The following is a 50796-nucleotide window of genomic DNA, read 5'->3' as shown; positions in this document are numbered from 1 at the left end:
AGGAGGGGCGGTGTGGGTGTTTCACGGTGAAGGGCGAAGCGGAGGGTGAGGGCCGAGGTACGAGGCGCTCGCCCGGAGCGCGAGATCGTGATGTCGTTTTCGGCCTTGCGCGCGTAGGGTTCCTGGGGTGACCACTACGACGTCGTCCCCGAACGCCGCCGCGCTCACCGCGGCCCTTCCCGAGCTGCGTGAGGCCTACGCGGCTCTCCAGGCCAAGGGCCTGAAGCTCGATCTCACGCGAGGCAAGCCGTCCGCCGAGCAGCTCGACCTGTCGGATCGGATGCTGGCGCTGCCGGGGGACCGCTCTCGTGACCGTGCGGGCACGGACGTGCGCAACTACGGCGGGCTCGACGGGCTGCCCGAGCTGCGCGAGATGTTCGCGGAACTGCTGGACGTCCCGGTCGAGCAGCTGCTGGCCGGTGGCAACGCCTCGCTGACGATGATGTACGACACCGTCGTGTGGGCGATGCTGTTCGGTTTCCCGGAGTCACCCGCACCGTGGTCGCGCGAGGAGAAGGTGCGCTGGATCTGCGCGGTCCCGGGGTACGACCGTCACTTCGCCGTGTGCGAGGAACTCGGCATCGAGATGATCACCGTCCCGATGACCGAGCACGGGCCGGACGCCGCGGCGGTGGCGGCACTCGTCGCGGACGATCCGACGATCAAGGGCATGTGGGTGGTGCCCACCTACGCGAACCCCGACGGTTCCGTGGTGTCCGACGACGTGGCGCGGGCCCTGGTCGAGATGCCGGCCGCCGCGCCGGACTTCCGCATCCTCTGGGACAACGCCTACGCCCTGCACCACCTGACCGGCACCGAGACACGCACCGCCCCCGCGGTCCGGCTCGCGGCCGCCGCCGGCAACCCGGACCGCGTCATCATGTTCGCCTCGACCTCCAAGATCACGTGGGCGGGCGCCGGCGTCGCGTTCCTCGCCTCGTCGCCGTCGAACGTCGCCTGGTACAAGAAGCACCTGGCGAAGGCGTCGATCGGGCCGGACAAGGTGAACCACCTGCGGCACGCGATGTTCTTCGGTTCCGCGGACGGCGTGCGGGAGCACATGCGCAGGCACCGGCAGATCCTCGCGCCCAAGTTCGAGGCCGTCACCGCGATCCTGGCGGACCGGCTCGGCGCCTACGGGGTGGGTGAGTGGACCGACCCGCGGGGCGGCTACTTCGTGTCGCTCGACGTGCTGCCGGGCACGGCTTCCCGCGTCGTGACGCTGGCGAAGGAGGCCGGGATCGCGCTGACCCCTGCCGGAGCCACGTTCCCGTACGGGAAGGACCCGGAGGACAAGAACATCCGGCTGGCACCCTCCATGCCGCCGCTGGACGAGGTGACGGCGGCCATGGACGGCGTGGCTACGTGCGTGCTGCTGGCGGCTGCTGAGGCGCTCGCCGGGGAGTGACCGCCGCGGTGTCCGGTTCCGCCACCGGCGTGGTGTCCGGTTCCGCCAGCGCGCGGAGGGACAGCTCGAGGATCTCCATCGCGTGGTCGAGTTCGGGGCGCGCGATGGAGAGCGGCGGGGAGAGGCGGATCGTGTTGCCGCGGGTCTCGTAGGTGAGGACGCCGCGCTCCAGGAGTTCCTCCGACAGTGCTCGCGCGGGGTGATCCAGTCCTGGATTCCGGGCCGGATCGAGGTCGAGTCCCGCCCAGAGCCCCGCCGCGCGGAACCCTGCCAGCAGCCCGTCGTCCGTGAGGCGCTGGAGGTGTTCGCGGAGCTCGGTTCCCAGCTGGACGGCCCGGGCCTGGTACTGGCCGGGTGCCAGGAGGTCCAGGACGGCGATGGCGACGGCGCATGCCAGCGGATTGCCGCCGAACGTCGAGCCGTGCGTACCCGGCGTGAGTGTCGCCAGCACGTCCCGCCGTCCGACCACCGCGGACACCGGAACGATGCCACCGCCCAGGGAGTTGCCGAGGACGGCGAGGTCGGGTGTGGTGTCCCACAGCTCGCACGCCAGGACGTGCCCGGTGCGTCCGAGCCCGGACTGGATCTCGTCGGCGACGAGGACGACGTCGTGCTCGTCGGCGAGCTCGCGCAGGCGGGGCCAGAAGTCCTCCGGTGGCACGACGACGCCCGCCTCGCCCTGCACGGGTTCCATGAGGATCGCGACCGTCGCGTCGTCGAGCGCGCCGGCCACGGCGTCGGCGTCCCCGAACGGGACGGTGCGGAATCCGGGGGTGAACGGCCCGAAGCGGTCGCGGGCGACCGGGTTGTCGGACAGCCCGGCGAGCGTCGTGGTGCGGCCGTGGGAGTTGCCGGAGGCGACGACGATGTTCGCCTCGTCCTCGGCGATGCCCTTCGTGTCGTAGCCCCGTTTGCGGACGGCCTTGATGGCGGTCTCGACGGCTTCGGCGCCCGTGTTCATCGGCACGACGAGGCTTTCCGGGCCGCCGGTCGTGAGCGGTCCGACGACGTCGGCCGTGCGGCGGGCGAACGGTTCGAGCAGTTCGTGCCCCACCGCGCGCGAGGTCAGTGTCAGATGCTTGAGCTGGCCGATCGCGGCCGAGACCAGCGCCTGGTGGAGGTGGCCGAAGTTCAGCGCCGAGTACCCGGCGAGGAAGTCGAGGTAGGCGTCGCCGTCCACGTCCCAGACGTAGACCCCCTGCGCCCGTGCGACCGTGAGGGGGAGCGGGCCGTAGTTCGGGGCGAGCGCCGACCCCTCGACCGTGTCACGCGGTTCTGCCATGGGACGAGGGTAATGACGTGGGCCGGGACTTCGCCTGCGGACGTCACTCCTCCGTCGGCGCCTGCTCGAGCTCGCCGCGCTTCCTGCCCCTGAGCCCGAAGCGCACCGGCCCGCCGATCCGCCTCGACCCGGGTTTCCTGGCCGGCTTCGCGGACGGATCCTCGATCAACCGCGGGAAGTGGTCCGGCGGCGGGCCGAACGCGATCCGGGACTGGGAGATCACCGTGTGGCCCAGGGCACGTGCCCCGAACCAGCCGACCACCGCACCGATCCCGAAGGGCAGGATCCGGCCGACCAGGAGGCTGCCCTGCTTGGCGAGTTGGCGCTGCACGAACTTGTGGGTGAGAGCCTTGTTGACCCGCGTCAGGGTGGTGCGGGGCATGCTGGTGAGCAGCACCTTGCCCCAGGCCACGCCCGATCCGCCGACCGCGTTCTCCACGTCCTGCGCGCCCTTGTCTCCCAGGACCGTCGCCAGCAGCAGGGCACGGCGGCGCGGCACGTCCTCGGTGGCGATGCCGTGCACGTCCGCGACGGCCAGGGAGAAGGCGGCCGACGACGCGAAGAACGTGGCGACGTCGCTCGTGGACAGTGCGGCGCTCGTCGCGGTGCCGACGGCGGGGATGGCGGCCGCGGCGCCCACGGCACCGCCCGTGGTCTCGATGACCCGCAGGTACTCCTTCTCCAGCAGTGTGATGATCTCCGCCGGGGAGGCGTGCGGGTTGCGGGCACGGAGCTTGTCGACGTGCCGGTGGATCGCCGCCGAGGGGATCGTCACGGCCTTGTCGATCAACTGGTCGAGCGGACTGCTGGGCTTGTAGTTCACCCAGTCCGCCGGCGTGACCTCGATCGAGTTGTCCGGCTTGAGCACCTCGCTGCCGGGAGGGCCGGCGTCCCCGGCGCTCCGGTCGCGGTGCGTCTGCTGCTCGTCCTTGGCCATGCGATCCTCTCGGCAGGTGGTCGGGAACGTGCGGGTCCCGGCTCGGGACTCAGCCCTGCTCGGCGGGCGGGGCGAACTGGGCGGGCGGCACCTCGGCGCCCGCCTTGAGCGTGCGGCCCACGGTGCAGGCCTTGTCGATCGCGCGCTGGGCGATCGTCACCAGCTTGTCGCGGTCCGTCTGGTCGAGCCAGCTCAGGTCCACCTCGAACTTTTCCGTGAGGGTCGGGTAGCGGTCCTCCGCCATGTCCTTCGGGTCCTCCACGCGGATCGTCACCGCGTAGTCGTCCCCGAGGCGGCGCGCGAACGCGCGGTCGCTGCTCATCCCGGCGCACGCGGCGAGTGCGATCTTCAGGAGCTCGCCCGGTGTGAAGACGGCGCCTGCCTCCACCGGCCCCACCTCGACCCGGGCGCCGCGCGCCGAGAAGCCGGTGTAGGTGCGCACGCCGTTCCGCTCGACCCACAGGGCGTCGGTGGGAGACGGGGTGACGGGGGCGTCGGTGGTCTGATCGATCGTCTCGCTCATGGGTCTGATCCTTCCATCTGTGTCGGACATCGCGCGGAGATGTTCGGCGAACCCGGGCACCGGCGCGACGCGCCTCCCGTGCAACGTGACGTGCGGCCGTCGCGTTCCCGGTCGATGATCACTCGTATGGGTGACGCGGAGAGGACCGCAGGAGGCACGGGTGGCCAGGAGGACGCCGTGCCCGACGGCGCCGCCGGGGCGCCGCCGTCGGGCAACGCCTGGCTGGACGGGCGAGGCTGGGTGAAGCGGCTGATCGTGGCGGTCGTGCTGGTCGTCGCCGTGTGGCTGCTCTACGGGTTCCTCGCGGCGTTCCTGCCACGCTGGTGGGCGCAGACGATCGGCAACGCCGTGGACGGCTCGTTCGCCGCGGGATCGTGGTGGGGCTTCCTGGTGGGCGCCGTCTTCACGGCCGCGCCGGTCGTCCTCCTGGCCCTCGCCGCCTGGCCGGGCCGGCGGGCGACGTCGGTCCGGGTCACGCTCGTCGTGCTCGCGGTCCTGTGTGCCGCACCCAACCTCCTGACCGTGTCCGTGGTGCTGGGATCGTCGAGCGCCGCTCATGCGGGCGAACGGATCATGGACGTCGACGCGCCGGCGTTCCGCGGCGGGTCCCTGGCGGGCGCGGTGATCGGAGGCGTGCTGGCACTCGTCCTGACCGGGCTCGTCGCCTGGTTCAGGCTCCGTGGCCGCCGCCTGCGGGAGCTGCAGGCCCGGGGTGACGCCCGCACGACGTGACCCGCGACGCCCGCCGGCGCGAGCTCAGCGGCGACAATGCGTCTGTGGCAGTCATTCGGATCACCTCACGCAACGCCCGGTTCCAGATGTTGCAGGCACTGTTGACCAACCGCACCAAGCGACATCGGACCGGCGAGTTCCTCGTGCAGGGCGTCCGGCCCCTCTCGATGGCGATCCGGTTCGGGTGGGAGATCCGTGCGCTGGTGTACGACGCCGACCGGTCCCTCTCGTCGTGGGCGCACGACGTCCTCCGGACGGCCCGGTCCGCCCAGCAGATCGCGATGTCGGGCGAGCTGCTCGCCGAGCTGAGCGAGAAGGGCGACGGCAGCGCGGAACTGCTCGGCGTCGTCGCGATGCGGCCGGACGATCTGGACCGCATCCCGGTGGAGCCGGACCTCCTCGCAGTGGTCTTCGACCGGCCCACGCAGCCCGGGAACGTCGGCTCGATCATCCGGTCCGCCGACGCGTTCGGGGCGCACGGCGTCATCACGACCGGCCACGCCGCGGACGCCTACGACCCGAAGTCCGTGCGGGCGTCGACCGGCTCGTTCTTCGCCACGCCCGTCGTCCGGGCGGGCTCGCCGCGGGACGTGGGCGCCTGGATCGAGGGTCGGCGCACGGCCGGCGTGCCCGTGACCGTGGTCGCCACGGACGAGCGCGGGGACGACGTCGCGTCCGGGTTCGACCTGACGCAGCCGGTGCTCCTGCTGATCGGCAACGAGACCACCGGCCTCTCGAACGCGTGGCGCGAGCTCGCCGACGTGACCGTCAGCATCCCGATGGCGGGATCCGCCAGCTCCCTGAACGCGGCCAACGCCGCCTCCGTGATGCTGTACGAGGCACACCGCCAGCGGCTGTCCCGCCGTACCGCGTGACACCACCGCGGCCTCGCCCGGGCACACCGCGGCCTCGCCCGGGCACACCGCGGCCTCGCCCGGGCACGGCGTGGGCGCGGCACCGGTCCAGGACCGCCCCGCCGGAGACGGCACCCGACGGCGGAGACCCGCCCGTGACCCGCGTGACGGGCGCCGGGAAGCGCCGTAGGGTTGGCGCCGTGACCACGATCCCCACTCCCTACGAGGACCTGCTCCGTGACGTGCTCGCCACCGGCACACGCAAGAGCGACCGCACGGGGACCGGGACGCGAAGCGTCTTCGGGCGACAGCTCCGGTACGACCTCGCACAGGGTTTTCCCCTGATCACCACCAAGAAGGTGCACCTCAAGTCCGTGGTGTACGAGCTCCTGTGGTTCCTTCGCGGCGAGTCGAACGTGGGGTGGCTGCGCAAGCACGGCGTCACGATCTGGGACGAGTGGGCCGACGAGTTCGGCGAACTCGGTCCCGTCTACGGCGTGCAATGGCGCTCGTGGCCGACGCCCTCGGGAGAGCAGCTCGACCAGATCGCCCGAGTGATCGGCCGGCTTCGCACCGACCCCGACTCACGCCGCCACCTCGTCACCGCCTGGAACCCGGCCGACGTCGACGACATGGCGCTGCCACCGTGCCACACCATGTTCCAGTTCTACGTCGCCGACGGAAAACTCAGCTGCCAGCTGTACCAGCGCTCGGCGGACCTGTTCCTCGGCGTCCCCTTCAACATCGCGTCCTACGCCCTCCTCACCCACATGATCGCGGCGCAGACGGGCCTCGCCGCGGGGGACTTCGTCTGGACGGGCGGCGACTGCCACATCTACGAGAACCACATCGAGCAGGTCACCACCCAGCTCACCCGTGACCCCTACCCGTACCCCACGCTCCGCCTCGCACCCCGCGAGTCGATCGACGACTACGAGTACGAGGACGTCGAGGTCGTGGACTACGTCTCCCACCCGGGCATCAAGGCCCCGGTCGCGGTCTGACCATGATCGGGCTCATCTGGGCACAGGCCCGCGACGCCGCCGGACGCCCCGTCATCGGCGCCGCCGGCGCCATCCCGTGGTACGTCCCCGAGGACTTCACGCACTTCAAGGCCACGACCTCCGGACACCCCGTCGTGATGGGCCGCCTCACCTGGGAGTCCCTCCCGAAGCGACCCCTGCCCCGCCGCACCAACGTGGTGATCAGCAGCCTCGGTGCCGTGATCGGCATGGGGACCATACCCACACAGGGCGAGGGAGCGACCACCCCACGGACGGCGGTCGAGGTGGCGGGTTCGCTCGAGGAGGCACTGGCGCTCGCGGCCGACGCCCCCGGCGGGGACGAGATCTGGCTCATGGGCGGCTCGCGTGTCTACGCGGAGGCGATGAGGATCGCCCGGCGGCTGGAGATCACCGAGGTGGACCTGGAGGTCGAGGGCGACACGTTCGCGCCGCCGATCGACGGCGCGACCTGGCGTGCGGAGCGCATCGGCGAGTGGCTGACGTCGTCGGGCCCGGACGAGCTCCGCTACCGCCACATCCGGTACACACGTCAGGCCGACAGGGACGGGCGTGGATAGGCGCCCGGTCCCGCACACGACCCATGAGCCGGACGGACCCGTGCTCGGGACCACCTCCTGGGCTCCGGACCTCCTGCGCTATGCGGCCGGTGCCGCCCTCGGCGGTGTGCTGTGCCGGGCGGCCGCCGCACGCACCGACGCCGCGGTGGCCCGCGCCGTCACGGACAGGGCGTGAGACCTCTCGCCGGGACCCGGACGGGAACGTACGCGGCGTGAAACGTCCAGGACGGGTCCACCGACTCGCCGTAGGCCGCGGCCTGGACGGCCACCGTGCCGTCCGGCGACCGGGCGAGACGGAGCCGCCAGGTCGCCAGGTCGTCGCCGTGGATCGCGCAGCGGAGGTCCAGGATCCCTACTTCCGGCCGGCCCGCCGTGACGACCGCGGGCTTCCCGCCGATCCGGGTCGCCACCGGCCGGCCGAACCGGAACTCGATCTCCCACCCCGGTGCGTCGCCCTCGGACCCGGCGCTGCCGTCCCCGGTGCCGCGTGGCAGACGGTCGCCGTCCCGGGTCGGGGAAGCCCCGTGCCTGGCTCCGCGTGCGAAGGCGCGCACGCGACCGCCGTCGTCGTCCGTCGTCACGCACAGCTCGGCCGGTCCCGGACCGTCCGCGACGTTCCGGTGGACCCCGTCGAGCGGCGGCGAGAGGGCGGAGGCGTCATGACGCGGCGCCGGCCACTCGAGGCCGACGACGGCGCCGGGCGCGCCAGGGGGTGAAGCCGCGCGGTCGCCTGTGCGCGCCCCGGTCTCGTCGGTCTCCTCGGCGAGAGGGGCCACCAGGAGGTCCATGACGTCGTCCAGCAGACGGTGGTCACCGTTCCCGCAGGCCTGGGCGTCGGCGGTGACGACGACGGCGAGGCTGCGCACCGGATCGCCGTACACGATCTGTCCGCCGAGGCCGAACATCAGCCAGCCACCCGCGGGCGGGAGCCACAACTGGTAGCCGTAGCCGCCTCGCAGGGTCCGGCCCCAGGTCAGCTGGGTCGTGTCGGCCTGGCGCCGGGTGGCGTCGCGCAGGTAGTCGGCCGGGATCACGGGGACGCCGGTACCGAGCAGGAGATGAGCGAGGCGCAGCAGGTCACGCGGGGTGCAGATGAGCCCCGAACCGCCGTGGGCGATCCCCTCCGGACCGGTGAGGAAGCGCAGGCCGGCGTCGGCGCCGATCGGGTCGAGGAGGCGCGGCCGCAGGTAGTCCGCGAGCGAGGCGCCAGCGAGGCGCTCCACGAGAGCCGACAGGGTGTACGTGGCGGAGGTGTCGTAGGTGAACAGCGTGCCGGGCGGATGCGTGGGCGGCACCCGGAAGTACGACGTCAGCCAGCCGGCCGAGGCCGGCTCGTACGTCGTGGCCCGGTGCGGTCCCCGCATGGCCAGCAGGTGCCGGATCGTCGTGGCCTCGAGCCAGGGATGCACGGGCGCCATCTCGGGGAAGTGCCTGATGACCGGGTCGTCGAGGTCCAGCACCCCCTCGGCGGCCAGAAGCCCGACGGCCAGGCCCGTCACCGTCTTCGACACCGAGTACATGCGCTGCGGCACGTGCGGACCGAGCGGCGCGCTCGCGGCGCTCACGACGAGTTCGCCGCCGACGCTCACCTCGACCGTGTGCAGGGCGATGTCGAGGCGGGCCGCCCGTCGCGCGAGCCGGACGACGGCCTCGGCGGCGGTGCCGGCCGGCAGCGGTCGGCCGGTGTGGAGCTCCATCGGCCGCGATCCTACCGGTCGCCCGTGCCGGGCGGTCTCGGCCCGCAGGCTGGAACGACGTCGAACCGTCACGTCCGCACGCGGATCCGGCCCGCCCGTGGCGACGCTCGGCCGCCCGCGGCGATGTTCCCCGGCCCGCGGCGACGGGGGGGACGACGACTGCTCCGGTCAGTCCGACTCCGCGTGGGCGATGTGGCCCAGGGCGCGCCAGATCAGCGCGAGCGTGATCCCGGCGCCCACGAACCCGAACCAGAACGGTGCCGTCAGTCCCCAGTGCTCGGCGATCACTCCGCCCAGGGCGTTGCCGAGCAGGATGCCGCCGAAGACCGACACCATGTTGAGCGAGCCCACGCGCCCCTGCAGTTCCATCGGCGTGGCCCGTTGCCGTACGGCGTTCGAGATGGCGCCCCAGAGGAACGAGTAGGCGCCGAACGCGAACATCGCGGCGAAGGCGCCCCACTCGGTGGTGTTGACGGCGAGAACCAGGTGCCAGAGCACCTCGCAGCTCAGCACCACCCGCATGATCGTGGCGAAGGGAAACCGCCGCTGGAGCTTGTCGAACACGGCGGTGCTGAGCAGGCCGCCGAGGGCCATCGCCGTCGTCAGCAGGCCGAACTCGAGCTGGCTCATGCCCAGGTGCTCCGTCGCGTAGAGCACGAGGACACCGATCGGCGCGGCGTAGGTGATGTTGAACGTGAGGATCGTGAGCATCAGGGTGCGCACGGCCGGGGTGCGCCACACCCAGCGGAGGCCGTCGGCGATGTCCTGGCGGATGTGCGTGCTGATGTCGCCCCGCACGGGGCCGCGGGGCGTGACCACCTGGGCGATGAGCACGATGGCCAGAGAGACCGCCACCGCCTGGACGAGGAAGGGCCACACCATTCCGGCGGCGAACAGGAACGCACCCAGCGGCGGACCCGCGAGCTGGTTCGCCGTGAGGAAGCCCGCCTGCAGCCGGGCGTGGCCGATCGCCAGGTCCTTCTTGGGCACGAGCATCGGCATGAGGGTCTGGCTCGTGGTGTCGGCGAACACCTCGGCGACGCCGAGGGCGAGCATCACAGCCAGCACGATGGTGATGTTCACGGTATCGGTGACGATGAAGGCACCGAGCGCGGCGATCACGAGGACCCGCAGCGCGTCCGCCACGATCACCAGTCGGCGGCGGTCCACCCGGTCGGCGATCGCTCCGGCCCAGAGCCCGAACAGCAGCCACGGCAGCTTGTTGAGCAGCGCCGCGAGGGCCACGAGGAAGGGGGAACTCGTCTGCGATGCCACGAGGAGCGGCCCGGCGGCCATCGCGATCCCGTCGCCGATGTTGCTCACCCAGGAAGAACCGACGAGCCACCTGAACGACCGTCCCATACGTTCTGGGAAGACGGCCTCGACGAACTTGGTCACGAGGTCGGGATTCTATGGGGAAACTGCGAAGACAAGCAGCTTTTTTCCCCGCGGAGGGATGGCTCTGAGCAGCGCAACCGCCGGGGATACCGGCTGCGGCGCGGCCACCGCTCGAGTGTTTGCGCAGGTGGCGAACGAACATGGACGAGCGTCCAAAGTTGTGTTGACGCACGCCCCGATCGGGTGCAGACTTCTGGGCAGACGGTGCGCATCGCCCGCCCCCTGCGCGGTGCGCACCGTCATACCCCATCGGGCTCCGGCCCGATCGTGACGCCCCTTCGGACCCCCTGCCGGAGGGGCGTCACGCGTATCCGGACCCCGGCCGCGGAGCCCTCGCGCCCCCGAGGGCGCTCGTCAGGTCCAGGCCGCCGGATCGGCGAGGACTCCGCGCAGCACCTCGCGGGCGCCTCCGGTGAGTGCCGCCTGCGGGCCCGCCTGGGCCGCACGCACCTCCAGCTCCACGAACGGCGCCGCGAGCACTCTTTCGGCCAGGACCGTCTCGACCTCCGGCCGCAGCCACGGCAGGAGCTCGGTGTAGATGCCGCCGAGCACGACGGTGTGCACGTCGACCAGGTTCACGAAGTCGGCGAGCGCGGACCCCAGGGCGCTCCCGGCCCGCCGTACGGCAGCCCTGGCAGCGTGCCGGGCCGACGGGTCGGGGGAGGGGCCCGTGGCTCCGTCGGCCGCTGTGTCCGGCCCGGCCTCCGCTCCGGGTCCGCGAGCCGCTCGCGAGCCGCTCTCCGCGCTCGGGCCGGTCGGGCCGCCCTCCGCGGCACCCTGGCCCGGCGTGCCGCCCTCGGCGGTCCCCGGGCCCGGTATGCCGCCCTCCGCGGTTCCCGGGTCCGGCGTGCCGAGCAGGACGAGGAGGTCGCCGAGCGGTGCGTCGGCAGGCAGTCCCGCGGCACGGGCCAGTGCCTCCTTGCCGGCGAACTGCTCGAGGCAGCCGCGCGCCCCGCAGGAACAGCGCGGCCCGGCCGGGTCGACGACGACGTGTCCCACCTCGCCGTTCCAGCCGCGTTCGCCGAGGAACAGCTCGCGGCCGACGACGACCGCCGCCCCGATGCCGACGTCGCCGGAGACGTACAGGAACGAGTCGGGTACGAGAGCTCCCGGCGGACCGTTCTGGGGGCCGCCGCCGGTGAGGCCGGGGCCCGCCAGCTCGGCGAGCGCCGCGAGCTTCGCCTCGTTGGCGATCTCCACGGGCAGGCCGGGGACGTCGAGCAGGGGCGCGGGCTCCACGGACGACCAGCCGAGGTTGGGGGCGACGTCGAGGACGCCGGCGCGGGCGTCGACCAGACCGGGCAGCGCCAGGCGGGCGCCGGCCAGGCGCATGTCCCCGTGCCGGACGTCCTGGGCGATGCCGCGTGCGATCCGGCCCAGCTCGCCGAGGACCTCGCCGGGGTCGCTGTCGTGGAAGGCGCCCGGCAGCACGCGTTCGGCCACCACGGTGCCCGTGAGGTCGATCGCTCGGGCGCCGAGGTAGTCGACGTTCACCTCGAGTCCGAGGCCGAGGACGGATCGACCGGCGGGCACGAGCGGTACGGCGGGCCGGCCGGCGCGGCCGTCGGCGACGGCGGGAAGCTCGCGCAGCAGGCGTGCACCGACGAGCTGGTCGATCAGGGTCGAGACGGTGGCGCGCGTGAGGCCGGTCGCCGCGGCGACGGCCGCGCGGGACGGTGGCTCCGGCGCCTCGAAGACGGCTCGTGCCACGAGTTCGAGGTTGCGCTCGCGCAAGGTGTGTTGCCTGGAGGCCGCCGTCGTCGTGGTCACGCCTTGACTGTAGCGGAGTGTTCGGTAGATAGTTCATCCGTACAACAAATGGGCCCGCGATGTCGCAGGGGCGCACCGTCCTGCGCGTGGGCCGACCTCGACGAGGAGATCCCCGTGAGCGACATCAAGTACTCCTTCGGCCTCTGGACCATCGGCTGGAACGCTCAGGACCCGTTCGGTTCCGCCACCCGCCCGGACCTCGACCCGGCGGAGTCCATCCGCAAGCTCGCCGACCTCGGCGCGTGGGGCTTCACGTTCCACGACAACGACGTGTTCCCGTTCGACGCCGACGAGTCGGCCCGGCAGGCGCACATCGACTCGGTGAAGAAGGCCGCCGAGGAGAGCGGCCTGGTCTGCGAGATGGTCACCACCAACACCTTCACGCACCCCGTCTTCAAGGACGGCGCGTTCACCTCGAACAACCGGCAGGTCCGCCGTTTCGGCCTGCGCAAGGTACTGCGCAACGTCGATCTGGCCGCCGAGATGGGCGCCTCGACCTTCGTCATGTGGGGTGGCCGCGAGGGCACCGAGTACGACAACTCGAAGGACCTGGTCTCGGCCCACGCACGCTACGCGGAGGGCATCGACACGGTCGCCGCCTACATCAAGTCCCAGGGTTACGACCTGAGGATCGCGCTGGAGCCCAAGCCGAACGAGCCGCGCGGCGACATCTTCGCGCCCACCATCGGTCACGCCATCGCGCTGATCGACACGCTCGACAACGGTGACATCGTGGGCCTCAACCCGGAGACCGGGCACGAGCAGATGGCGGGCCTGAACTACACGCACGGCCTCGCGCTCGCGCTGTACTGCGGCAAGCTGTTCCACATCGACCTGAACGGCCAGCACGGGCCGAAGTACGACCAGGACCTGGTGTTCGGCCACGGTGACCTGCTCTCGGCGTTCTTCACGGTCGACCTGCTGGAGAACGGTGCGCCGAACGGCGGCCCGCGCTACGAGGGACCGCGCCACTTCGACTACAAGCCGTCGCGTACCGAGCACCTCGACGGTGTGTGGGAGTCGGCCAAGGCGAACATGGCCACCTACGACATGCTCGCGGCCAAGGCCGCGGCGTACCGGGCCGATTCCGAGGTGCAGGCCGCCTTCGAGCACGCCGGCATCCTCGAGCTCGGCGAGTCCACGCTGGCCGCGGGCGAGACCATCGAGCAGTTCCTCGCCTCGGACGAGACGTACGACGTCGACGCGCTGGCGGAGCGCGACTACGGACTGGTCCGCCTCCACCAGCTCGCCCTGAAGCACCTCATCGGCTGACGCCGGCGAGGCCACGCGGCGGGCCGGTCCCGTCGCCGGGCTTCACGTGCGGCCGGGCAAGCACCTGCCCGGCCGCACGGCGACGCACGGCGGGGCTCCCCGGGCAGCCGCATACCCTCGGACCACGAGGGCGGCCTCGCGCCCGTCCCTCTGCCCCGCACAGCGCACCCACCGCGAAACCCTGGAGCACCGATGCCCCTCGTCGCCGGCGTGGACACGTCCACGCAGTCCTGCAAGATCGTCGTCCGTGACGCCGCCACCGGGGAACTGGTCCGGTCCGGCTCCGCCAAGCACCCCGACGGCACCGAGGTCCACCCCGACCACTGGTGGACCGCGTTCACCCGGGCCGCCGAGGCCGCAGGGGGCCTCGCCGACGTGGCCGCGATCGCCGTCGGCGGCCAGCAGCACGGCATGGTCGTGCTCGACACCGAGGGCCGCGTGATCCGCGACGCGCTCCTGTGGAACGACACCCGTTCCGCCGGTGCCGCGGAGTCGCTGATCACCGAGCTGGGTGACGGTGATCGCGCCGCAGGGGCGCAGCGGTGGGCCGACGCCGTCGGGTCGGTGCTGGTCGCGTCCCTCACCGTGACGAAGCTCCGCTGGCTGCACGACAGCGAGCCCGAGAACGCCGCGAAGGTCGCCGCCGTCGCGCTCCCGCACGACTGGCTGTCGTGGCGCATCGCCGGCTACGGTCCGGCGGGCGACCCGAGCGCTCCGCTCGGCCCGGACCTGAACGCGCTGTTCACAGACCGGTCCGACGCGTCCGGCACGGGCTACTACGACGCCCAGGGCGCGGACGGCGCCGGGGAGTACCGGCCGGACCTGCTCCGCATGGCCCTCGGGCGGGACGACGTCGTCCTGCCCCGTGTGCTGGGCCCTGCCGAGTCCGGCGGCGTCGCGCACCCTTCGGTGGCAGGCGCCGACGTCGACGGCGGTGCCCTCATCGGCCCGGGGGCCGGTGACAACGCCGGTGCGGCGCTGGGCGCGGGCATGACGCCCGGTGACGTCGCGATCTCGATCGGCACGTCGGGTGTCGTGTCCGCGGTGGCGCCGCGGCGTACCGCCGACGGATCGGGAGCGATCAACGGCTTCGCCGACGCGACGGGCAACGCCCTGATGCTCGCGGTCACCCTCAACGCGGCGCGCGTGCTGGACGCCGCCCGCGAGGTGCTCGGCGCCGACTTCGACGAGCTCGCGTCGCTCGCGCTGCGGGCACCGGCAGGCTCCGACGGTCTGGTTCTCGTCCCGTACCTGGAGGGGGAGCGCACACCGAACCGGCCCGACGCCACCGGAACACTGCACGGCATCCGCCTGGCGACCTCGACCCGTCCGCACCTCGCGCGCGCCTACGTCGAGGGCATGCTGTGCGGGCTGGCGGACGGCCTCGACGCCCTGCGGGCGCAGGGCGTGCCCGTCGAGCGGGTCATGCTCATCGGTGGCGCGGCCCAGTCGCCGGCCGTCCAGGAGATCGCCCCGCAGGTCTTCGGCCTGCCAATCGCCGTGCCGGAGCCCGGCGAGTACGTCGCCGACGGCGCCGCCCGCCAGGCGGCATGGGTGCTCGCGACGGCGGAGAAGGCGGGCTCGGAGCCGACGACGGACGCGGGTGCGACCGCCGTTCCCGAGCCGCCCGCCTGGTCGGCGACGATCGCGACCACGCTGGCGGCGGATCCCCGCCCCGTCATCCGCGAGCAGTACGCCAGGGTCCGCGACCTGGTCTGAGCGACGAGAGCCGCGAACCGCCCGTATGCGGGCGTCGGCCGGTGCCGACCGCCCGGGAACAAGGGGTTCGCGGCTCCCGCGGCCCGGAGGAGACCTCAGGTCCGGACGACCGGGATCGAACCGGTGGCCTCGAAGTTCTTGAGGTGCTTGCGGACGGTGCTCTCGGCCACCTTCAGCTGCTTCGCGATGGACCTGACCGTCACACCCTGGGCGAAGAGGTCGATGATGCGGTTCACCGTGGCCTCGTCGAGTCGCGAGCCGGGCTGCCGCTCGGTGGGTGTGGCGCTCCGGCCGGACCCCGCGCGGCGGCCGGCCTCGTCCGCCCGTGGAGCCGGCGCGGAGGACCGCACCTCCGTGCGGCGGTCGTCGCGTGCTGCCGGACGACGCCGTTCGACGGGCTCGGTCTGGGCCGCGACGGTGGCGACGGGGATCGCGCCGGTCGGAGGCCGCACGGGCACGGGAGCGTGCGGCGCCGGCGCGCCGATCGGGCGCACCCCGGCCGCGTGCGGAGCCGCTCCGGTCAGCGCGGCCACGGACGCGGCGGCACGTGCGCCGGGAAGCCGCCGTCGTTCGCCCGCCTCACCGGACACGGCCGCCGCGGTCAGCGGGTCCGGGCCGGTGCCCGGGCGGTCGGCGAACTCAGGACGCTGGGCAGGCGTCCACTCACCCTCGATGGCCTGGCTCTCCGTCGTCTCGACGGCCGTGATCCGCGTTCCACCGGGTTCCGCGGGCGCGATCCTCGGGACGTCGCCGGCAGGGGCGATCCTCGTCGCGTTCCCGGCCGTGCGGCCCGGCAGGGCGGACCTGGTGGCCCCGAGCTCGGCGACGACGGCGTCGGTCGCTCGGCGCTCGTACTCCGGCGCGCTCGGCTCGCCCTCGCCCCCGAGCACGCCGGCGAGCCGCCGCCGGTCGTCGGCGTGCAGGCGGGCGACGTCGGCCGTGCCGTCGCCGACGGCGGAGAGGGCCTCGGCCCAGGCCGCCACCTGCGCGCGCATCTCGGTGGGAGGGACGGTGCGCAACGCGATCGACCGGGCACGACGCCGCGCTCCCTCGGCGCGCATCAACCGCCGGCGGGACGACCGCGATCCGTCGAGCAGGCTCTGCGCCCGGAACAGGTCCTCCGTGGTCAGGAAGAGCGCGTGCATCCGCCGTGCCTGACGCATGCCGGACCAGGACATCCCGGTGGCGAGGTGGCGGTCCCCGATGAGAGCCAGGTGCCACATCAGGGCGGCCAGCAGCGGGACGAGAAACCGGAAGATGGCCGCGCCCAGGGGGTGCCCGATGAAGACCTCGTGCCAGGCGGCGAACGCCCCCGACGCGGACGACAGCGCCCACGTCAGGGTGAGCAGCGTGCCGCCCGGACGGTTGTCCTTGGCCGCCTCTCGGGCCAGGAGGGCCACCGTCACCAGGGAGAGCTCGAAGACACCGGCGGTGGCGTACGCCGTGGCGGGGTCCATCGCCAGCACGTCGATGCCGAACTGCACCATCGCCAGATAGGCGGAACCCGTGGAGACCAGTGCGACGGAAACGGCGGCAGTCAGCACCAGTTTGCGTGAGCGGAGCTGCTGCGGGGTGGGGGGCACTGGACTCTCCTCGGAAGCTGGGGGTGCGGGGCGCGTGCGGCAGCAAGATATCGGACTTGTATGACATTCCGTTTTCGCTCGAGGCCGAGCGGCCGATCCTCCGGCACAATGAGTCGCGGATGGAGGTGACGGGGGTGAACGCTTCCGAGAGACCGCCGGGCACCGGTCTGCTCGCCGGGTCGGACGCACGTTCCGGGACCACGCTGAGCCGGGGCTGGATCGTGGCGCTCGTCGGCGGGGTCGTCGCACTGCTCCTCATCGCCGTGGTCGGAGCGGCGACCGTGCTTCGTGACGACCCGACCGCACGATGGGCGGCCGAGGCGGCACCGCCGGCCACCGAGAGCCCCGTGCCGAGTTCGTCACCGCCCCCCTCTCCCACGCCGAGCCCGACCCCTGCCGAGTTCGACCTGTCGTCGCTCGAGGTCCCGACCATCGAGTCCGTCATGCCGCGGATGCCCCGCTCGAAGGCGGCCACGCTCGACGACCTGCCCGGCGCGGTCGCCGTCCCGAGACAGGAACGCACGCCCGTGTGGGCCGAGCCCGATGTCTCGGCCATGCCGCGCCTCGCACTGGCCGACAGGCAGTACGACTACGACGCCCGCTGGCTCGTCCTGAAGGACCGCGGGGACTGGATCAAGGTGCTCCTGCCCTACGGCCGCGGTGCGCTCCCGTCCTCGGACCCGGGGGCCGTGAACGGAGCGGCCGGCTGGGTGCAGAAGAAGTCCGTGCTGCTCGAACGGGAGGACCGCTCGATCGTCGTGGACCTCTCCGACCGCACCGTCGTGGTCGACGACGGCGCGAACCGCGTCACCGTTCCCGCCGGCGTCGGCGCCCCGAGCACGCCGACGCCGCAGGGCGTGGCGCAGGTCATGACCGTCACCATGGCGTCCAACACGGGGCTGAGCCTGTTCCTGTCGGCGCAGTCCGAGACGCTGGACACCTTCGCCGGGGTCGACTACGCCGCGACCGCGCTGCACGTCGGTGTCGGCCAGGGGCAGGAGATCAGCAACGGGTGCGTCCGGCTCACGCCCGCCGGGTTCGACGCGGTCAAGGACCTCCCCGCAGGCGTGCCGGTCGTCGTCCGGGCGTGAACGCGAGCGCATTCACGCTAGGCTGTGTGCCCGAGCGCCTGTAGCTCAGTGGATAGAGCACCGCTCTCCTAAAGCGGGTGTCGTTGGTTCGAATCCAATCAGGCGCACCATCCCCAGGACGCGGTGGGCCGCGGCGCGGCCCCTGTCCGGCGGAGCCGCTCCCTCGTGAAGCTGCTCATCCCGCGGAGCCGCTCATCCCGCGGTGTCGACCAAGTGCCGGGTGAGGTGTCGCACCAGGTCCACCGCTGCCTCCGGATCGGTCGACTCGGCGGCGACCCCCCAGCACTCCCCGAACGAAGCGGCGCCGTCGGTTCCTCCCGCCGACGGCCCCGTGGCGCCGTGCGCCGGGGCCTTCGGCGCGCAGACCAGCTCGCCGCCGACGGTGAACGTCTCGACGAGCGCCGGGTCGACGTGCTCGGCACCGGGCAGGTCGCCGCCGTACGGGCGCAGGAATCCTCGGGTGGCGTACGCCGTGAGCTCCTCGGCGTCGAGCGCGAACACGTCCGGCGGATTGCCGCCCGCGAACTGCTGGGACAGCTGCCGGGGCATGTCGGCCGCGACGCGCACGGTCGCCCTTTGTCCCGACTCCGCGGACCAGGCCCGCACGGCCGCGCGCACCGACCTCGTCTCGCCGCCGTCGCCCGGCCCGACGAGCACACGGAGCCCGTCGTTCCCGTGCCTGGCCGGGCCGTCGAGCCCGGGCCCCCACGCGGCGGCGGAGAGCACCAGCGCACTCACCGACACGGCTACAGAAATGCGAATGCGAAGGATCTTCCGATCCATGATCACGGTCCCCTTTTCTGTGGCGCGGAACTGTCCGCACATTCGCCAGTGTCGGTCGCGGGAGCCGTGAGCGCATGTGATGTGCCAGAACCCCCTGAGAGCCGCAAAGCGGACATGGTCGGCGGGGAAGTGCCGTGGTGTCGCCGAGTCCGGACCATGCCCGCCCCGGTGCGACGGTCGGCGTGCCGGTCGGTGTGTCGCCCCGGACCCGGGGCCCCGAGACGGTTAGTTTGCTGGGGTGAGAGCCGCACGACGCCAGACCGCAGCCGCCCCGGACCCGGGGGCGGACCACGAGCTGTCCGGCCAGATCACGGCGGCACTGGCCGAGGACGTCACGGAACCGGCCGATGAACTCGCCGCGGCCGAGCTGCCTCCGCCCGGCGGCGCGGCCACCGGGGCAGGCGCCCACGACGCGGAGAACGTTTCGCCCGAACTCGCCGAGGCGATCGCGGGCTGGCGTGCCGGACTCGTGGAACTGGCCGGCGGTTCCTCCCTCGCCGACATCGGCCTCCTCGGCGAGGCGGTCATCGACCTGTCCGCCGCACACCCGTCGGGCGTCGCGCAGCTCTTCGCAGGCCGTCCCACCCGCTTGTCCAACCTGGTCCGCGAGGTCGGCGCCCTGCCCGCGGCACGCCGTCGGGCACAGGCCGTGGCGGCGAGGTCCGCCGAGCACGCGCAACGCTACGGAGTCGCCCCCACCTACCTCGCCATCGGCGTCGCGACCTGGACCGAACGATCGGCTCCCGGCCGCACCGACGACGACATGGAAGCACTCGCGCGGGTCACCGGCCGCGCCGAGAATCCCTGGGAACACGTGGCGGACGCCGAGCCGGACGAGGCGTCACCGGCAGCGCCCACCCCGGACACGCCGTCGGGCACCGACGCCCCGGCACCCCGCGCGGTACGCGCACCCGTGCTGCTCCGGCCGGTCACCCTGACACCTCGCGGTGACAGCGAGGCCGACTACGACATCACGCTCGAGGCCTCGGCCGAGATCAACCCCGTGGTCGCCCGGACCCTGCGCGCCCACGGGGCCCTGCTCGACCCGGCGGCGCTCGCCAAGGCGGCGTTCACCATCGCGGGCTTCGACCCCACCGACGTCCTGCACCGCGTCGCGTCACTCGGTGCCGCGGTGCTGGGCGACTTCGAACTCGACCAGCGCGTCCTGGTCGGCACGTTCGTGCACCCCGGCCAGGTGCTCGTCGACGACCTCGACGAGCTCACGCCGTCGCTCGGACGTCACGAGGTGGTGGCGGCCGCCGGTGGCGTCGACGAGGCGATCGGCACGTTGCGGGCCCTCGACCTTCCCGAGCCGCGCGTGGGCGACGCCAACCCGGCACGAGAACGCGGCGTCGGGGACCTCGACCCCCGGCAGCGGCACGTCGTGGACGCCCTGGCCACCGGCAACCACCTGTTCGTGGACGCGCCCGTGGGCTCCGACGTCGCCGGGACGCTGGCCGCCGTGGTCGCGGAGGCCAACGCCTCGGGCAGGTCCGTCCTCTACGTCCCCGGGCACCGCCGCGCCGCCGACGCACTCATCGCGCGCCTGGAGTCGCTCGGGCTCGACGGGCTGCTGCTCGACGTCGCGCCGACCCCCTCCTGGCGGCAGATCGTCTCCCACCGGCTCCTGAGCGCGATGACCGCAGGGACCGGTGCCGTCGACACCGACGCCATCGCCCGCGTGCGCGACGCGCTCATCGGCGCTCGCTCCCAGCTCGCCGGATACATCGACGCCCTGCACGAGCCGCGCGGCCCGCAGCGGATCAGCGCCTACGACGCGCTCCAGGCCCTCGCGCGGCTCACGTCCCAGAAGCCGGCGCCTTCCACGACGGTGCGGCTCCCGCCGGACACCGTCCTCGGCCTGACCGAGGACAAGCGCGCCGAGCACGCCCGCGACCTGGCCCGGGCCGCCGAGCTGGGCGCCTTCTCCCTGAAGTCGTCCACCTCGCCGTGGTTCGGCGCGCAGATCACCACCGACCGGGCGGCGCGGGACGCGCTCACCCGCGTCCGGCGGCTGCACGACGAGACCCTGCCGCGCCTGCGCGAGCAGATCGACTACGTCGTCCAGGTCACCGGACTCGTGCCGGCCACCTGCCTCGCGCAGTGGGCGGAACAGCTCGCGATGCTCGCCGGGATGCGTGGCACGCTCGACGTCTTCCAGCCGATGGTGTTCGAACGGACGGTCGAGGACCTCGTCCACGCGACCGCCTCCGGCCGCTGGCGGGCCGAGCACGGGATCGAACTGGGCTGGCTGGAGCGCCGGCGTCTGAGGAAGCGCGCCCGCGGCATGGTACGTCCCGGGGTCCGCCTGTCGGACATGCACGAAGCTCTCCTCGAGGTGGCCGAACAGCGCGAGATCTGGCAGGAACAGTGCCCGCGCGGCGGCTGGCCCACCCTCCCCGAGGGACTCGCGTCCATCGAGGAGACGTACGAGGCCGTCCGGATCGACGTCGAGGCGCTCGAACCGGCCCTCGCCACGTCCTACGCCGGAGGCGGTCTCGCCGGCCTCGACCTCGACGCCCTGCTGCAACGGCTCGACGCACTCGCCGGTGACGCGGACGCCCTGACCACCCTTCCCGAACGCACCGCGATCCTGCTGCACGCGCGGGGCGCCGGTCTGGGTGACCTCGTCGACGACCTCGCCGTGCGACGCGTCGAGCCGGCCCAGGTGGGTGCGGAGCTCGACCTGGCATGGTGGAGCTCCGTGTTCGAGGAGATCCTCGCCTCCGAGCCGGCGCTCGCCGAACAGGACGGCGCCGGTCTCGACGCACTCGCCGGACGGTTCCGCGAGCTGGATCTGCGGCATGTGGACGCACTGCCCGGGCCGGTACGCGTGGCCGTGCGGGCGCACCTCGGCAGCGCCATGCGCGAGGAACGTGACGACGCCGAGGCGCTCTACACCGAACTCGTCGAGGGAAAGCTCACGTCCGTTCGCGACATGGTCGCGAACCACGGTGCCGTGGCTCGCCGGCTGCGCCCCACGATGATCTCCACGCCCACGCTCGTGCCGCACCTCCTGCCGCCGGAGCGCTGCGCCGACCTCGTCGTGCTCGACGCCGTGCAGCACGTGCCGCTCGAGGTGGTGGTCCCCGCGATCGCGCGCGGGCGTCAGGTGATGGTCGTGGGGGATCCTCGATCGGCGTCGGGAACGGCGGTCCGGGAGCTGTCGGACCTGCTGCCCGCCGTCTCGCTCACGTCGGAGCCCAGCAGGCGCGACCCCGCGCTGACCACGCTGCTCGCGGAGCACGGGTACGACGGCGTGCTCCGCCCGGCGCCCGTGCCGCGCACCGAGGCGCTGGTTCGGCACTGGCTCGTGGACGGCACGGGGATGCCGGACCCGGTGTCGGGCGCCGTCGAGTCGACCCGTGCCGAGGTGGACCGCGTGGTGGAGCTCGCGATCGACCACGCCATGACACGCCCGGAGGAGACGTTCGGGATCGTCACGGTGACGGCGGCGCACGCCGACCGCATCCGCGAGGCACTCCTGGCCGAGGTGCGGTCCAACCCCGCCCTCGCCCCGTTCTTCTCCGGAAAGCGGCCGGAGCCCGTGGTGGTGGCGGATGTGTCCGGCGTCGCGGGCCTGCAGCGCGACACGATCGTGCTGACCCTCGGGTTCGGGCGCACCCCGCACGGCCGCGTGCTGCACCGGTTCGGCGCGCTCGGTGAGGCCGGCGGCGACGGGATGCTGCTGGGCGCGCTCGGTGCGACACGCAAGCGGCTGCACGTGGTCTCCTGCTTCGGGGCGGACGACATCGACCCGGAGCGGCTGCGCGGACCCGGTCCGAAGCTCTTGCGCGAGGTGCTCGCCTTCGCGGCCTCGCGGGACGGCCAGGCCGACGACGTCGAGCTCGGCAACGGGGTGGACGTCGCCCGTGAACCCGACCGGCTGGTGGGGGATCTCGGCGAGCGGCTGTGGAAGGCCGGGCTCGTCGTGGAGACCGACTACGGGATCGGGGACGGGGAGCGGATCCCGCTGGCCGTGGGGCATCCCGACCTCCCGGGCGAGCTGCTGGTCGCCGTGCTCACCGACGACGCCGCCTACGTGGCCGAGCCCTCGATCCGCGTGCGGGACCGGCAACTGGCCAACCGGCTGGAGAAGCTCGGGTGGGTCGTCGCGCAGGTGTGGTCGGCCGCCGCCTTCCTGGATCCGGACGCGGAGGCGGAACGCGTCCGGCGGGTCGTGCTGAGGGTTCGGGACGCACGAGTCGGAGCGGGTGGCGTGGTCACGGTGCCGCACGTGGTCGAGGGGTGAACCCCGCGCGCCGGGCCCGGGTGGGAGGATGGGGGTGTGGGTGAGGACCAGACTTCCGGGCGCGACAGGGACAACGGTTCGGCGCCGCCTTCGCCGCGGCGGAAGGGGCCGCGGCGGGCCGTGCGGCGAGGGACCGAGCGGGAGGCGGTGGCCGGGGTCAGCGCGGACGAGCGCGCGGACGGCTGGAGTGAGGGCGACGGCGAGCCGGCCGAGCGCGGCGCGCACGGCAGCAACGACGAACGGCTGTTGCGGGACGTGCCGCCCCACTGGTGACGGCGAGCCGCCTCAGCGCGTGGTGGCCTGGGCGCGGAGAAGGTCGCGGATCTCGGTGAGGAGCTCGACGTCCTTCTCCAGGGTCTCCTCGAGTTCCTCCTCCGTCGTCCTGCGCAGCTCCATCAGCTTCTTGACCGGGGTCACCACGAAGAAGTAGAGCGCGGCCGCGACGATGACGAAGTTGATCAGGGACTGCAGGAACAGGCCGATCGGGAAGAGGGTCTCCTCGCCCTGCCAGTTCGTGACGGAGAAGCCCGCGCTCGAGACGTCGGGCGAGCCGAAGAGCCACGCGATCAGCGGGTTCAGCACGCCGTCCATGAGGCCCGTGACGACACCGGTGAACGCCGCGCCGATGATCACCGCGACGGCGAGATCGACGACGTTGCCCCGGGTGATGAAGTCCTTGAAACCGTTGAGCGTGCGCATGCGAGGAGGTCCTTGGGGTCGTTCCGGATGTCTGCCGACTCCGGCGGGCACCGGCGGCTCGGGGCTCCGGCGTTGCGGGCCCGCAGGAAATTCTGGGGGCGAATCCCTCGCGGCGCATCTCGGAACCGGCGAACGCGACGCTTCGCTCAGGTCGATCAAGGTACGAGAACGGCCGATACGGCCCCCATTCCGGCTACGGCGGACAGATCTGGTGCCTCGTCGGGCGCCACGGCGACGAGGGTGACGGGCGCCGGGTCGGCCCCACCGCCGAGCAGACCGGCCGCGTCGGCCTCCGGTGCGCGGTGGGTGGGCGTCGGGAGCACCAGTGCTCGCCGGGCGAGCGAGGACGTCGTGGTCCCGGGCCGGCTCGCCGAGGGATGGCCTGGTCCGGGGGCGAGCAGATCTACCCGGTCGCCGGGGCGGAGAAGCGCAGCCACGCCGTCGTCGGCGAGTGTCACCGGAACCACCACCGTGCCATGGGGCGCGGAGGCGAGGACGCCGCCGTCGGACACGACGCCGGGATACAAGGCCAGGCCGGCGGGGAGCGGGACGACCGCCGTGAGCCCGGCGGCTTCCTGCGGGCCGCGTAGCGCGGCGGGAGGGGCGATGTCTTCCGCGATCTCGCGCACGGCCAGGTCGTCACCGGTGAGCCGGGTTCCGGCGGCCACGGCGCGTGCGGTGACGAGGACGGGCGTCGACGGCGGCGGTGCCGGCCGTAGCGCCTGCACCGCACTCATGGCGGCGAGCCCGCAGCAGAGGGCCGCCAGCAGGACGCGGTGACGCCACACGAGGCGCCGGGCGCGCCGGGCGAGCCGGAGCGCGGCGCGGGCCTCGGGGGCACCGCGCCGGGACGTGACGGGCCCGTCAGGAGCGCCGCCAGGGGACGTGGCGCGAGCGCCGGGGGCGCCGCCACGGGGCGTGGCGCGGGCGCCGGGGGTGCCGCCCGGGAAGGCGGCACGGGGACCGGCGACGTCCCGCCGCAGGAGTCCGTCGGGAAAGATCATGCCCCGACGCTAGGCAGGCGTTCCCCAGGGCGCCGGACGCCGCGAGCGGAGCTGTGCACAACAGGCGGAAGGCGCTCCCTGTGGTCCGTGTCGGCGCCCGGCCTCGGAACGGAAGGCCCTCAGGCCGAGGCGGCCTTCGTGCCGGCCGAACTGCTCGACGAGGAACCGCTCGACGACGAGCCGGCGGAGCCCGACGAGCCCGCGGACGTCGAGCCGCTCGACGAGGAGCCGCTGGAACCGGAGCCGCTCGACGAACCGTTGGACGACGACGTGCCGGCCTTCGACGAACCGCGCGAGTCGTTGCGGTAGAAGCCGGATCCCTTGAAGGTGACGCCGATGGAGCCGAACACCTTGCGCAGGCGGCCGGAGCACTCGGGGCAGGCCGTGAGCGCATCGTCGGTGAACGCCTGGTGGATGTCGAAGGCGTGGTCGCACTCGGTGCACCGGTACGCGTACGTGGGCACGGGATCTCCTCTGGCACTCAGGGGTTGAGAGTGCCAATCATAACGCCGTCGGCCCCGATAACCTTCCGCCCGCGCGGTAGGTGGACCGTTGCCGCGGCGCCACCCGTACCGGTTCGGGAGCGTCAGCGAGTACCGGTAGTCTCACCTGCGTGTCAGCGCCAACGTCCAACGAGACCGTCACACCTGACGCGACCGAGGCCGCCGAGCCTACGCGTCGCGCGATGAGCCGCCTCCGCAAGCTGGCGATCGGGATCGCCGTCGTCGTCGTGCTCGTGCTGGCAGCGGTGACCACGTTCGGCTGGGCGGTCGGGCGCCGTGCGCTGCCCGCCACCTCCGGCGAGGTGCAGGTCGAAGGGCTGGCGGCGGACGTCCGCGTGCTCCGGGACGAGCAGGGCGTCCCGCACATCTACGCCGACGAGGCCACGGACCTCTTCCGCGCGCAGGGCTACGTGCACGCGCAGGACCGCTTCTTCGAGATGGACTTCCGGCGGCACGTCACGGCCGGCCGGCTCGCCGAACTGGTCGGTGAGAACGAGTCGGCGATCTCGGCGGACAAGCTGATCCGTACCTTCGGCTGGCGCCAGGTCGCCGAACAGGAGCTGGACCTGGCCAGCCCAAGGACGCAGGAGTACCTGCGCGCCTACGCGGACGGAGTCAACGCGTACATCGCGGATCGGTCCCCCTCGGAGCTGGGCGTGGAGTACACCGTGCTCGGTGCGACGGTCGAGCTGGAGAACCCCGAGCCGTGGGATCCCGTGGACTCGCTCGCCTGGCTCAAGGCGATGGCATGGGACCTGCGATCGAACTACAACGACGAGCTCGACCGCGCTCTGGCGTACAGCACCCTGGAAGATCCGAGCCAGGTGGCGCAGCTGTTCCCCGACTACGGCACCGCGGGCAACCGGCCGATCCTCACGGAGTCGGCCGCGGGGTCCGGTGCGGGATCCGGTGAGTCCGCCGGCACCGAAGGAACCGGGGAAACCGGCACCGAAGGCACGGGTACCGGGGAAACCGGCACGGAGGGCACGGCTGCCGAGGGGACCGGAACGGAAGGAACCGGCACTGAAGGCACGGGCACCGAAGGCACCGGCACCGACGGCGCGGAGGGCTCCGGTTCGCAGGGCGCGCCGTCGGCCACCTTCGACGGGGCGCTGGCCGACAAGGGCCTGCGCGAGGCCCTGACGGCGACGCGGGACGCCCTCGCCGCCGTCCCGGAGCAGATCGCGAGCGGCGACGAGGGGACCGGTTCGAACTCGTGGGTGGTCTCCGGCCAGTACACCGAGACCGGACAGCCGATGCTCGCCAACGACCCGCACCTCAGCCTGCAGGCCCCGGGAATCTGGCACCAGGTCGGCCTGCACTGCAACACCGTCTCGGACAGCTGCCCCTTCGACACGGCAGGGTTCGGCTTCTCGGGCTTCCCGGGGGTGGTGATCGGGCACAACGCGGACATCGCCTGGGGCCTCACGAACATGGGCGCGGACGTCACGGACTTCTTCATCGAGCGCGTCCGCGGTGACACCTACAAGCGCGGCGACCAGTGGGTCGACCTGGAGCAGCGCGAGGAGACCATCCGGGTCAACGGCGGCTCGCCCGTCGACCTCACGATCCGCAGCACCGTGCACGGCCCCTTGATCTCCGACGTGCTCGACGACGACAAGGCGGGCGCGGCGAGCATGGACGCCCTGGTCCACTCGCCCACCGCGGAGGGCACCGAACTCGGCGACTACGCCATCTCGCTGCAGTGGACGGCCCTCGAGCCCGGTCGTACCGCGGACGCCGTCTTCGCCTTCGACACCGCGCGGAACGCCGAGGACATCCGTCAGGCGGCGGCCCTGTTCGACGTGCCGGCGCAGAACATCGTGTACGCCACCACGGACGGGCACATCGGCTACCAGGCGCCGGGTCGCATCCCCGTGCGCGCGCAGGTGCCGGGCCCCGTCAGTTCCGACGGCTCGTGGCCTCGCCCCGGCTGGGACGCGCGGTACGACTGGACCGGCTACGTGAAGCCGGAGAACATGCCCCGTGCGCAGGACCCGGGCGAGGGATTCATCGTGGCGGCCAACCAGGCGGTACTGCCCGGCGGCTCCGGTCCGTACCTCGCCCGGGACTGGGACTACGGCTTCCGCTCCCAGCGGATCCGGACCCTCCTGACGGAGCAGATCGACTCCGGTCGCCTGTTCAGCGCCGAGGACATGTCCGCCATCCAGAACGACGACTGGAGCCCGTTCGCGGACCTGCTGGTGCCCGTGCTGCTGGAGATCGAGCTCGAGGACGACTACGACTCGGACGGCCAGCGGCTGCTGCGCGACTGGGACCACACCATGGACAAGGACTCCGCCGCGGCCGCCTACTTCGCGGCCGTCTGGCAGAACCTGCTGCGGGCGACCTTCCAGGACGAACTGCCGGAGAGCATGTGGCCCGAGGGCGGGGACCGCTGGCTCGCCGTCGTGCAGGGCATGCTCGACGACGAGAACAACGCCTTCTGGGACGACAAGACGACGGTCTCGGTACGTGAGAGCCGTGACGAGATCCTCACCCAGGCGCTGAAGAGCGCGCGGCAGGACATGACCGTCGAGCTCAGCAAGGACCCGGGGGACTGGTCCTGGGGCATGCTGCACCAGCTGGAGCTGGAGCACGCGGCCCTCGGCGGGGAGGGCGTCCCGTCACTGGTGCGTGCCTACATGAACCCGGCGCCGCAGCCCGTGTCCGGCGGCACCTCGATCGTCAACGCGACCTCGTGGGACGCGTCGTCGGGCAGCTTCAACGTGACGGCCGGACCGTCGATGCGGATGGTGGTGGACCTGGCCGACCTCGACGCGTCGACCTGGGTGACCGTGACGGGTGTGTCCGGCCACCCCGCGTCGAACCACTACGACGACCAGCTGGAGGAGTGGGCTGGCGGCGAGACGTTCGCGTGGCCGTTCAGCCGCGAGGCGGTCGAGGCCGTCACGGAGGAGGAGCTGACGCTCAGGCCGTGAGCCAGCGCCAGTCCGCGGTGGTCGCCACGGCGTGGACCGGGCGGTCGTGCTTCTCGAAGGGCAGCGGGCGCTCCGCGGCGTCGTACACCTCTTCCGGGAACACGATCGCCACCACCTTCGCGTCCGGGCGGGCGTGCGTGAGCACGCGGTCGTACCAGCCACCGCCCTGCCCGAGCCGGACACCGCGGGTGTCGACGGCGAGGGCGGGCGCGACCACGACGTCGGCGAGCTTGAGGGCGTCCTGACCCAGGGTCTGACCGCCGGGCTCCGGCGGCCGGCCGGGCGCGCGTTCGAGAAGGTCGTCGGGCCCGGCGTAGTCCGCCCAGTCACGCGCCAGCCCGGTCCCGAGCACGGGAAGCAGGACACGCGCCCCGCGGCTCGCCAGGAGTTCCATCAGCGTGCCCGTGGCAGGCTCCGCGGCACGCGCGGCGTACATGCCGACGACGGCGGCGTCGCGGACCTCCGGGATCGACGAGACGACATCGGCGATCGCCGACTCGGCCAGCGCGCGCTGTTTCGGGCTTCGCTCGTTGCGCTGCTTGCGGATCGCGCGCCGCAGCACCTCCTTGGCGTCCTCTGGTTCCATCCCGGCCTGGACCGGGTAAGGCTGTGATGTCGGAATCTGGGCGCCCTTCATGGCGCTATTGTTCCAGGATTCGCGGATGCCCCCGTGAAGTGGGCTTCGGCAGGTCAGCGGCCGCCGGTCGTGATAGACCTCTGCAGGCAGGCACGGCGGCGCCCGGTTGGCGGGCGTATCTGGGGGTGCAAGGAACGAATGTCGGAGTCGACGGGGCTCGTCGTGAAGGGATGGACCGTGTCCAAGCCATGGCCGGTGACACTGCGGGAGGACACCCCGGGCGGTGTGGTCGTGCTGCGCCCCCTGCGGCGACGTGACGGCAAGGCGTGGTCGCAGCTGCGTGCCGACAACGCCGCGTGGCTCGAGCGGTGGGAGGCGACGTCGCCTGTGACCGGCGAGAACCGGATGGCGGTGGCGTCGTTCCACGAGTACGTGCGCACGCTGTCCAACCAGGCGCGGTCGGGCAGCCTGCTCCCGTTCGGCGTGGAACTGGACGGTGAGCTGGTCGGTCAGCTCACCGTGGCGTCGATCACCTACGGGTCGTTGTGTTCCGCGAGCATCGGCTACTGGGTGTCCGAGCACGTCGCCGGGCGCGGCGTGACGCCGACGGGCGTCGCGATGGCGACGGACTACTGCTGGTTCGTGCTGGGGCTGCACCGCATCGAGATCAACATCCGGCCCGAGAACAAGCCGAGCCTTCGGGTGGTGGAGAAGCTCGGATTCCGTGACGAGGGGGTACGCGAGCGCTTCCTGCACATCCAGGGCGACTGGCGTGACCACCGCACGTTCGCCCTGACCGCGGAGGAGATGCCGGGCGGGCTGCTCGCCCGCTGGCAGCAGACCCGCCAGAGGTAGGGCGGGAGACGGCGGCGCAGGGCGGGAGACGGCGCCGCAGGGCGGCGTCAGCGCCCTTCGACGGACGTGACCGCGCGGGCGACCACCCCACAGGGGTCCTCGTCCTCGGTGGCCCCTTGGGCGGCACGTTCCAGGAGGTCGCGGAACCGCATCCGGTCCTCGGGCGGCAGGCCGGCCAGAAGGTCCTCCTCGGCGCCGGCGACACGGACGTCGACGTCGGCCAGCATCTCGCGGCCGCGCGTGGTGGCCACGATCCGGCGGGCCCGGCGGTCCGCGGGGTCCTGTTGCCGTTCGACGAAGCCGCACTCGACGTACTTGTCGATGAGGTAGGTCATGACCGTCCGGTCGATCCCCAGGCGCGCGGCGAGCGACGCCTGGGTGGGCGGCGCGTCGTGCACGACGACGCGAAGCACCTGGTAACCCCGCATGCCGTGAGGAAGATCGGCGGTCGCGGCCTCGACGAGGGTGCTCCACTCGCGCAGCAGGGCGACCAGGGACCAGCTCAGGCCCAGCCCAGGAACGGCCACCCTCGGCTCGGAGGGCCGGGGAGCGTCGGCGGCCGACTTGCGGACGGCGTCCGCACGGGTGGACATGGACATGTGGCCATCCTACCGGAATCGGTTGCGCCCAAGACGAGTTGTCACTGATATCGTCTGTCACACAGATGATCTTCGTCCGATCGCATCCGGGCCGGACGACCCACCGAGAGAATCGCAGGGCACACCACCATGACGGACTACGGACACGAGCTGCAGTTCGGAACCTTCCTCACCCCGAGCAACGCGGACCCCCAGGTGCCGGTCCAGCTCGCGCGGCTCACCGAACGGGCCGGGCTGGACCTGGCCACGTTCCAGGACCACCCGTACCAGCCGGCCTTCCTCGACACCTGGACACTGCTCACCTGGGTGGCCGCCGCCACCGAGCGGATCACGGTGTCGGGCAACGTGCTCAACCTGCCGTTGCGCCCGCCCGCCGTGCTGGCCCGTTCCGCGGCGAGCCTCGACCTGTTGTCCGGCGGCCGCTTCGCGATGGGGCTGGGGGCCGGCGGGTTCTGGGACCCGATCGTGGCGATGGGCGGACCGCGCCGTTCACCGGGCGAGTCGGTGGAAGCCCTCGAAGAGGCGCTGCGGATCATGCGCGGCATCTGGGACGCCGACGAGCGCGCTCCGCTGCGGGTGCCGGGCGATCACTACCGTGTCGCGGGTGCCAAGCGCGGCCCCGCGCCCGCGCACGACATCCCCGTGTGGCTCGGCGCCTACAAGCCGCGCATGCTGCGCCTGATCGGCCGCGAGGCGGACGGCTGGCTGCCGTCGCTGCCCTACCTCAAGGACGGTGACCTGCCGCGCGGCAACGCCGTCATCGACGAGGCGGCCACCGGGGCGGGACGGGACCCGGCGGAGATCCGCCGCCTGCTCAACCTCGGCGGCACGGTCCAGGCCACGAGCTCCGGGTTCCTCCAGGGCCCGGTGGAGCAGTGGGTGGAGGAACTCACCCGGTTGGCACTGGAGGACGGTATCGGGACGTTCATCCTCAGCGGCGACGACCCCCGGCTGATCGAGACCTTCGGCGGTGAGATCGCGCCTGCCGTCCGCGAGGCCGTCGCCGGCGCCCGGCGAGCCGGCGGCACGACGCCGGCGTCGGCACGCCGCGGCGCGAAGGCGCTGGCAGCACGCCGCGACGGGATCGACTACGGCTCCCTGCCCACCGAACTGGCCGAACGGGCGGTCGAGCCCGGCGACCGTGAGTACGAGTCGGTCCGGCACAACTACCTGCGCGCCGGTGCGCCCGGAATCGTGCTGCGCCCGCGGGACGCCGGCGAGATCGTCTCCGCCCTCGACTGGTCGCGTGGCCAGCAGGTGCCCTTCGCCGTACGGTCCGCCGGCCACGGCATCTCCGGCCGGTCGACGAACGACGGGGGCATCGTCCTGGACCTGGGAGCCCTGCGCACCGTCGAGGTGGTCGACGAGGCGACGCGCCGCGTCCGGATCGGCGCGGGAGCGACCTGGGGCGAGGTCGCCGAGACCCTGGCGCCGCGCCGCTGGGCGATCACGTCCGGCGACTACGGTGGGGTCGGTGTCGGCGGCCTCGGCACCACCGGCGGCATCGGGTTCCTGGGCCGGCTGCAAGGGCTCACCATCGACCGTGTCGTGGCCGCAGAGGTGGTGACGGCGTCGGGCCTGGTGCTGCGCACCTCCGCCGAGGAGAACCCGGACCTTTTCTGGGCGTTGCGCGGTGCGGGCGGCAACATGGGGGTGGTGACCTGGTTGGAGATCGAGGCCGGGGAGGTGGGTGACGTCGTGTTCTCCCAGATGATGCTCGACGCGACGGACACGGCCGGGCTGCTCGAGAAGTGGGGTGCGGCCGTGGAGGAGGCGCCGCGCGGGCTGACGTCGTTCATGATCCTGGCCCCCGCTCGGCGCGACCAGGGACCGGTCGCGCAGCTCATGACCATGTACGCGGCCGAGGGGGCGGATGCCGACCCGGACGCCGCGATCGCCGCTCTGGAGACGCTCGCCGACGCCGGCCCGCTGCTCGGCCACCAGGCCCAGCTCCTGCCCTACTCGGCCGTCGTCTCGCGGCAGTCGCGGCACCACTCCGGTGGCGGCAGCCCGGCGTCCCGGTCTGGCCTGCTCACGCACCTCGACCAGGATGCCGGCCGCGCGGTCGAGCGTCTCGTCGCGTCGGGAGCCTCCTACTTCACGCAGCTGCGCGCGACCGGCGGCGCGGCGCACGACGTCGATCCCGGTGCCACGGCCTACGCCCACCGGCACCAGAACTTCGTGGTCGCGGGCATGTCGTCCACCCAGCAGCGGATCAACGAGGTCTGGGACGCCGAGATCGCCCCGGTCCAGGACGGCTCGTACCTGTCGTTCGACACCGACACCCGGCCGGAGCGTCTGCTCGAGGCGTTCCCGGAGCCGACGCTCTCCCGCCTGCGCGAGATCAAGGCCGACCACGACCCGACGAACATGTTCCGGTCGAACTTCCCCATCCCGCCGGCCGAACTCCTGGCGGCGTGATCGCCGGAGGCTGTGAGAAGGCGTGTCGCCGCGGGGTGGCCCGGCGGTGCGGCGGCCGGACGGAGTGCGAAATTGGCTCGCCCCGCGGCGTCGTCGTCGGACATGGTGGAGAGCCGCACGCATCATGACCGATCCGTAGGGCATATCGGGCACTACCCGTTGCCCGGGCGTGTCGCCGGGCGACGTGCCTTGACAACCCCCTAACGTCGTGTCGTGGAATCGGCCGCAGGGGTGACAGTCGTGGCACTGTTCGTCCTGTGGCTGGGGTACTGGGCGCCGCACCTGATCCGGCACCGTGCACAGCTCGCGGAGGCACGGGTCGGCGACCGGTTCTCCGGCGGACTGCGTGTCGTCGCCGTGAGCGGCAGCACCGTTTTCCGCACCGGGCAGACCGGACCAAGTCGAGGAGGAGCCATGACGACCGGGACTGGTGGTTCGCGCCTGACCGGTGCGCGCCCGGCTCCGCTCGTGCGCAACCCGGACGAGGTCGAGACCCCGGCGCAGCGCCGAGCCCTGGCCGAGCAGCGTGCCCGCCGGGCCGTTCGTGCCCGACGACGCTTCGTGCTGACCTTGTCCCTGCTCCTGGCGTCTCTCGCCGCCTGGGCCTGTGTCGTGGCGGTGCCGCTCCACTGGGGCGTCGGTGCGGCCCCGACCGCCCTGCTGCTCGGCGCGCTGGCACTCGGCCGGCGGGCGGCCGTGCGCGCGCGTCGCACGGAGGACGCGATCGACGCTGCGCGGCGGGCCGCCCGGCAGCGGGCCACCCAGGCGCGGGCGCTGGCGAACGGCGGGCCGTACGCGCCGCGCAACCGCCTTCGGGTCGAGGCCACCGACGAGGTGGTGCGCACCACGAAGAAGGGCGGCGTACTCGACGAACTGCTCACCGTGCCCGAACCGGAACGCGCGAGGATCGTGGACGAGAGCGGGGCGCCTGCCGCGGAGGCCCCGGACGGCGATGCCGAGGGCGAGGAGAGCGAGGGTGTTGGCGGCGGTGCCTGGGATCCCGTCCCGGTACCGCTGCCCACCTACGTGACCAAGCCGGCAGCGCCGCGACCGACGGCCCGGCTTGCTGCACCGCGAGCGGCGGAGGGCACCGGCACCGACGACGCGTCCCAGGACGGCGTTGCGCGGGCCGGTGCGAACCGGGCCGGCGACTCCCGTCAGGGGAGGGCCGACGACTCCTCGGCCCGGCTGGCGGCCGCGATGCGGGCGTCGGCCGGGAAGCCTGCGGCTCCCGAGGAACGGCCCGCCGGCGAGACGGCCGGAGGCGGCAAACCGGCAGGTGAGTGGCCTGCCGAGCGGGTTCGCGCCGACGGTGACACGGCCGACGAGTCGGGAACGGAGCGTGCGCCCGCACCGTCGTCCGGCGCGGCGATGCACCCCGACGAGGAAGAGCTGATGCGGCCCACCCCGCGGGTGCGGGACGAGACGCTCGCGCAGCCGCTCGATCAGATCCTGGCGCGCCGCCGCGCGGCGGGATGATCGCCGGGCTGTTCGGGCCCGCCGTGTGACGGATCCCCGGGCCGCCGCGCGGCGGGCCGTTCGGCCGCGGGACAGACGGCCGAACGGCCCGTGGCCTGGCCTTGTGTGGCGCGTACCACCCGCTTTGATTTGCGGACGGGGCACGGTGCAGTGCTAATCTGTTCCAGCACTCGGGGCTATGGCGCAGTTGGTAGCGCGTCTCGTTCGCAATGAGAAGGTCGGGGGTTCGAATCCCCCTAGCTCCACCCGAGAAAAACCCCCTCTGACCAGGCCGAATGGCTCGCGTCAGAGGGGGTTTTCGCTTGTTCAGGAGTCGGTGCCCGTGGTTTGTGCCCCCCCGGTGCCCCCCGGGTCGCTGTTGAGGCGGTCGAGCCCGGCGCGGTGGGCGCCGGTGCCGAGGAAATGTAGGTACCGGTTCGTGGTCGCGATGGACTCGTGGCCGCACCATGCCTGGACGGTTCCCGGGTCCACGCCGCGAGCTAGCCAGAGGCATGCGGCGGTGTGGCGGAGGTCGTGCAGGCGTCGGCCCTGGCCGGTCTTGGCCCAGTCGAGCCACCGGAGCGAGGTGGAGCGCCAGACCTGTGAGCCGCCCGCCGTGGTGAACAGCAGGTCACTCGCGGCCTTGCCGTGCGTGAACTCACGCACGATCGGCAGGACTCGATCGGCCAGTGGGACGCGCCGCATGGATCGGCCCTTGGTCGCCTTCACCTTGACGCCCTCGGGCTGGTTGCGGCGGACCATCAGGCCCGGGGTGGGTACCTCCATGAAGTTCGCGACCTGCATCGCGCGGACCTCGCCCCAGCGGAGCCCCGTCCAGCCCATGACGAGCAGGATGTTCGCCAGGTGCTCATCTTTCATCTTCCACATGAGATAAGCGGCCTCCAGGGCGGTCTCAGTGAACGGGTCCATCTCGTCTACCTCGTCGGAGCCCTTGGGCACTTTGACGCCCGTGACTGGGTTGGACGCGATCAGTTTCTCGCGCACGCACCACGAGAAGAACACCGACAGGCTTGCCCGGTAGCGCACCACGGAGGACTCGGCCAGCCCCTTGCGTAGCAGCGTCTCGAACGAGCGCGCGACCTCGCGATCCGAGATTGACGACAGGTGGACGTTCTGCATGCTGGGAGGCATCAGGCGAGCGAGGTCGGCGTCAGCGGTGTAGGTCTTGTCCGCGACGGTGGTCTTGCGGATCGTCAGCCAGCGGTCGAGGGCGACGCGGACGCGCTCCTTGCCCGCCCGGGGGTCCAGGCCGCCCGCGAGGGCGGCCTGTTCCCGGCGAAGCCAGTCCTTGGCCTCGGTCTTGGTGTCGAAGACCTTGGACGCGACGTCGATCCGCCCGTCCTTGAGCTTGGCGCGCCAGCGCTTGCCGTGCTTGATGACGCTCATCAGGCGGCCACCTCGTCCAGCCAGGCGAGCAGGTCGGAGCGGCGGTAGCGCGGGAGGGTGGGGGACAGCCAGGTCACGCGGGGTCCCTTCTTGGCCAGGCGCCAGCGGCAGACGGTGGAGGCGGCGACCTTGAGCCACGTGGCGACTTCCTCGGTGGTCAGGTACTCGTCGGGCATGGCGGCTCCGTTCGTCGTGTCGTCGGTCCGGCGGTTCCGCGCAGTGCGGATGTCGGTCGGCGTGCTCATCGCGGGGTGTCTCCTTGCGCGGTCGGGCGGGGTAAGTGTCAGAAGTGTCAAAGTGTCAGCGGGCATACGTCACCGCAGGTCAGCGCGTGTTTTTTGGGCTGACACTTGGTGCGGAGCGAAGTGTCAGCCCGGTTTAGTGGGTCTGACTTGGGGTTTCGGTGTCGGGCTGACGCTCTGACACTTCTGACACTTGGGTGCCGGTCCCGGTCTCGGGGTTCGTGGGGCAGTACCGCTCCCAGGTGTCGGCGAAGTCGGCCCGGTGGTAGCCGCGCTTCTGCCCGCCGGACTGGTTCAGCACGCGGGCGCGGATGTCGTACTCGCGCAGCATCGCGGCCAGGCGGTGGCCGGTGAGCCCCTTGGGGCCGTAGTCGGCCCAGGGGGCTTCCTCGTCGGTGTTGAGCCGGGCCAGGAGCACGGCCGAGGGCATCGCCTCGGCGTGCGCGTCGTCGAACGCTGCGCGGATGTCGCGCAGCAGTTGGGTGGTCTCGGATGCCTTGGCGGTCTCGTCGCGGGCGTTGGTGAGCTTCACGGCGGCCTTGCGTGCGGCGTCGGGCCAGTGCCCGCCTGCCTGGTCGGCGACCGCGATCAGCGGCTCCCACAGATCGGCCGGCCGGTCCTCGATCGGCATGTCAGGCGTGGCCAGTTCCAGGGCGCGCATGTTGGCGCGCGCCCACCGGTTCAGGCGCACGCGCAGGCGGTCCAGGGGTTCGCCATCGCGACGCTTGCGGTAGGGGGCGACGGTCTCGCCGGGCTTGCGGCGCCGCATGCTGATGACCACGGCCCGGTCCTCGATCGTGGCGGGCATGCGCCCGATGCCCGCGAGGGCGGCCATGGAGAACGTGGACAGCTTGTCCAGGTCGTCCTTGGCGGCGTTGTACCGCAGCGCGTAGGCGTCGCGCTCGAACCCACCGTTCAGCAGGCCGCGCAGGTCCTCATCCCCGGACGCCTTGGCACCGAACACGGTGTCTGCCTCGTCCAGCAGCAGCGTGGGCGGGTCCGACTTCGCCCCGGAGATCGCCCGGTAGACGGCCGACGAGGACACGTTGACGGCCATGAGTTCGCGGTGGCACAGAGCGCGGATGAGCTGCATGAGGCGGGACTTGCCGCACGCCTTCTCCGGCGCCCAGATCACCAGCCGCGTGGCGTGGGTCCAGGCCGGGACCGCGTGCGTGGCCGCGATCCACAGGACTACTCCGATCATGGCCTCGTCTGAGGGCAGGATGATGTATCGCGACATCGCCTCGCGCACCTCGTCCAGCAGCGCGGCACCGTCCATGTCCGGCTCCGGCTGAACCAAAGGGGCGGGGGTGGGGGTCGTGGCGCTCATGAGCGGTCCTCCGTCTCGTCGTCGTTCCCGGTGTTGCCGTGGTCGCGTGCGGTGCGTGCGGCCTCGGCGGCGGTGCCCTCGTCGTCCCAGCCGCCGCCGTACCCCTGCCCGTAGACGCGGCCAGGGTCGTCCTCGGGGACCACGCAGACGACGGGGGCCAGGACGTGGGCGCGCAGCTCGGCGGCCTGGTGTGCGGCGAACGCGGCCGGGGTGTCCGGGTCGGCCGGGGCGGGCCAGCGGCGGCAGGAGCACAGGTGCTCCCGGAAGCCGCCCGCGTGGGCGTCGGGTCCGATGTCGCGGTGACGGCGGCCGAGGAGGTCGGCCAGCTCGGCAGGGTCCAGGGCGGTGTCCAGGGCGCGGCGGGTCACGGTGCGCCAGTAGGCGCGACGGCGCGGGCTGCGTCGCTCCCACGGGATGGTGGAGTCGGGGCGGGTGTAGGCGGCGCGGGCGGCGCGCTCCAGCGGGCTGGGGGTGTTCATCGGCGGTCCTCCTTGGCGGCGTGGGCGGTCGCGAGGGCGCGGGCGGTGGTGGGCCAGTGCCCGCCCGCGGTGTCGGCGACCGTGAGCAGGGGCGCCCAGACGTCGGCGTCGCGGTCGGTCACGGGCGAGACGGGGATTGCGGTCATGAGGCGGAGGTGCTGGTCGTCGGTCCAGGCGTTCAGGCGGTGGTGCAGGTCGGTCAGGACGTGCCACCCGGGGCGGTTGCGGGGCCGGTATCCGGCCGGGGCGGTGGCGCGCAGGGTCACGGTCACGCCCTGGTCGGTGACGTAGTCCGGGACGGGGCCGAAGATGGCGGCCATGGCGTAGTTGGACAGCCGCCGCACCGTGCCCTCGGCCGCGTCGTAGGTGAGGGTGTGGGCTTCGCGGTGGAACCCTCCGCCCAGCAGCGCCCACAGCTCCATGCGCCGCCACTGGGGCGGCCAGTCGTGCACGAGCAGCGTGGGCGGGTCGTCCAGACCGCCTCGGGCGTCAACCGCGCGCAGCACGGCCAGGGGGGCGGCGGTGGCGGTGGTCATGGGCTTGTGCACGAGACCGGCCAGGGCGCCCATGAGCTTGGATCGCCAGCCGCCGCGCTCGGCGTTGACCAGCAGGCGCGGGGCGTGCGCCCAGCACTCGGGGGCGTGGGTGGCCGCGACCCACAGCGCGACCGCGCCCGCGTCGTCCTGGTCCAGCCGTGCCCACCGGGCCACGGTGTCGCGCACGTCGTCCAGCAGTCCGGCGCCGGTCTCGGCGGGGGTGGTGTGCTTGATCGTCATGAGTGCTGTTCCCTCTCAGGCGGCGGTGCGGGGGTTGTTGGCGCCTCGGCGGAAGCCGGAGCGGATGGTCTGTGCGGCCTCGGCCTGGGTGAACGGCGGTGCGCCGATGCCGAAGTGGACCGACGCGGCGGACAGGAGCGCGTCGTAGGCGTCGGGTGCGGGTAGGGCGCCGCCTGCCACGAGCTGGCCCAGCGCCACGGCGGAGCAGAACAGGCCGTGGTTCCGGCCGCCCTGGCCCAGCTCCCGCACCTTGCGGGCCTCGCCGTGGACGGCGGCGGCCACATAGCGGGGCACGTTCGCGCCCAGGCGGGGGGTGATGTGCCGGACCGTGCCCGGCGTCGGCGACGTGGGGGACGACGGCGCCAGGCGTTCGGTGATCCAGGCGGGCAGGTCGGCGACCTCGGCCGAGTCGGCGACCTCGTACGCTCGGCCACCCGCGAGGGAAGGCGGGGCCACGACGTACCCGCCGAGGCCGCGGGTGTCGATCAGCCAGCCCAACCGCCCGGCGGAGTTGCCCAGCTCGGCGCCGGGACCGGCCTCGGGACGCCGGTAGTAGCGGTGCACGCCACCGGACGGGGTGGTCACGGTCCAGGTGGCCGGCAAAACCGTCCCGGCCTGGTCGGCGAGGTCGGCGAGCACTGCCTCACCGGTGCTCACGCCACGACTGGACCAGTGCTCGGGTGTCTTCGTGTCGGGCTTGGCGAGGTCGGTGTCCACGACCAGGAGCCCCGAGGGGCCGGTCGCGATCCCGATCCCGAACGGCCGCGTGGACCATGCGCGGGTGATCCGGTCGAGGTCGTTGGTGGCGCGCTGCTCCCAGCCGGTGTGCCCGCTGCGGCACCACGGGTCGGTCCGGTCGCACTCGGCGGCGGCGTGGCGCGGGGTCGCCGGGCGCTTGGTGCCCGGGGTGAGGGGGAAGACGTGCCAGCCGCTGGCGGCGTATTCCAGGGCGGCGGCCAGGAGGGTGGCGTGGTGCTTGTCGGCGAGCGAGCTTCCCGCATGGGTGGCGTTCATGGCGGGTGTCTCCGTCCTGTTTTTGGCATGGGTCCGGTAGGGGCACGGCGGGTAGTGGTAGTGCCCGCCGTGCCCTGGCGGGGGTGGGGTTTCGCGGGGTGGAGCGGGGTTGCCGGTGGGGTGGCTACCCGGCTACTTCCGCAGAATCACGCGGTTTTCGCCGGTAGTGGCGCCGCTACCGGTAGCGGGGGGTTGGGCTACCGGATCGGGGGTTGCCCGGGTGCCCGGTGGGGGCGTGGTCGTGGTCGTCGTCGGGGGCCTCGGGCGGGTCGCCGAGGGCGATCCGGAACAGGACACCGGTCAGCACGGCGGCGAACGAGGTCAAGGCGAGTAGGGCGGCGATGGTCGCGAGGCCGTGCAGGTCGGCCTTCATCGCGGCGAGGGTGGCGGCAGCGGCCAGGGCGAACGCGACACCGGCAGCGCGGATGCCGGTCTCGACCCCGGCGACCAGGGCGCGCGCGTCCCGTGCCAGCTCGGCGGCCTCGGTCCCGGACTGGTCCAGCCGGTTCGTGGTGGTGGTCATGGTCAGTTCACCTCCGCGAGCACCGGCGCCACGGGCGTGGTGCCGGTCGTGTCCGCGCCGTTGTCTGCCCCGGCGGTGTCCGGGGTGGTGTCCGCCGTACGGGCCTCGGACAGCAGGCGGCGGGCGGTGCGGTCGGTCACGTCGTGTCCGGCCCCGGACAGGGCGGACATCGCATCCGATGCGGTGGCCTCGGGGCGGTCGGTCAGCAGGCCGGACACGATCGCGAGGCGTGCGGCCTTGTCCGCCCCGGCAGGCCCGGCAGGACGCGCCGCACGACGGTTCGTCCGCCCGGACTTGTCCGCCCGGACACGGGCGGACATGCGCGCCGCTGTCCGCCCGGACACTGCGGCGGACACGGGGGTGTCCGCCCGGATGTCCGCCACCTCGGCGGCCACGTGTCCGGCCGCCTCAAGGGCGTACCTGTCCGGGTGGGTGTCCAGGGTGCTGTCCGGGCCGGACAGGTGCACAGGCGCGGTGTCCTGTCCGGGGGTGAGGATCGCGGCCAGGCGGGCGCGGTCCTCGGTGTGCAGGCGGGCTACGTCGGCGGTGCCCTCACCGACCGCGCCGAGGGCTTCGCACCAGGTGGCGACCTGGCTACGCATTGCCTCCGGCGGCACCGTGCGCAGCGCGACGGCGCGTGCCCGGCGGCGGCGGGCCTCGGCGGCGGCCAGGCGTCGGCCGCCGTGGTGCTGGGCGCGGAAGAGGTCTTCGGTGGCGAGGAACAGGGCGTGCATGCGGCGGGCCTGGCGGGCGCCGGTCCAGGACTGGCCGGTGGCGAGGTGGCGGTCGCCGATGAGGGCCAGGTGCCACATCAGGGCGGCCAGGAGCGGCACGAGGAACCGGAACACGGCCGCGCCCAGGGTGTGGCCGATGAACAGCTCGTGCCAGGCCGCGAACGCACCCGACGCGGACGACAGGAACCACGTGAGGGTGAGGAGGGTGCCGCCGGGCCGGTTGTCCTTGGCTGCCTCCCGGGCCAGCAGGGCCACGGTGACCAGGGACAGCTCGAACACGCCTGCGGTGGCGTAGGCGGTGGCCGCGTCCATGGCGAGCACGTCGATACCGAACTGGACCATGGCGAGGTAGGCGCCCACGGTCGAGATGAGGGCGACCGAGACGGCGGCGGCCAGCACGAGGCCGCGTGAGCTGGTGGTGCGGGTAAGGGTGGTCATGGTCAGTCCTCCTCCAGGTCGCAGCCGCAGTCCAGGCAGCCGCAGTTGCAGCGCAGCTCGTAGTGGTAGCCGCACTCACAGCCGCAGGTCTCGCACTCGTCGGTGGTCATGTCAGTCCTCCTCGTCGGTGGTGGGGGTGAGTTCGCGGGTGATGTCGGTGCGGGCCAGGCCGCGCTTGTTCTGTCCGTGGTGCTTGACCTGGACGTAGGTGACGCCGTGGCGCTTGGCGGCGGCCAGGACTTGGGAGCCGTCCCAGCCCTCGTACAGGGCGGGGATGTGCCCGGCGAGGCGTTCGGCGAGGTCGTCGGCCCAGACCTTGCCGTTGGGCCATTCGGGGTCGTTCTCGGGCCACACGGCGATCAGGTGGTCGAGAACGGTGGCGTAGTCGTCATCGCCGGGCTCTTCGCCTGCGGCGACGCCGGACAGCAGGCCCTTGGCCTCCCGTTCGGCGCGGGCGCGGGCTACGACCTGCTCGGTGAGGATGCCGTCCACGTAGGCGGACCGCAGGAGCTGGGTGTCGGCCTTCTCTCCGAGCATGAGCGCGGTGCCCTTGTCTTCCTGGGAGAAGACGGTGGCGCGGCGGCCTGCCTGGTAGGCCGAGGTACCCAGCACCATGTCGTTGGTGACCTGGTCGCCCACGCGCAGGCAGATGCGCAGGGACAGCAGCGCGGAGATGCGTGCCGGGATCGCCTCGGCCGAGGGGCGCTGGGTGGCCAGCCACACCATGATTCCCAGTGCCCGGCCCAGGCGCAGGATGTTCTCGACCTTCTCCACGATCTCCTTGCCGATCACCTTGTGACCGAACGGGAGCTGGGACTCGTCGATCACCAGCAGCAGCGGGCGCAGCCCGTGCGGGTTGCCCACGGCGGCCAGGTCGTCGGTGAGCTTCTTCTCGGCCGACACGGAGATGGGCAGGTCCCGGATGATCTTGGACCGGCGGTTCATCTCGGCGGTGATCGCGTTCAGGTCGGCCAGGAGCGCGGCGTAGTCGTCCTCGTCCGAGCCGGAGCGGCACACGTGCGAGATGGGTTCCAGGGGCATCAGGTCACCGGTGCCCTTGAACTCGTGAATGTGCAGCTCGGTGCGCGGGTCCAGGGCGGCGCCCAGCATCAGCACCCGCAGCAGGAACGTCTTGCCCGCCCCGGGCAGGCCGCCCACGACGCCGTTGTTGTACATCAGGCACGTGGAGACCGGCCGACCGCGCTGGTCCTCACCGATGACGAAGTCCTCGAACACGTTCACCGCGCCCTTGTTCCGGTAGGCGAACCGGACCAGGTCACGCTCCGAGAGCGCCTTGTCGGCGATGTACAGGTTCAGCCGTGAGGGGTGAGCCTTCGCGTTCCCCTCGGGCCACACGCAGTCCTGCGGGCGGCGCAACGCACCGGCCAGCTTCTCCTTGTTCTTGATCACGTCCGCGACCGTCGCGCCGGGCGGCAGGTCCACATGGATCTCCACGCCGCCGGTGGTGGAGAAGATCCGCAGAATCTTGATCTCGGCGTTGCCCTTACGCACCTCCGAACGCTGCCCGGACAGGCCAAGCGTCATCAGCGCGTCCGTGACCGTGTCCACCGTCAACGGCGGGACCTCTTCCCGCCGCGTCTCCGCGATCGGTGCGGCCACGCGGCGGGTGCCGACGATCCCGAGCCCCGTCACCGCAGCGGCACCGGCCGCCATGGTGGCGACGGTGAGACCGTCCGGCCCGGCCTGCGCGTTGATCGTGGCCCCAGCGACCCCAAGCAGGACGCCACCGGCGGCGAGGCCGCCCAGGCGGGCGCGCACGCCGTCCGCGTGTTCCTTACGCAGGGTCTTGTACTCGGTCGTGCCCTTGGCCCCGGCGATCAGGGCGGCGCGCTTGGCCTTGTTCTCCGAGTCCAGGACCCAGCGGGCCAGGGCCTTGGTGCAGATGCCCAGGCCGAGGGCGGCCCGGCCCAGGAACCGAGTGGTGTACAGCGGGGACCGCACGCCGTGGTGCGCGGACCAGGTGGCCAGGAACTTCGCGTGCCGGCGGAACGCGGGAACGAACACGTCCCACGAGGTCAGCCACTCCGGCAGCACCGGAACCTCACGATCCCCACGGTGCTCGATCACCCGCGCGGGCCGCGCCGCGACATCGGCCGAGGGCGCCGGGGCGTCGATCACCTCGGCGTCGGGGGCGGGGTTGTCCTCCGGCTGAACCATGCCCTGGTCCAGCTCGCCACCCCCAACGTGGGGGTTGTTGCCGTAGACCAGCTCCGCCAGCTCGGCGTCACTGGGCGTACGGTCCTCGTTCTCACGGGTCATCAGGCAGCCCTCCCCGGGGCGTTCGTGGTGGTGTTCTCCCACTGGGACAGCCACGTGTCCCACTGAGCGGGCGTGAGCGAGCCGGACTCGTCGGTCCACTCGGTGCGGGCGGCCAGCCACTCCCGCTCGAACCGCTCCAGCGACGGGCGGCCGACGTGCTCGAAGTGCTCGACCAGCTCGGCCGACGCGAACGCCTCCACGCGGGCGAACGGACCGGTCATGAGCGAGTAGGAGTCGATCCCGGCCGCCATGCCGCGCCGGTTCAGGAACCGGGCGTTCGTAGCGACCTCGGCCGCCTCGTAGGCGGCCTGGACGACCAGCTCGAACTCAGCGCGCATGCGCGACCACTCGGCCGCCGCGTGCTCGAAGATCGGCGACCCCATCAGGCACCCGCCACGCCGGAGACGGCCTGCACCAGCGAGTTGAGGCCGTCCTGGAAGCCGCCCAGGATCGTCGGCCCCCACGCGGTGGCGGCCAGGGACAGGCCGAACAGGACACCCAGCACCCAGGAGCCCACCGCGACGCGCTTGAAGTAGAAGCCCGCGACGACGGCGACCAGCAGGACGAAGAACAGAGACATCGTGACCATGGCGTTTCTTCCTCTCAGGCAGCAGCCGACGCGGGCGCGGCGGCCAGGGAACGGGAACGGGCGGGACTGCGGTCGCCGGACCGGCGGACCTTCACGACCGCCACGCGGGCGGCCTGCGACTTGCGCGACACCGCAGCCAGGACGGCCACGGCCTGGCGGTGACGACGCACCGCGACCTCACTGGGACGCGCGGCCAGGACGCACTCGGCGTCCACCACCGCGCACTCGGCCTCGATCACCGGCCACTCGGCCTCGATCGCGGCCAGAGCCGACAACGACGGCTCTTCGACACTCGACTTGCTTGACATCCCGGACTCCTCCGAGGGTTTGGGGCCGCGGGTCGACCCGTTAGAGACATGGTGTACTTAGTGCACCTAGTGCGTCAAGTGATGCGAGGAAACTCGCAGGCAGGGCGTGTGATGTACTGAGTGCACTAAGGAGGCGGTGCCCGGATGACAACCCACCTGAGCGGCAAGGAACTGGCCGAGAAGTTCCGCCGGCAGATCGACAGCGGCGAGCTCCCAGACGACGCGAAGCTGCCCTCGAACGCTGAACTCATGAACGAGTACGGCATCTCCGCAACCGTCGTCCGCGATGCCTTTGCGGCGCTCATGGCAGAAGGGCTTGTGATCGGCCACCAGGGCAAGGGGCGGTTCGTCGTCCCGGCTAGCCAGCGACGCCCGAGGACGACGACGAGCGACCTCGACGAGCGCGTATCCCGGCTCGAAGCACGGGTCGCGGCGCTCGAAGAGGCCGGGTCGAAGTCGTAGGTCGTTCGCATGTGACCAGCAAACTTCGGATCGCATGGGGGCTCGATGAGCCCTCGGTGCAACTCCGATGCAGCGCCAGTGCAAGCCAACGCAGGGGGTGATTGCAGTGACCGTGATCGACGCGTGGACGGGCGAAAGGGCGACTCGCCTTCAGTCCGCGCTGCGCATGTCAAACGACGAGTTCGCGAACCATCTCGGGATCGCACCGCGGACTGTCGCGGGATGGCACCAGAACCCAGCGACCAGGCCACGGCCCGATATCCAGCGGATACTCGATACGGCCCATGAGAAGGCCGACGACGGCGCCCGCGAGCGGTTCCGCGTCGCGATGCGGGCAGACGAGGCGGACGCGGGCAACGGCGCCGCTCAACAGCTCACCGTGGCTATCGCAATAGTCCAGCGCGCGGACTGTGTGCTCCTCGTCCAGCGTCGAGACGACGGCGAACTCAGGTGGCAGTTTCCGGCGGGCATCGTCAAGCCAGGCGGGGACCCAGCGAATGCCGCCGTCCGGGAGACGTACGCCGAGACAGATGTCCACTGTTCCGTCACCAAGCAGATTGGCGCACGGGTACACCCGCATACGGGTGTCTACTGCGAGTATTTCCACTGTGACTACCTGGCAGGCGAGGCGCAGAATCGCGACGTGGCCGAGAATGCCAGCGTCACATGGGCACCGATCGCGAACCTGACCAAGTTCATCCCCGAGAGCACCATCTACGACCCGATCCTCGAAGTGCTGGGAGGCACCCATGTCTGAAGCAGTGACCGAAGAGAAGCCCGCTATCGCGGCGGCCATCATCGTCCAGGACGGCAAGCTCCTCCTGGTCCAGCGGCGCGTATCCGAGGGCGAACTCTCGTGGCAGTTCCCGGCGGGAGCTGTTGAGCAGGGTGAGACGTTCGAGGACGCCGCCGTGCGCGAGACCTCCGAGGAGGCCGGTCTCACGGTCGAGGCGGTCAAGCTCCTCGGCGAGCGGGTGCACCCAAAGACCGGCCGACTCATGGGCTACGTCGCTTGCGACGTTAAGAGCGGTACCGCGTACGTGGCCGACGAGGATGAACTCGCAGACTTCGCGTGGGCAACACCGGACCAGTTCAGCGACTACGTGCCATACGGCTTCGCGCCGATGGTCCAGGCGTACCTGGCTGAGCGTATGGGCTGATCATCATGAACCTCGTTGAAAAGTACTGGTCTGGTGTACTCAGGCGACTTCAGGCAGAGGTGGACGGTTTCAACAGCATCATTGGTCACAAGGGTGAGATGGGGCGAGAGAACGAGCTATCGCTGTCCCGGGTGCTCGCAAGCCTGATGCCGCTCCGGTATGGCGTCGGTTCCGGACTGATATTTGATTCGAAAGGGAATCGGTCGGCTCAGACTGACATCATTCTCTACGACGCTGTCAACGAACCGGCTATCCTTGCTCAGACAAACCAAGTCCTGTTCCCTGTCGAAAACGTCAGGGGTGCAATTGAGATAAAAACGTCAATCAATGGTGCAGAGATCCAAGACATTGGGAGAAAGGTCAAGAGCGTTCGAGAGTTGAACTCCGAACAGGGCTCGGATCCGCTCTGCTGTGCGGTCGGTTATTATGCCACGCAAGAAATGCAGACAATCGCGGCGCACATTTCGGATCTGTCTTCGGAACAGTTGCCCGACCTGCTTCTTGTGCTCGACCCCGCACTCTTGTGCGTATCCAGCACACTGGCGAGCGATCTGGGCTGGACGGTCCCAGCAGGACAAGACCATTTCATCGGTGTGGCGCCAGTCCAACAACGAAAGGATGGCGCGGTGCTTGCCGGGGCATATGTACCACCTCCGGACAAAGTGAGCAGGCAAGCCATCCACGAAGGGAGCCTTCACACGATCTTTTCGCTCCCTGATCGCGAGGCATACCTTGCTGAATCAGCTCGTGCCTTGTTGCTGTTCGCTGAGGGTCTGCTTACCGGACTCGCTTTGAGGGATAGTCGTCCTGTTCCGAGTTTTCACCACTACGTGACGCAAGAGCTTCGCGATCTCATCCCGATTAGGGCATCGACAGATGGCCGAGGCCAAGATGGTTGAGGGCGCCACGAGCGTCAATCATGCTCCAGCCAGCGAGATTGGCGATCTGTTCCATGGTCGGACGGAGAGGCGTCTCGCCGTTGTCCTCCGTTGCGAGCACAAATTCCCGCGACTCGGACTGGAGTTGCAGGCATAGGCAACCCACCGTGGCCATGGCGTTCTCACCACTCTCGATGCCGTCGATGCCGTACTCAAAGCCCGCTTCTTGGACGTAGCCCATGAATGGTCGCATCCAGCTTATGCTCGGATTGTAGTTATCAATCTTGCTAGTAAGTCCGTTTGCCCAGGACCAGATCGGTTCACCACGTGCGATAACGGTCAGTTCGGTGGCGACATCACGCGGGAAGCCGAGAATGCCTTGGTCGACACAACTCGTCAGCCCGTGGATCATATCGGCATGTCTTGCGCTATCGATTGAGCGCGAGATCTCATGGAGGACGCTGGCGTCCGCGATGCAAATCGACTTGCTCACCCGACCGCACCTTCCATCGCGAGGCCGCGGGCTGTCTCCAGTTCCTTGTCGGAGAGCTTTAAGAGATCAAGAACCTGGGACCGCTTCAGGGTTCCCGATTCTTCGGCGTCGAGCACCGAACTGACGAAGCTCCATCCGTACTGATCGACGCGAATTCGAGGCTTGGTTCGCTCTGTTCCGGGGGTGTATCGACCGCCGGGTATCTTCTTGTCGGCCTCGGCTAGCACTTGCTGATACAGAGTCGCTGGGGCGAGGCCGAGCGTCTCAGCCCTAATGGCCGCGGCCTGAATGCTTACCCGGAAGTAGTTCCGAATCTTCTTGGCATCTTCGACGGTGGAGACTCTGCCCCGCACCTTCTCCGTCACGGCGTTGCGGAACGCTGCTTGAGGCATTAGTAGTGCGGCAGCCACACGGTTGCAGAAACCTTCGATGCCGTCGTTTGACCGAGTGAGGCACACGGAGTCGTCACGCAAGGTCAGGTGTGCCAGCTCATGGGCGTACGAGAACATGCGGGCTCGTACATGATCTCTGGTATTCACGGCAATCAGAGCTTCGTCGTTCTCGTGCAAGCTAAAGCCCCGAGTGACGCCTTCATCCATGGTCATGTGGAGTACGAGTACCCCGCGCCGTTGAATAGCATTCCTTAGCGCTTTAGCAGCGCTTGTGTCGGTGGTGCCGCTGTTCGTTTGCTCTTCAAGGCTCCAGTTCAACCAGCTCCTGAGCTGAGAAGCGATCGCCTCTGGATCTTCGTCGCTCTGTGCTCGCGGAACGGGTGGAGGTCGCTGGGAATCCTCCTCGCGCCGCCCTGCAAGCCAGAGTGACACCTTCAGCACGGAGGCAGCTCTCCGGACGGCCTCGCTGGTCTCAGCCGGAACTTCGCTCGGAGCACCGCTGTACTTCCGAAACTCAACTGCATGGTCGCGAGGTCGTCTTGGCGGCTCTGGCAAGAACAGGAACGATGGCTTGCAGCCGAGCAGCTTGACCAGGGAGTTGAACTGCCCCTTGTTCGGAGCCTTGGTCTCGGCGATCCACGCGCGGATGGTCGCTGGGGTGACCCCTGTTGCTTCCGCGGCGGAGCGTACATCCAGACCGCGATCGCGGAGCGCCCACTGGAGGACAGTTCCGGTGATCGGCATCGGCTTGGCCATGCCTGCCATGATGGCACTAACTGCTACCGGAGCGGGCAGATCGGGCGGGTGATTCGTGCCCCCCTGGTGCCCCCCGAGGGCGCAAGCTCAGGGTCTCGGTGCACTCGATGCACGCGTGCTTGGCTGATGGACGAAGGATCTGCTGACGCGAACGCTTGTTCGCAATGAGAAGGTCGGGGGTTCGAATCCCCCTAGCTCCACCCGGTGAAAGGCCGCTGATCCGCAGATCAGCGGCCTTTTTCGTTCCGTCACGGGAGCTCGCGAGGCATCGGACATTTAGGGACGATGCGATGACGATGACACGGTTCGTGACACGGTTGGGGTGCCGACCGTTGGCGATGACTGCCCACGGTGGCGCTCGCGGCCAGGGGTGCCAGGCGCACCTGGATGGCATGAGCACGACGCACTCACCCGAGGGGCCGATGGACCGCAGCGCGCCCCTGTGGACCCTGGACGAGTTGTGCGCGTTCCTGCGCACCACGCCGGCCACGGTGCACACCTGGCGCAAGAGCGGGCGTGGTCCGCGCGCGTACCGGGTGGGGCGGCATCTGCTGTTCGCCGAGCCCGACGTGCGCGCGTGGCTGGCCGAGCACGCCGACCGGATGGACGACGCCGGTCACGGTGACGCCGACGGGTCAGGGTGGTGATCCGCCGTGGGGAAGCAGACGCTGAAGCCGGGTGAGCACGGCGAGATCTTCCTGAAGGAGACGAGCACAGGCTCCTGGCGCGGGCGGGCGCGCCTGCGCCTGCTGGACGGTGACTACACCTCCGTGTCGCGGAGCGCGTCGAACCGGGATGTCGCGCGCCTGCGGGTGCAGGAGGGCATCACCGAACGTCTCAACGCGCCGAAGGGTTCGGAGTCGCTGACGCCGACCTCGAAGTTCGGGCTGGCGTGCCGTGAGTGGGTGAACGAGATGCGGGTGCGGGCGACGTGGCCGCGTCCGCCGATCCGGCCGCAGACGATCGACGAGTACGAGCGGCTGCTGGGGAACCATGCGGTGCCGAAGCTCGGCAAGCGGCGCCTGAACGAGCTGACTCCGGCGGTGTGCCAGGGGCTGTTGGACTCGATCGTCGAGCGTGGCAAGGACGGGAAGTTCGACTTGGTGACGACCGCGTCGCAGGTGCGTAGCGCGGTGAACCAGGTCCTGGACCGTGCGGTGATCCACGACGCGTTGCGGGACAACCCGATGCGCAAGACGAAGGCCCCGGCGCCGCAGAAGCCCGATCCGAAGGCGTTGACCGTCACGGACGTGTACCGGCTGCGGGCCGCCGTGCGGGCGTGGGAGGAGGACCGTCGGGGCAAGCCCGGGCCGAAGCCGCGCGGGCACCTGCCCGCGGCGGTCGACCTGATGCTCGGGACCGGTATGCGGATCGGCGAGGTGATGGCCCTGCAATGGGGCGCGGTGAACCTGTCGCCGGACGGGCTGCCGACGGTCGCCGTCGAGGCGACGATGGTGGACATCAAGGGGGCAGGCGATGATCGAGATCGGCGAGGAGGAGGCCAGGAGTGCTGTGTCCGGGAAGGTGGAGCGTGTGCCTGTGGCCGGGCGCGTGAGCGTCGCGGTGGCGGTCGCCGATCCGGACGAGTCCGGTTGGTAGCCAGAGCGTCATCCCTGCTCGCACGGTGGTGCCAATTTGGGACCACCGTCAGCGTCCGGGTTGTTCCTTCGATCGAACTGGGCCGCTCAGCTCGTGAGCGGGACGTGACATGAGGTTAGGCATCCATGTCCCCCGGGACGTCCCCCATGGTGTCCCCCTCGGGGGCGCGACACTCTCCCAGGGCGGGAAGGACTCACGGTTCAGCCGGACTTCGCGGCTCGCTATCCGAAGCGCCGTAACTTCGCCCGGTTCCTCCGGTGCTGTTGATTCAACAGAACCAGATCCGTCCAAATCATCCCGGGATTCTGTGCGCTGATCTATCCAGATGGCGTCCCTCTTGTCATCCCGTTCATCGTGCGCGGTCCTCGATACAGCGTCAACGACCTGCAGTGTTCGTCCTGCTGGACCGGTGTGGCGGCCTGCGTTCCGGCGGGCGAGTACTGGTGAAGGTCTTCGACTGACATCCCGGGGACGTAGCGCCTCGCTCGCAGCCAAGCATCGGACGGCGACCCAAATGACCCTTGGATCTATCGGCTGCCCCCTGATGCGAGCAGCGGATTCGGGCCATTCGACCAACCGAGCAGGGGCGTGTCCGGCGTGGTTCCGGCGCAGGCTGCGGCGAGGTCGGCCAGCGCAACGGTGAGTCGTGGCGAGATGTCGTCGACCATGGCCGTCAGTTCGTCGATGAGCGCTGGGAATCGTGTCTCGGGCAGAAGCGCGGTGAACCACACGACGTGCCGCCATGCCAGGCCTGCGGCGCGGGCATGGCTCATCGCGATGTACGGGGCAATGTGCGGGTGAACCGCCCCGGGTTCTGTGGAGAGTTCAGTTGTTGACGACGGCTGGCTCTCCAGCCGGGGCTTGAGTGTAGTAGGCGTGCTCGACGGTGGCCGGTGCGGCGTAGTCGAGTGCGGAGTGGACGCGGCGCTGGTTGTACCAGTCGACCCATTCGGCGGTGGCGTACTCGACGTCCTCGAGCGTCTTCCACGCCCCGA

At 71.4% G+C, this 50796-nt stretch carries 50 protein-coding genes and 2 tRNA genes; 23 read left to right on the top strand and 29 right to left on the bottom strand.

The genetic code is table 11. The features are described 5' to 3' along the window. Positions 1–127: 127 nt before the first annotated feature. On the top strand, positions 128–1408 hold the full coding sequence (locus J0911_RS10245) for an aspartate aminotransferase type Ic (protein WP_207275366.1): 1281 nt from the start codon (positions 128–130) through the stop codon (positions 1406–1408). On the opposite strand, the gene rocD is transcribed toward J0911_RS10245, so the two are convergent. Genes rocD through J0911_RS10230 form a run of 3 tightly spaced genes read right to left on the bottom strand, consistent with a single transcriptional unit; the run spans position 1362 to position 4150 of the window. Then, positions 1362–2690, bottom strand: a complete 1329-nt coding sequence (gene rocD, locus J0911_RS10240; protein WP_207275365.1) for an ornithine--oxo-acid transaminase — start codon at positions 2688–2690, stop codon at positions 1362–1364. The two genes, J0911_RS10245 and rocD, sit on opposite strands and share 47 nt — an antisense overlap. Positions 2691–2733: 43 nt before the next feature. Further along, the gene (locus J0911_RS10235) at positions 2734–3627 is read right to left on the bottom strand and encodes a hypothetical protein (RefSeq protein ID WP_242636555.1); all 894 of its coding nucleotides are present in this window, start codon (positions 3625–3627) and stop codon (positions 2734–2736) included. Positions 3628–3676: 49 nt separating this feature from the next. Next, positions 3677–4150, bottom strand: coding sequence for an OsmC family protein (locus J0911_RS10230; protein ID WP_207275364.1), 474 nt, complete (start codon positions 4148–4150; stop codon positions 3677–3679). A 126-nt stretch (positions 4151–4276) separates the two neighbouring features. Here J0911_RS10230 and J0911_RS10225 point away from each other — a divergent pair, with 126 nt between their 5' ends. From J0911_RS10225 to J0911_RS20755, 5 genes are all read left to right on the top strand, one after another. Next, a complete protein-coding gene (locus tag J0911_RS10225) occupies positions 4277–4882 on the top strand; it encodes a hypothetical protein (RefSeq protein WP_207275363.1) in 606 nt (201 codons plus the stop codon). Positions 4883–4926: 44 nt separating this feature from the next. Then, a complete protein-coding gene (locus J0911_RS10220; RefSeq protein WP_307865014.1) occupies positions 4927–5757 on the top strand; it encodes a TrmH family RNA methyltransferase in 831 nt (276 codons plus the stop codon). A gap of 179 nt (positions 5758–5936) precedes the next feature. Continuing rightward, positions 5937–6740, top strand: a complete 804-nt coding sequence (locus J0911_RS10215) for a thymidylate synthase (protein ID WP_207275362.1) — start codon at positions 5937–5939, stop codon at positions 6738–6740. A gap of 2 nt (positions 6741–6742) precedes the next feature. Further along, entirely contained in the window at positions 6743–7318 is a 576-nt protein-coding gene (locus tag J0911_RS10210; RefSeq protein ID WP_207275361.1) for a dihydrofolate reductase, read from the top strand. A gap of 40 nt (positions 7319–7358) precedes the next feature. Beyond that, entirely contained in the window at positions 7359–7493 is a 135-nt protein-coding gene (locus tag J0911_RS20755; protein WP_278186782.1) for a hypothetical protein, read from the top strand. Here J0911_RS20755 and J0911_RS10205 read toward each other — a convergent pair. From J0911_RS10205 to J0911_RS10195, 3 genes are all read right to left on the bottom strand, one after another. Then, entirely contained in the window at positions 7477–9015 is a 1539-nt protein-coding gene (locus J0911_RS10205; RefSeq protein ID WP_207275360.1) for a serine hydrolase domain-containing protein, read from the bottom strand. The two genes, J0911_RS20755 and J0911_RS10205, sit on opposite strands and share 17 nt — an antisense overlap. A gap of 168 nt (positions 9016–9183) precedes the next feature. Beyond that, positions 9184–10413, bottom strand: coding sequence for an MFS transporter (locus J0911_RS10200; protein WP_307865013.1), 1230 nt, complete (start codon positions 10411–10413; stop codon positions 9184–9186). 354 nt (positions 10414–10767) lie between these two features. Beyond that, entirely contained in the window at positions 10768–12183 is a 1416-nt protein-coding gene (locus J0911_RS10195; protein WP_307865012.1) for an ROK family transcriptional regulator, read from the bottom strand. A 114-nt stretch (positions 12184–12297) separates the two neighbouring features. Between J0911_RS10195 and xylA the strand changes: the two genes are divergently transcribed. Both xylA and J0911_RS10185 read left to right on the top strand, forming a co-directional pair. Beyond that, positions 12298–13455 (top strand): xylose isomerase, encoded by a 1158-nt coding sequence (gene xylA / locus J0911_RS10190; protein ID WP_307865011.1) that lies wholly within the window; start codon positions 12298–12300, stop codon positions 13453–13455. Positions 13456–13647: 192 nt separating this feature from the next. Further along, complete coding sequence (locus J0911_RS10185) at positions 13648–15174, top strand: xylulokinase (protein WP_207275358.1); 1527 nt, start codon at positions 13648–13650, stop codon at positions 15172–15174. 95 nt (positions 15175–15269) lie between these two features. Here the strand turns inward: J0911_RS10185 and J0911_RS21085 are convergent, their stop codons facing one another. Beyond that, the gene (locus J0911_RS21085) at positions 15270–16757 is read right to left on the bottom strand and encodes a helix-turn-helix domain-containing protein (RefSeq protein WP_207275357.1); all 1488 of its coding nucleotides are present in this window, start codon (positions 16755–16757) and stop codon (positions 15270–15272) included. 134 nt (positions 16758–16891) lie between these two features. On the opposite strand from J0911_RS21085, the gene J0911_RS21080 reads away from it, so the two are divergent. Both J0911_RS21080 and J0911_RS10170 read left to right on the top strand, forming a co-directional pair. Then, positions 16892–17848: a L,D-transpeptidase gene (locus tag J0911_RS21080; protein ID WP_207275356.1), complete on the top strand. Its 957-nt coding sequence runs from the start codon at positions 16892–16894 to the stop codon at positions 17846–17848. A 34-nt stretch (positions 17849–17882) separates the two neighbouring features. Further along, positions 17883–17958: transfer RNA gene (locus J0911_RS10170), tRNA-Arg, on the top strand. An 82-nt stretch (positions 17959–18040) separates the two neighbouring features. Here the strand turns inward: J0911_RS10170 and J0911_RS10165 are convergent. Then, positions 18041–18631 (bottom strand): hypothetical protein, encoded by a 591-nt coding sequence (locus tag J0911_RS10165; protein ID WP_207275355.1) that lies wholly within the window; start codon positions 18629–18631, stop codon positions 18041–18043. Positions 18632–18869: 238 nt separating this feature from the next. Between J0911_RS10165 and J0911_RS10160 the strand changes: the two genes are divergently transcribed. Beyond that, on the top strand, positions 18870–22883 hold the full coding sequence (locus tag J0911_RS10160; protein ID WP_207275354.1) for a PDDEXK-like endonuclease domain-containing protein: 4014 nt from the start codon (positions 18870–18872) through the stop codon (positions 22881–22883). Positions 22884–23003: 120 nt separating this feature from the next. Then, complete coding sequence (locus J0911_RS10155) at positions 23004–23156, top strand: hypothetical protein (protein WP_207275353.1); 153 nt, start codon at positions 23004–23006, stop codon at positions 23154–23156. Between the two features lie 12 nt (positions 23157–23168). On the opposite strand, the gene mscL is transcribed toward J0911_RS10155, so the two are convergent. From mscL to J0911_RS10140, 3 genes are all read right to left on the bottom strand, one after another. Then, positions 23169–23582, bottom strand: a complete 414-nt coding sequence (mscL, locus tag J0911_RS10150; protein ID WP_207275352.1) for a large conductance mechanosensitive channel protein MscL — start codon at positions 23580–23582, stop codon at positions 23169–23171. 155 nt (positions 23583–23737) lie between these two features. Beyond that, a complete protein-coding gene (gene cpaB / locus J0911_RS10145) occupies positions 23738–24586 on the bottom strand; it encodes a Flp pilus assembly protein CpaB (protein ID WP_207275351.1) in 849 nt (282 codons plus the stop codon). A 119-nt stretch (positions 24587–24705) separates the two neighbouring features. Continuing rightward, positions 24706–25050, bottom strand: a complete 345-nt coding sequence (locus tag J0911_RS10140; protein ID WP_207275350.1) for an FmdB family zinc ribbon protein — start codon at positions 25048–25050, stop codon at positions 24706–24708. A gap of 149 nt (positions 25051–25199) precedes the next feature. Here J0911_RS10140 and J0911_RS10135 point away from each other — a divergent pair, with 149 nt between their 5' ends. Then, positions 25200–28031 carry a penicillin acylase family protein gene (locus tag J0911_RS10135; RefSeq protein ID WP_372434864.1) on the top strand — a complete coding sequence of 944 codons (2832 nt, stop codon included), beginning with the start codon at positions 25200–25202 and terminating at the stop codon, positions 28029–28031. Here J0911_RS10135 and J0911_RS10130 read toward each other — a convergent pair. Continuing rightward, a complete protein-coding gene (locus J0911_RS10130; RefSeq protein WP_242636554.1) occupies positions 28021–28668 on the bottom strand; it encodes a 5-formyltetrahydrofolate cyclo-ligase in 648 nt (215 codons plus the stop codon). The two genes, J0911_RS10135 and J0911_RS10130, sit on opposite strands and share 11 nt — an antisense overlap. Before the next feature lie 138 nt (positions 28669–28806). On the opposite strand from J0911_RS10130, the gene J0911_RS10125 reads away from it, so the two are divergent. Next, a complete protein-coding gene (locus tag J0911_RS10125; protein WP_207275349.1) occupies positions 28807–29463 on the top strand; it encodes a GNAT family N-acetyltransferase in 657 nt (218 codons plus the stop codon). A gap of 47 nt (positions 29464–29510) precedes the next feature. On the opposite strand, the gene J0911_RS10120 is transcribed toward J0911_RS10125, so the two are convergent. Next, positions 29511–30062 carry a MarR family winged helix-turn-helix transcriptional regulator gene (locus J0911_RS10120; protein WP_242636553.1) on the bottom strand — a complete coding sequence of 184 codons (552 nt, stop codon included), beginning with the start codon at positions 30060–30062 and terminating at the stop codon, positions 29511–29513. A gap of 129 nt (positions 30063–30191) precedes the next feature. Between J0911_RS10120 and J0911_RS10115 the strand changes: the two genes are divergently transcribed. The 3 genes from J0911_RS10115 to J0911_RS10105 all read left to right on the top strand — a co-directional run bounded on the left by J0911_RS10115 (position 30192) and on the right by J0911_RS10105 (position 34207). Beyond that, complete coding sequence (locus J0911_RS10115) at positions 30192–32483, top strand: LLM class flavin-dependent oxidoreductase (protein ID WP_207275348.1); 2292 nt, start codon at positions 30192–30194, stop codon at positions 32481–32483. A gap of 240 nt (positions 32484–32723) precedes the next feature. Continuing rightward, entirely contained in the window at positions 32724–33962 is a 1239-nt protein-coding gene (locus J0911_RS10110; protein ID WP_207275347.1) for a hypothetical protein, read from the top strand. Between the two features lie 172 nt (positions 33963–34134). Then, a tRNA-Ala gene (locus J0911_RS10105) sits at positions 34135–34207 on the top strand. A 61-nt stretch (positions 34208–34268) separates the two neighbouring features. Here J0911_RS10105 and J0911_RS10100 read toward each other — a convergent pair. The 12 genes from J0911_RS10100 to J0911_RS10045 form a co-directional block, all read right to left on the bottom strand. Continuing rightward, on the bottom strand, positions 34269–35348 hold the full coding sequence (locus J0911_RS10100) for a tyrosine-type recombinase/integrase (RefSeq protein WP_207275346.1): 1080 nt from the start codon (positions 35346–35348) through the stop codon (positions 34269–34271). Beyond that, positions 35348–35593, bottom strand: a complete 246-nt coding sequence (locus tag J0911_RS10095) for a helix-turn-helix transcriptional regulator (RefSeq protein WP_207275345.1) — start codon at positions 35591–35593, stop codon at positions 35348–35350. Before J0911_RS10095 ends, J0911_RS10100 begins: the two co-directional genes overlap by 1 nt. Before the next feature lie 133 nt (positions 35594–35726). Continuing rightward, positions 35727–36920, bottom strand: a complete 1194-nt coding sequence (locus J0911_RS10090; RefSeq protein WP_207275344.1) for a DUF3631 domain-containing protein — start codon at positions 36918–36920, stop codon at positions 35727–35729. Next, positions 36917–37399 carry a hypothetical protein gene (locus J0911_RS10085; RefSeq protein WP_207275343.1) on the bottom strand — a complete coding sequence of 161 codons (483 nt, stop codon included), beginning with the start codon at positions 37397–37399 and terminating at the stop codon, positions 36917–36919. The genes J0911_RS10090 and J0911_RS10085 overlap by 4 nt, the downstream gene beginning before the upstream one ends. After that, entirely contained in the window at positions 37396–38175 is a 780-nt protein-coding gene (locus tag J0911_RS20750; protein WP_207275342.1) for a DUF3631 domain-containing protein, read from the bottom strand. Before J0911_RS20750 ends, J0911_RS10085 begins: the two co-directional genes overlap by 4 nt. A gap of 15 nt (positions 38176–38190) precedes the next feature. Continuing rightward, positions 38191–39189: a bifunctional DNA primase/polymerase gene (locus J0911_RS10075; protein WP_207275341.1), complete on the bottom strand. Its 999-nt coding sequence runs from the start codon at positions 39187–39189 to the stop codon at positions 38191–38193. A gap of 175 nt (positions 39190–39364) precedes the next feature. Then, complete coding sequence (locus tag J0911_RS10070) at positions 39365–39712, bottom strand: hypothetical protein (RefSeq protein ID WP_207275340.1); 348 nt, start codon at positions 39710–39712, stop codon at positions 39365–39367. Positions 39713–39714: 2 nt separating this feature from the next. Continuing rightward, positions 39715–40884 carry a hypothetical protein gene (locus J0911_RS10065; RefSeq protein ID WP_207275339.1) on the bottom strand — a complete coding sequence of 390 codons (1170 nt, stop codon included), beginning with the start codon at positions 40882–40884 and terminating at the stop codon, positions 39715–39717. A gap of 111 nt (positions 40885–40995) precedes the next feature. Beyond that, a complete protein-coding gene (locus J0911_RS10060) occupies positions 40996–43164 on the bottom strand; it encodes an FtsK/SpoIIIE domain-containing protein (RefSeq protein WP_207275338.1) in 2169 nt (722 codons plus the stop codon). Continuing rightward, positions 43164–43547: a hypothetical protein gene (locus tag J0911_RS10055; protein ID WP_207275337.1), complete on the bottom strand. Its 384-nt coding sequence runs from the start codon at positions 43545–43547 to the stop codon at positions 43164–43166. The genes J0911_RS10060 and J0911_RS10055 overlap by 1 nt, the downstream gene beginning before the upstream one ends. Next, complete coding sequence (locus tag J0911_RS10050) at positions 43547–43753, bottom strand: hypothetical protein (protein ID WP_207275336.1); 207 nt, start codon at positions 43751–43753, stop codon at positions 43547–43549. The genes J0911_RS10055 and J0911_RS10050 overlap by 1 nt, the downstream gene beginning before the upstream one ends. A 14-nt stretch (positions 43754–43767) precedes the next feature. Continuing rightward, positions 43768–44061 carry a DUF6284 family protein gene (locus J0911_RS10045; RefSeq protein ID WP_207275335.1) on the bottom strand — a complete coding sequence of 98 codons (294 nt, stop codon included), beginning with the start codon at positions 44059–44061 and terminating at the stop codon, positions 43768–43770. Between the two features lie 144 nt (positions 44062–44205). Between J0911_RS10045 and J0911_RS10040 the strand changes: the two genes are divergently transcribed. The 4 genes from J0911_RS10040 to J0911_RS10025 all read left to right on the top strand — a co-directional run bounded on the left by J0911_RS10040 (position 44206) and on the right by J0911_RS10025 (position 46582). Further along, positions 44206–44523 (top strand): winged helix-turn-helix domain-containing protein, encoded by a 318-nt coding sequence (locus J0911_RS10040; RefSeq protein WP_207275334.1) that lies wholly within the window; start codon positions 44206–44208, stop codon positions 44521–44523. A 106-nt stretch (positions 44524–44629) separates the two neighbouring features. Next, positions 44630–45280: an NUDIX hydrolase gene (locus J0911_RS10035; protein WP_207275333.1), complete on the top strand. Its 651-nt coding sequence runs from the start codon at positions 44630–44632 to the stop codon at positions 45278–45280. Continuing rightward, positions 45273–45683 carry an NUDIX hydrolase gene (locus J0911_RS10030; RefSeq protein ID WP_207275332.1) on the top strand — a complete coding sequence of 137 codons (411 nt, stop codon included), beginning with the start codon at positions 45273–45275 and terminating at the stop codon, positions 45681–45683. The genes J0911_RS10035 and J0911_RS10030 overlap by 8 nt, the downstream gene beginning before the upstream one ends. Before the next feature lie 5 nt (positions 45684–45688). After that, the gene (locus J0911_RS10025) at positions 45689–46582 is read left to right on the top strand and encodes a DUF6602 domain-containing protein (RefSeq protein WP_207275331.1); all 894 of its coding nucleotides are present in this window, start codon (positions 45689–45691) and stop codon (positions 46580–46582) included. Here J0911_RS10025 and J0911_RS10020 read toward each other — a convergent pair. Together J0911_RS10020 and J0911_RS10015 are read right to left on the bottom strand one after the other, a co-directional pair. Next, complete coding sequence (locus J0911_RS10020) at positions 46545–47054, bottom strand: hypothetical protein (RefSeq protein ID WP_207275330.1); 510 nt, start codon at positions 47052–47054, stop codon at positions 46545–46547. The two genes, J0911_RS10025 and J0911_RS10020, sit on opposite strands and share 38 nt — an antisense overlap. Further along, positions 47051–48202, bottom strand: a complete 1152-nt coding sequence (locus J0911_RS10015) for a helix-turn-helix domain-containing protein (RefSeq protein ID WP_207275329.1) — start codon at positions 48200–48202, stop codon at positions 47051–47053. The genes J0911_RS10020 and J0911_RS10015 overlap by 4 nt, the downstream gene beginning before the upstream one ends. 392 nt (positions 48203–48594) lie before the next feature. Between J0911_RS10015 and J0911_RS10010 the strand changes: the two genes are divergently transcribed. Both J0911_RS10010 and J0911_RS10005 read left to right on the top strand, forming a co-directional pair. After that, complete coding sequence (locus tag J0911_RS10010) at positions 48595–48849, top strand: helix-turn-helix domain-containing protein (protein ID WP_242636552.1); 255 nt, start codon at positions 48595–48597, stop codon at positions 48847–48849. A 6-nt stretch (positions 48850–48855) separates the two neighbouring features. Further along, entirely contained in the window at positions 48856–49914 is a 1059-nt protein-coding gene (locus J0911_RS10005) for a tyrosine-type recombinase/integrase (RefSeq protein ID WP_207275328.1), read from the top strand. Between the two features lie 414 nt (positions 49915–50328). On the opposite strand, the gene J0911_RS10000 is transcribed toward J0911_RS10005, so the two are convergent. Beyond that, positions 50329–50574: a hypothetical protein gene (locus J0911_RS10000; RefSeq protein ID WP_207275327.1), complete on the bottom strand. Its 246-nt coding sequence runs from the start codon at positions 50572–50574 to the stop codon at positions 50329–50331. Positions 50575–50626: 52 nt separating this feature from the next. After that, a partial coding sequence (locus J0911_RS21290) for an integrase core domain-containing protein (protein WP_207275378.1) occupies positions 50627–50796 on the bottom strand: 170 nt, incomplete at its 5' end.

This window comes from Myceligenerans salitolerans (assembly GCF_017349295.1).
Classification (GTDB): domain Bacteria; phylum Actinomycetota; class Actinomycetes; order Actinomycetales; family Cellulomonadaceae; genus Myceligenerans; species Myceligenerans salitolerans.
The sequence above is the reverse complement of the archived record's forward strand: the minus strand, read 5'-3'. Positions and strand labels throughout refer to the sequence as shown.

Excerpts from the sequence above, each read along its gene's own strand:
- rocD (WP_207275365.1), bottom strand. The coding sequence starts at position 2,690 with ATGGCAGAACCGCGTGACACGGTCGAGGGGTCGGCGCTCGCCCCGAAC.
- J0911_RS10235 (WP_242636555.1), bottom strand. The coding sequence starts at position 3,627 with ATGGCCAAGGACGAGCAGCAGACGCACCGCGACCGGAGCGCCGGGGAC.
- J0911_RS10230 (WP_207275364.1), bottom strand. The coding sequence starts at position 4,150 with ATGAGCGAGACGATCGATCAGACCACCGACGCCCCCGTCACCCCGTCT.
- J0911_RS10225 (WP_207275363.1), top strand. The coding sequence starts at position 4,277 with ATGGGTGACGCGGAGAGGACCGCAGGAGGCACGGGTGGCCAGGAGGAC.
- J0911_RS10210 (WP_207275361.1), top strand. The coding sequence starts at position 6,743 with ATGATCGGGCTCATCTGGGCACAGGCCCGCGACGCCGCCGGACGCCCC.
- J0911_RS10205 (WP_207275360.1), bottom strand. The coding sequence starts at position 9,015 with ATGGAGCTCCACACCGGCCGACCGCTGCCGGCCGGCACCGCCGCCGAG.
- J0911_RS10185 (WP_207275358.1), top strand. The coding sequence starts at position 13,648 with ATGCCCCTCGTCGCCGGCGTGGACACGTCCACGCAGTCCTGCAAGATC.
- J0911_RS10165 (WP_207275355.1), bottom strand. The coding sequence starts at position 18,631 with ATGGATCGGAAGATCCTTCGCATTCGCATTTCTGTAGCCGTGTCGGTG.
- mscL (WP_207275352.1), bottom strand. The coding sequence starts at position 23,582 with ATGCGCACGCTCAACGGTTTCAAGGACTTCATCACCCGGGGCAACGTC.
- cpaB (WP_207275351.1), bottom strand. The coding sequence starts at position 24,586 with ATGATCTTTCCCGACGGACTCCTGCGGCGGGACGTCGCCGGTCCCCGT.
- J0911_RS10130 (WP_242636554.1), bottom strand. The coding sequence starts at position 28,668 with ATGAAGGGCGCCCAGATTCCGACATCACAGCCTTACCCGGTCCAGGCC.
- J0911_RS10125 (WP_207275349.1), top strand. The coding sequence starts at position 28,807 with ATGTCGGAGTCGACGGGGCTCGTCGTGAAGGGATGGACCGTGTCCAAG.
- J0911_RS10120 (WP_242636553.1), bottom strand. The coding sequence starts at position 30,062 with ATGTCCATGTCCACCCGTGCGGACGCCGTCCGCAAGTCGGCCGCCGAC.
- J0911_RS10115 (WP_207275348.1), top strand. The coding sequence starts at position 30,192 with ATGACGGACTACGGACACGAGCTGCAGTTCGGAACCTTCCTCACCCCG.
- J0911_RS10100 (WP_207275346.1), bottom strand. The coding sequence starts at position 35,348 with ATGAGCGTCATCAAGCACGGCAAGCGCTGGCGCGCCAAGCTCAAGGAC.
- J0911_RS10095 (WP_207275345.1), bottom strand. The coding sequence starts at position 35,593 with ATGAGCACGCCGACCGACATCCGCACTGCGCGGAACCGCCGGACCGAC.
- J0911_RS10090 (WP_207275344.1), bottom strand. The coding sequence starts at position 36,920 with ATGAGCGCCACGACCCCCACCCCCGCCCCTTTGGTTCAGCCGGAGCCG.
- J0911_RS10085 (WP_207275343.1), bottom strand. The coding sequence starts at position 37,399 with ATGAACACCCCCAGCCCGCTGGAGCGCGCCGCCCGCGCCGCCTACACC.
- J0911_RS20750 (WP_207275342.1), bottom strand. The coding sequence starts at position 38,175 with ATGACGATCAAGCACACCACCCCCGCCGAGACCGGCGCCGGACTGCTG.
- J0911_RS10075 (WP_207275341.1), bottom strand. The coding sequence starts at position 39,189 with ATGAACGCCACCCATGCGGGAAGCTCGCTCGCCGACAAGCACCACGCC.
- J0911_RS10070 (WP_207275340.1), bottom strand. The coding sequence starts at position 39,712 with ATGACCACCACCACGAACCGGCTGGACCAGTCCGGGACCGAGGCCGCC.
- J0911_RS10065 (WP_207275339.1), bottom strand. The coding sequence starts at position 40,884 with ATGACCACCCTTACCCGCACCACCAGCTCACGCGGCCTCGTGCTGGCC.
- J0911_RS10060 (WP_207275338.1), bottom strand. The coding sequence starts at position 43,164 with ATGACCCGTGAGAACGAGGACCGTACGCCCAGTGACGCCGAGCTGGCG.
- J0911_RS10055 (WP_207275337.1), bottom strand. The coding sequence starts at position 43,547 with ATGGGGTCGCCGATCTTCGAGCACGCGGCGGCCGAGTGGTCGCGCATG.
- J0911_RS10050 (WP_207275336.1), bottom strand. The coding sequence starts at position 43,753 with ATGGTCACGATGTCTCTGTTCTTCGTCCTGCTGGTCGCCGTCGTCGCG.
- J0911_RS10045 (WP_207275335.1), bottom strand. The coding sequence starts at position 44,061 with ATGTCAAGCAAGTCGAGTGTCGAAGAGCCGTCGTTGTCGGCTCTGGCC.
- J0911_RS10040 (WP_207275334.1), top strand. The coding sequence starts at position 44,206 with ATGACAACCCACCTGAGCGGCAAGGAACTGGCCGAGAAGTTCCGCCGG.
- J0911_RS10030 (WP_207275332.1), top strand. The coding sequence starts at position 45,273 with ATGTCTGAAGCAGTGACCGAAGAGAAGCCCGCTATCGCGGCGGCCATC.
- J0911_RS10025 (WP_207275331.1), top strand. The coding sequence starts at position 45,689 with ATGAACCTCGTTGAAAAGTACTGGTCTGGTGTACTCAGGCGACTTCAG.
- J0911_RS10015 (WP_207275329.1), bottom strand. The coding sequence starts at position 48,202 with ATGGCCAAGCCGATGCCGATCACCGGAACTGTCCTCCAGTGGGCGCTC.
- J0911_RS10010 (WP_242636552.1), top strand. The coding sequence starts at position 48,595 with ATGAGCACGACGCACTCACCCGAGGGGCCGATGGACCGCAGCGCGCCC.
- J0911_RS10000 (WP_207275327.1), bottom strand. The coding sequence starts at position 50,574 with ATGAGCCATGCCCGCGCCGCAGGCCTGGCATGGCGGCACGTCGTGTGG.